34 protein-coding genes and 3 rRNA genes (1 of these 37 running past the window's edge) are annotated in these 57,671 nt (G+C 62.5%); 26 read left to right on the top strand and 11 right to left on the bottom strand.

The window, feature by feature from the left end:
* The first annotated feature begins 195 nt into the window (after window positions 1-195).
* The 5 genes from REH34_RS14700 to lapD all read left to right on the top strand — a co-directional run bounded on the left by REH34_RS14700 (window position 196) and on the right by lapD (window position 6,448).
* Window positions 196-3,087: ribosomal RNA gene (locus REH34_RS14700) — 23S ribosomal RNA — on the top strand.
* A gap of 161 nt (window positions 3,088-3,248) precedes the next feature.
* Window positions 3,249-3,364, top strand: a 5S ribosomal RNA gene (rrf, locus tag REH34_RS14695).
* A gap of 110 nt (window positions 3,365-3,474) precedes the next feature.
* Window positions 3,475-3,590, top strand: a 5S ribosomal RNA gene (gene rrf, locus REH34_RS14690).
* A 218-nt stretch (window positions 3,591-3,808) separates the two neighbouring features.
* The gene (gene lapG, locus REH34_RS14685) at window positions 3,809-4,489 is read left to right on the top strand and encodes a cysteine protease LapG (RefSeq protein WP_311972023.1); all 681 of its coding nucleotides are present in this window, start codon (window positions 3,809-3,811) and stop codon (window positions 4,487-4,489) included.
* A 12-nt stretch (window positions 4,490-4,501) separates the two neighbouring features.
* A complete protein-coding gene (lapD, locus tag REH34_RS14680) occupies window positions 4,502-6,448 on the top strand; it encodes a cyclic di-GMP receptor LapD (protein WP_226505343.1) in 1,947 nt (648 codons plus the stop codon).
* Window positions 6,449-6,552: 104 nt separating this feature from the next.
* Here lapD and REH34_RS14675 read toward each other — a convergent pair whose 3' ends face one another.
* From REH34_RS14675 to REH34_RS14645, 7 genes are all read right to left on the bottom strand, one after another.
* Window positions 6,553-7,413, bottom strand: a complete 861-nt coding sequence (locus tag REH34_RS14675; protein WP_226505344.1) for an ABC transporter permease — start codon at window positions 7,411-7,413, stop codon at window positions 6,553-6,555.
* Window positions 7,414-7,429: 16 nt separating this feature from the next.
* On the bottom strand, window positions 7,430-8,293 hold the full coding sequence (locus REH34_RS14670) for an ABC transporter ATP-binding protein (RefSeq protein WP_311972022.1): 864 nt from the start codon (window positions 8,291-8,293) through the stop codon (window positions 7,430-7,432).
* A gap of 6 nt (window positions 8,294-8,299) precedes the next feature.
* Window positions 8,300-9,319, bottom strand: a complete 1,020-nt coding sequence (locus tag REH34_RS14665) for an ABC transporter substrate-binding protein (RefSeq protein WP_311972021.1) — start codon at window positions 9,317-9,319, stop codon at window positions 8,300-8,302.
* Window positions 9,320-9,396: 77 nt separating this feature from the next.
* Window positions 9,397-10,293, bottom strand: coding sequence for a TauD/TfdA family dioxygenase (locus REH34_RS14660; protein ID WP_226505347.1), 897 nt, complete (start codon window positions 10,291-10,293; stop codon window positions 9,397-9,399).
* Window positions 10,294-10,464: 171 nt separating this feature from the next.
* On the bottom strand, window positions 10,465-11,823 hold the full coding sequence (locus REH34_RS14655) for an HlyD family type I secretion periplasmic adaptor subunit (protein ID WP_311972020.1): 1,359 nt from the start codon (window positions 11,821-11,823) through the stop codon (window positions 10,465-10,467).
* Window positions 11,813-13,966, bottom strand: coding sequence for a type I secretion system permease/ATPase (locus tag REH34_RS14650; protein ID WP_311972019.1), 2,154 nt, complete (start codon window positions 13,964-13,966; stop codon window positions 11,813-11,815). Before REH34_RS14650 ends, REH34_RS14655 begins: the two co-directional genes overlap by 11 nt.
* A gap of 46 nt (window positions 13,967-14,012) precedes the next feature.
* Window positions 14,013-15,365 (bottom strand): TolC family outer membrane protein, encoded by a 1,353-nt coding sequence (locus REH34_RS14645; RefSeq protein ID WP_226505350.1) that lies wholly within the window; start codon window positions 15,363-15,365, stop codon window positions 14,013-14,015.
* Between the two features lie 345 nt (window positions 15,366-15,710).
* Here REH34_RS14645 and REH34_RS14640 point away from each other — a divergent pair, with 345 nt between their 5' ends.
* The 8 genes from REH34_RS14640 to REH34_RS14605 all read left to right on the top strand — a co-directional run bounded on the left by REH34_RS14640 (window position 15,711) and on the right by REH34_RS14605 (window position 39,772).
* Window positions 15,711-32,573, top strand: coding sequence for a tandem-95 repeat protein (locus REH34_RS14640; RefSeq protein WP_311972018.1), 16,863 nt, complete (start codon window positions 15,711-15,713; stop codon window positions 32,571-32,573).
* A 197-nt stretch (window positions 32,574-32,770) separates the two neighbouring features.
* Entirely contained in the window at window positions 32,771-33,109 is a 339-nt protein-coding gene (locus REH34_RS14635; protein WP_226505352.1) for a tryptophan synthase subunit beta, read from the top strand.
* A gap of 115 nt (window positions 33,110-33,224) precedes the next feature.
* Window positions 33,225-34,538 carry an amidase gene (locus tag REH34_RS14630; protein ID WP_311972017.1) on the top strand — a complete coding sequence of 438 codons (1,314 nt, stop codon included), beginning with the start codon at window positions 33,225-33,227 and terminating at the stop codon, window positions 34,536-34,538.
* Window positions 34,539-34,688: 150 nt separating this feature from the next.
* Window positions 34,689-35,141 (top strand): MarR family winged helix-turn-helix transcriptional regulator, encoded by a 453-nt coding sequence (locus REH34_RS14625; RefSeq protein WP_226505354.1) that lies wholly within the window; start codon window positions 34,689-34,691, stop codon window positions 35,139-35,141.
* The gene (locus REH34_RS14620; protein WP_311972016.1) at window positions 35,138-37,231 is read left to right on the top strand and encodes an FUSC family protein; all 2,094 of its coding nucleotides are present in this window, start codon (window positions 35,138-35,140) and stop codon (window positions 37,229-37,231) included. The genes REH34_RS14625 and REH34_RS14620 overlap by 4 nt, the downstream gene beginning before the upstream one ends.
* Entirely contained in the window at window positions 37,228-37,437 is a 210-nt protein-coding gene (locus REH34_RS14615; protein ID WP_226505356.1) for a DUF1656 domain-containing protein, read from the top strand. Before REH34_RS14620 ends, REH34_RS14615 begins: the two co-directional genes overlap by 4 nt.
* A complete protein-coding gene (locus REH34_RS14610; protein ID WP_311972015.1) occupies window positions 37,434-38,342 on the top strand; it encodes an HlyD family secretion protein in 909 nt (302 codons plus the stop codon). The genes REH34_RS14615 and REH34_RS14610 overlap by 4 nt, the downstream gene beginning before the upstream one ends.
* Complete coding sequence (locus tag REH34_RS14605; RefSeq protein ID WP_311972014.1) at window positions 38,339-39,772, top strand: efflux transporter outer membrane subunit; 1,434 nt, start codon at window positions 38,339-38,341, stop codon at window positions 39,770-39,772. The genes REH34_RS14610 and REH34_RS14605 overlap by 4 nt, the downstream gene beginning before the upstream one ends.
* A 133-nt stretch (window positions 39,773-39,905) precedes the next feature.
* On the opposite strand, the gene REH34_RS14600 is transcribed toward REH34_RS14605, so the two are convergent.
* Together REH34_RS14600 and REH34_RS14595 are read right to left on the bottom strand one after the other, a co-directional pair.
* Window positions 39,906-41,405 (bottom strand): GTPase, encoded by a 1,500-nt coding sequence (locus REH34_RS14600; protein WP_311972013.1) that lies wholly within the window; start codon window positions 41,403-41,405, stop codon window positions 39,906-39,908.
* On the bottom strand, window positions 41,402-42,538 hold the full coding sequence (locus REH34_RS14595) for a GTPase (RefSeq protein WP_311972012.1): 1,137 nt from the start codon (window positions 42,536-42,538) through the stop codon (window positions 41,402-41,404). Before REH34_RS14595 ends, REH34_RS14600 begins: the two co-directional genes overlap by 4 nt.
* Window positions 42,539-42,711: 173 nt before the next feature.
* On the opposite strand from REH34_RS14595, the gene cydP reads away from it, so the two are divergent.
* The 6 genes from cydP to metC all read left to right on the top strand — a co-directional run bounded on the left by cydP (window position 42,712) and on the right by metC (window position 47,356).
* Window positions 42,712-42,909: a cytochrome oxidase putative small subunit CydP gene (gene cydP, locus REH34_RS14590; RefSeq protein WP_311972011.1), complete on the top strand. Its 198-nt coding sequence runs from the start codon at window positions 42,712-42,714 to the stop codon at window positions 42,907-42,909.
* Window positions 42,906-44,504, top strand: a complete 1,599-nt coding sequence (locus tag REH34_RS14585) for a cytochrome ubiquinol oxidase subunit I (protein ID WP_311972009.1) — start codon at window positions 42,906-42,908, stop codon at window positions 44,502-44,504. Before cydP ends, REH34_RS14585 begins: the two co-directional genes overlap by 4 nt.
* On the top strand, window positions 44,497-45,639 hold the full coding sequence (gene cydB / locus REH34_RS14580) for a cytochrome d ubiquinol oxidase subunit II (RefSeq protein ID WP_311972008.1): 1,143 nt from the start codon (window positions 44,497-44,499) through the stop codon (window positions 45,637-45,639). Before REH34_RS14585 ends, cydB begins: the two co-directional genes overlap by 8 nt.
* Before the next feature lie 12 nt (window positions 45,640-45,651).
* Window positions 45,652-45,768, top strand: coding sequence for a cytochrome bd-I oxidase subunit CydX (cydX, locus tag REH34_RS14575; RefSeq protein ID WP_311972007.1), 117 nt, complete (start codon window positions 45,652-45,654; stop codon window positions 45,766-45,768).
* Window positions 45,758-46,045 carry a cyd operon YbgE family protein gene (locus tag REH34_RS14570; RefSeq protein ID WP_311972006.1) on the top strand — a complete coding sequence of 96 codons (288 nt, stop codon included), beginning with the start codon at window positions 45,758-45,760 and terminating at the stop codon, window positions 46,043-46,045. Before cydX ends, REH34_RS14570 begins: the two co-directional genes overlap by 11 nt.
* 126 nt (window positions 46,046-46,171) lie before the next feature.
* Window positions 46,172-47,356 carry a cystathionine beta-lyase gene (metC, locus tag REH34_RS14565; RefSeq protein WP_311972005.1) on the top strand — a complete coding sequence of 395 codons (1,185 nt, stop codon included), beginning with the start codon at window positions 46,172-46,174 and terminating at the stop codon, window positions 47,354-47,356.
* A gap of 38 nt (window positions 47,357-47,394) precedes the next feature.
* Here metC and REH34_RS14560 read toward each other — a convergent pair whose 3' ends face one another.
* Complete coding sequence (locus REH34_RS14560; RefSeq protein ID WP_311972004.1) at window positions 47,395-48,108, bottom strand: cupin domain-containing protein; 714 nt, start codon at window positions 48,106-48,108, stop codon at window positions 47,395-47,397.
* A 21-nt stretch (window positions 48,109-48,129) separates the two neighbouring features.
* Window positions 48,130-48,993 (bottom strand): GNAT family N-acetyltransferase, encoded by an 864-nt coding sequence (locus REH34_RS14555; protein ID WP_311972003.1) that lies wholly within the window; start codon window positions 48,991-48,993, stop codon window positions 48,130-48,132.
* Window positions 48,994-49,223: 230 nt separating this feature from the next.
* On the opposite strand from REH34_RS14555, the gene REH34_RS14550 reads away from it, so the two are divergent.
* The 7 genes from REH34_RS14550 to REH34_RS14520 form a co-directional block, all read left to right on the top strand.
* Window positions 49,224-50,693 (top strand): aldehyde dehydrogenase family protein, encoded by a 1,470-nt coding sequence (locus tag REH34_RS14550; protein ID WP_311972002.1) that lies wholly within the window; start codon window positions 49,224-49,226, stop codon window positions 50,691-50,693.
* A 375-nt stretch (window positions 50,694-51,068) separates the two neighbouring features.
* Complete coding sequence (locus tag REH34_RS14545) at window positions 51,069-51,737, top strand: haloacid dehalogenase type II (RefSeq protein WP_311972001.1); 669 nt, start codon at window positions 51,069-51,071, stop codon at window positions 51,735-51,737.
* A 56-nt stretch (window positions 51,738-51,793) separates the two neighbouring features.
* Window positions 51,794-53,068, top strand: coding sequence for an FAD-binding oxidoreductase (locus REH34_RS14540; RefSeq protein ID WP_311972000.1), 1,275 nt, complete (start codon window positions 51,794-51,796; stop codon window positions 53,066-53,068).
* A gap of 99 nt (window positions 53,069-53,167) precedes the next feature.
* Window positions 53,168-54,805, top strand: coding sequence for an ABC transporter substrate-binding protein (locus REH34_RS14535; protein ID WP_311971999.1), 1,638 nt, complete (start codon window positions 53,168-53,170; stop codon window positions 54,803-54,805).
* 33 nt (window positions 54,806-54,838) lie between these two features.
* Entirely contained in the window at window positions 54,839-55,795 is a 957-nt protein-coding gene (locus REH34_RS14530; RefSeq protein ID WP_226505373.1) for an ABC transporter permease, read from the top strand.
* Window positions 55,792-56,676 (top strand): ABC transporter permease, encoded by an 885-nt coding sequence (locus tag REH34_RS14525; protein ID WP_311971998.1) that lies wholly within the window; start codon window positions 55,792-55,794, stop codon window positions 56,674-56,676. The genes REH34_RS14530 and REH34_RS14525 overlap by 4 nt, the downstream gene beginning before the upstream one ends.
* A 1-nt stretch (window position 56,677) precedes the next feature.
* Window positions 56,678-57,671, top strand: the 5' portion of a protein-coding gene (locus REH34_RS14520) for an ABC transporter ATP-binding protein (protein ID WP_311971997.1). 848 nt of this gene lie beyond the right edge of the window; 994 of the gene's 1,842 nt are visible here — the first part of the coding sequence; it begins with the start codon at window positions 56,678-56,680; its stop codon lies off the right edge, out of view.

Below are 57,671 nucleotides of genomic sequence, written 5' to 3'. Positions count from 1 at the left end.
CTTTGAATATTTAGCTCTGATCTTTTTCAGAACCGTTCTTTAAAAATTTGGGTATGTGATAGAAAGATAGACTGGATGACACTTTCACTGGTGTTCATTCAGGCTAAGGTAAAATTTGTGAGTGACTCTTAAGAGTTTTGCGAATTTTCGGCGAATGTCGTCTTCACAGTATAACCAGATTGCTTGGGGTTATATGGTCAAGTGAAGAAGCGCATACGGTGGATGCCTTGGCAGTCAGAGGCGATGAAAGACGTGGTAGCCTGCGAAAAGCTTCGGGGAGTCGGCAAACAGACTGTGATCCGGAGATGTCTGAATGGGGGAACCCAGCCATCATAAGATGGTTATCCTGCACTGAATACATAGGTGCTGGAAGCGAACCAGGGGAACTGAAACATCTAAGTACCCTGAGGAAAAGAAATCAACCGAGATTCCCTTAGTAGTGGCGAGCGAACGGGGACCAGCCCTTAAGTGGCTTTGAGATTAGCGGAACGCTCTGGAAAGTGCGGCCATAGTGGGTGATAGCCCTGTACGCGAAAATCTCTTGGTCATGAAATCGAGTAGGACGGGGCACGAGAAACCTTGTCTGAATATGGGGGGACCATCCTCCAAGGCTAAATACTACTGACTGACCGATAGTGAACTAGTACCGTGAGGGAAAGGCGAAAAGAACCCCGGAGAGGGGAGTGAAATAGATCCTGAAACCGTATGCGTACAAGCAGTGGGAGCAGACTTGTTCTGTGACTGCGTACCTTTTGTATAATGGGTCAGCGACTTATTTTCAGTGGCGAGCTTAACCGAATAGGGGAGGCGTAGCGAAAGCGAGTGTTAATAGCGCGTTTAGTCGCTGGGAATAGACCCGAAACCGGGCGATCTATCCATGGGCAGGTTGAAGGTTGGGTAACACTAACTGGAGGACCGAACCGACTACCGTTGAAAAGTTAGCGGATGACCTGTGGATCGGAGTGAAAGGCTAATCAAGCTCGGAGATAGCTGGTTCTCCTCGAAAGCTATTTAGGTAGCGCCTCATGTATCACTGTAGGGGGTAGAGCACTGTTTCGGCTAGGGGGTCATCCCGACTTACCAAACCGATGCAAACTCCGAATACCTACAAGTGCCGAGCATGGGAGACACACGGCGGGTGCTAACGTCCGTCGTGAAAAGGGAAACAACCCAGACCGTCAGCTAAGGTCCCAAAATCCTGGTTAAGTGGGAAACGATGTGGGAAGGCTTAGACAGCTAGGAGGTTGGCTTAGAAGCAGCCACCCTTTAAAGAAAGCGTAATAGCTCACTAGTCGAGTCGGCCTGCGCGGAAGATGTAACGGGGCTCAAACCAGGTACCGAAGCTACGGGTATCACCTTCTGGTGATGCGGTAGAGGAGCGTTCTGTAAGCCTGTGAAGGTGAGTTGAGAAGCTTGCTGGAGGTATCAGAAGTGCGAATGCTGACATGAGTAACGACAATGGGTGTGAAAAACACCCACGCCGAAAGACCAAGGTTTCCTGCGCAACGTTAATCGACGCAGGGTTAGTCGGTCCCTAAGGCGAGGCTGAAAAGCGTAGTCGATGGAAAACAGGTTAATATTCCTGTACTTCTGGTTACTGCGATGGAGGGACGGAGAAGGCTAGGCCAGCTTGGCGTTGGTTGTCCAAGTTTAAGGTGGTAGGCTGAGATCTTAGGTAAATCCGGGATCTTAAGGCCGAGAGCTGATGACGAGTGCTCATTAGAGCGCGAAGTGGTTGATGCCATGCTTCCAAGAAAAGCTTCTAAGCTTCAGGTAACCAGGAACCGTACCCCAAACCGACACAGGTGGTTGGGTAGAGAATACCAAGGCGCTTGAGAGAACTCGGGTGAAGGAACTAGGCAAAATGGCACCGTAACTTCGGGAGAAGGTGCGCCGGTGAGGGTGAAGGACTTGCTCCGTAAGCTCATGCCGGTCGAAGATACCAGGCCGCTGCGACTGTTTATTAAAAACACAGCACTCTGCAAACACGAAAGTGGACGTATAGGGTGTGACGCCTGCCCGGTGCCGGAAGGTTAATTGATGGGGTTAGCTCACGCGAAGCTCTTGATCGAAGCCCCGGTAAACGGCGGCCGTAACTATAACGGTCCTAAGGTAGCGAAATTCCTTGTCGGGTAAGTTCCGACCTGCACGAATGGCGTAACGATGGCGGCGCTGTCTCCACCCGAGACTCAGTGAAATTGAAATCGCTGTGAAGATGCAGTGTATCCGCGGCTAGACGGAAAGACCCCGTGAACCTTTACTATAGCTTTGCACTGGACTTTGAATTTGCTTGTGTAGGATAGGTGGGAGGCTTTGAAGCGAGGACGCCAGTTCTTGTGGAGCCAACCTTGAAATACCACCCTGGCAACTTTGAGGTTCTAACTCAGGTCCGTTATCCGGATCGAGGACAGTGTATGGTGGGTAGTTTGACTGGGGCGGTCTCCTCCTAAAGAGTAACGGAGGAGTACGAAGGTGCGCTCAGACCGGTCGGAAATCGGTCGTAGAGTATAAAGGCAAAAGCGCGCTTGACTGCGAGACAGACACGTCGAGCAGGTACGAAAGTAGGTCTTAGTGATCCGGTGGTTCTGTATGGAAGGGCCATCGCTCAACGGATAAAAGGTACTCCGGGGATAACAGGCTGATACCGCCCAAGAGTTCATATCGACGGCGGTGTTTGGCACCTCGATGTCGGCTCATCACATCCTGGGGCTGAAGCCGGTCCCAAGGGTATGGCTGTTCGCCATTTAAAGTGGTACGCGAGCTGGGTTTAGAACGTCGTGAGACAGTTCGGTCCCTATCTGCCGTGGACGTTTGAGATTTGAGAGGGGCTGCTCCTAGTACGAGAGGACCGGAGTGGACGAACCTCTGGTGTTCCGGTTGTCACGCCAGTGGCATTGCCGGGTAGCTATGTTCGGGAAAGATAACCGCTGAAAGCATCTAAGCGGGAAACTTGCCTCAAGATGAGATCTCACTGGAACCTTGAGTTCCCTAAAGGGCCGTCGAAGACTACGACGTTGATAGGTTGGGTGTGTAAGCGCTGTGAGGCGTTGAGCTAACCAATACTAATTGCCCGTGAGGCTTGACCATATAACACCCAAGCAATTTGCGACTCGAAAGAGCATCAGATTGCGGTGACTGTAGAGATGACACGAACCGAAAGTTCGTCGACTCTGAAGCGACACCCACAAATTATCACATGCCCGATTCGCTGGAAGACCGCCCAAACGGTCTGCTGGCAAACAGAATTTCTTGACGACCATAGAGCATTGGAACCACCTGATCCCATCCCGAACTCAGCAGTGAAACGATGCATCGCCGATGGTAGTGTGGGGTTTCCCCATGTGAGAGTAGGTCATCGTCAAGATTAAATTCCGAAACCCCCATCTGCGAAGGCAGGTGGGGGTTTTGTCTTTAAGTAGAAGCTTCAAGTTTTTCGCTGACACGTCACCTGTTGACGGATCGGCTACAGAATTTCTTGACGACCATAGAGCATTGGAACCACCTGATCCCATCCCGAACTCAGCAGTGAAACGATGCATCGCCGATGGTAGTGTGGGGTTTCCCCATGTGAGAGTAGGTCATCGTCAAGATTGAATTCCGAAACCCCCGTCTGCTAGCGCAGGCGGGGGTTTTGTCTTTCTGGCTCCCGCCAGGTCTCAAGCCCTAAAGCTCACCCCCTGCGCAGCCGATAAAGGTCGGTAGAACGATACAAGAGTGATTGCATGGTGCCATTGTCTTTTAGCCATCGACCCTGCACCATGCCGTTCCTGACCCCTGCCTTCTCGGACTGAACGCATTGGCGAGCCGTATGAACCTGCGCTGGATGCTGCGCCGCCTTGGGCTCGCCGTGCTGCTCGGTACGCTGCTGCTCGGTGGATTGCATGCCGATTGGGACTTCTCCCTGATCAGCCGCCGCGCCGAAGCCCTCTACGGGCCACTGGGGCAGGGCAAGCAACGTATCGATGCCTGGCAGCAATTGCTGGTCACCCAGAAGCAGCTGAGCGAAGTACAGCGCCTGCAGGTTGTCAATCTGTTCTTCAACCACCAGATACGCTACGCCGAGGACATCGACGTCTGGCATGTGGACGATTACTGGGCGACGCCCATCGAGGCCCTGTGGAAAGGTGCCGGCGATTGCGAAGACTACGCCATCGCCAAGTACTTCAGCCTCCGTCACCTGGGCATCCCCAGCGACAAGCTGCGCATCACCTACGTCAAGGCACTGCAGCAGAACCGCGCGCACATGGTACTGACCTATTATTCCAGTCCCACCGCGATGCCGTTGGTACTCGACAGCCTGATGGACGATATCAAGTTCGCCAACCAGCGGCCCGACCTGCTGCCGGTTTATTCCTTCAACGCCGAAGGCTTATGGCTGACCGGTGCGGCGGGTGATAAAAAGGTCGGTGATGCCAAGCGGCTGTCCCGCTGGCAGGATGTACTGAAAAAGATGACCGCAGAAGGCTTCCCCGTTGAACCCGAAAATTAATCAGGAGCACTGATGTCTCTGTTCAAACAATTGCTCATCGCCATTTGCCTGTTCCTGATTGTCGCCTTCAGTGGCAGCTTCATGGTCAGCCTCGAGAGCTCGCGCGCCCAGTACGTCAACCAGTTGCGGTCTCATGCCCAGGATGCCGCCACGGCCCTGGCGTTATCGTTGACGCCCAATATCGATGACCCGGCCATGGTCGAGTTGATGGTCAGCTCGATCTTCGACAGCGGTTATTATGCCAACATCAAAGTAGTCGACCTGAGCAACAACAAGGTCATGGTCGAACGCCATGCCGAACCGGGCGAGGGCGGTGTGCCCCACTGGTTCGTCAAGCTAATCGGCCTTGACCCCGCTGGTGGCGACGCCATCGTCAGCCGCGGCTGGCAGCAGGCCGCTCGGGTCGAGGTGGTCAGCCATCCGATGTTCGCCCTCGCCAAGTTATGGGACAGCGCCCTGGGCAGCCTGGGCTGGCTGCTACTGTGTGGCGCCGTCAGCGCCGTGCTGGGTGCTCTGCTGCTGCGTCGCCAGCTCAAGCCATTGGACTACATGGTCGAGCAATCCCATGCCATCGCCCGGCGCGAATTCCTCAGCCTGCAAGAGCTGCCGCGCACGCCGGAACTGGCCCGCGTCGTACAGGCCATGAACCAGATGGTCGAGAAACTCAAGGCGCTGTTTCGCGAAGAAAGCGAGCGTAGCGAGAAGCTGCGCATCGAGTCCTATCAGGACGGCCTCACGGGCCTCGCCAACCGCCGCTATTTCGACATGCAGCTCACCGCCCACGTCAGCAATATTGAAGAGGCCCGTGCGGGTTACCTGCTATTGCTGCGCGTCACTGACCTGGCCGGGCTCAACCAGCGCCTGGGTGGCCAGCGCACCGACGAATTGATCAAGGCCGTTGGCGAGCATCTGTCTCGCGCCTGTGCCAAGTACCCTGAGACACAGAATCTGGTGGCCCGCAGCCGCGGTGGCGAGTTCGCTGTGCTGGCCCCGGGCATGGTCCGCGCCGAAGCTCGGCAGTTCGCGCAACTGGTCGATGCCTCGCTCACCAGCCTGCACGAAACCGGCGCTACCGACATGGCCAGAGTGGCGTCCCTCGGTCTGGCCCCGTACAACCCCGGCGATTCGATCCAGGAGCTGCTGACACTGGCAGATCAGGCCCTTTCGCAGGCCGAAGCTCAAGGTGACAGCAACTGGGTGTGCCTGGCTCAAGACAGCTTGCCGGCCGTCATCGAAGACCATCACGCCTGGCACAGCTTGCTGGATCACGCCTTGGAGCACGGCCGCTTCGAGCTGTACTTCCAGCCGGTGGTGGGTAGCAATGATCCGCAGCAGGTGATGCATCACAAGGTCATGTCGCGCCTGCGCGACGGCAAAGGCGGCACCGTTGCTGCGGGGCGCTTCCTGCCCTGGGTCGAACGCTTTGGCTGGTCGGCGCGCCTGGATCGCATGATGATCGAACTGGTGTTCAAGCACCTGCAGGAGCACGACCACCCACTCGCACTCAATCTCTCCGGTGCGACCCTGGCAGATCCGCACTCGCTCAACCGCGTCTATGACCTGCTGGCCCACTATCCCGCTCTGGGCAAGCGCCTGACGCTGGAAGTCGGTGAAGAACAGGTGCCGGAACAAGCGGCGCTCGAGCAGATCACCAAGCGCCTGCGTAGCCTCGGCTACAGCCTGAGCCTGCAGCGCTTTGGTGGCCGCTTCAGCATGATCGGCAACCTGGCCAACCTCGGCCTGGCGTACCTGAAAATCGACGGCAGCTACATCCGCGCGATTGATGAAGAAAGCCACAAGCGTCTGTTCATCGAAGCCATCCAGCGCGCTGCCCACAGCATCGATCTGCCGTTGATTGCCGAGCGCGTGGAGACGGAAGGGGAGATGCAGGTGATTCGCGAGATGGGCATCCAGGGTGTACAGGGCCGCCTGATCGGCGAGCCTGCGCCCTGGCAGTGAGGCCGCGTCGCCTGCTTCGCTAGCAAGCTACACTCCCACAGCGTGAATCAATCCTGTGGGAGCACAGCTTGCTGGCGAAGAGGCCTGCACGGCTAGCGCATATTTCAGCGCTGCATGCCCCAGCGCTTCACCGTGACGCGTTCGAGGGTAGCGAACACCAGGTTCTCCACCAGCAGCCCGATCAAAATCACCACCGCCAGCCCAGCGAACACCTTGTCGGTGTACAGCTCGTTGCGGTTCTGGAAGATGTACCACCCCAGCCCGCCTTTACCGCCCGTGGCACCGAATACCAGCTCCGCCGCCACCAGCGTGCGCCAGGCAAATGCCCAGCCGATCTTCAGCCCTGACAGAATCGACGGCAACGCCGCCGGCACCAGGATCAGCGCCACGAAACGCACGCCCTTGAGCCCATAGTTGCGGCCGGCCATGCGCAGCGTATCGGACACGCCCAGGAAGCCCGTGTAGGTGTTCAGCGCCATGGTCCACAGCACCGAGTGCACCAGCACGAAAATCAGGCTGTTGTCGCCCAGGCCGAACCACAGCAGCGCCAACGGCAGCAAGGCAATGGCAGGCAGCGGGTTGAACATCGACGTCAGGGTGCCCAGCAGATCACGGCCGAACTGGGTCGACACAGCCAGCGTCGTCAAGCCGAAGGCCAGCACGATACCAATCAGATAGCCCTTGATCAGCACCACCAGCGATACCGCCACCTTGGCCGGCAGCTCACCGCTCCACATGCCCTCGGCCAAGGCCTTGGCCGTCTGCAGAAAGCTCGGCAGCAGCAGATCGTTATCGGTATAGCGCGCGGCCACTTCCCAGGCGATGGCCAGCAGCACCAGGATCAGGCTCTTGCGCAACCAGCCTTGTTGCCAGAGGCGCTGCCACACGCTGATTTCTCGTTCCAGGGCGATGCCGCTCAGCGGCTCCAGAACGACCTCGTATTCCTGTCTCAGGGGATGGGTCATGGTCAGGTCTCCCCTGTCAGTAAGCGATACGGATGTCGGCGAAGTGCTCGATGGTTTCCGGCACGGGGGCCTGATCCTCATCGAACAGCAACCGGTGAATGCGTCGAGCGGTCGCCTGGAAGCCATCGCCACCCAGGCTGTGCATGTTGTACTGATGACTGTGCACCTCGGCACGCACGCGGCCGGGATGGGGCGACAGCAGCAGGATGCGATTACCCACCACCAGCGCCTCCTCGATCGAGTGCGTGACGAACAGCAGCGTGAAGCGCACTTCTTCCCACAACAGCAGCAGCTCTTCCTGCATCTTGCGCCGGGTCAGGGCATCCAGTGCAGCAAAAGGCTCGTCCATCAGCAGGATCTTGGGCTGCATGGCCAACGCGCGGGCAATGGCGACCCGTGCCTTCATACCGCCCGACAGCGTGTGCGGATAGGCATCGGCGAATCCGCCCAGGCCGACTTTGTCGAGATAGTGCAGGGCACGCTCTTCGGCTTCCATGCGCTTGAGGGTGCGCGATGCCAGGAGCGGAAACATGACGTTCTGCTTGACTGTTTTCCACGGCGGCAGCTGGTCGAATTCCTGAAAGACCACGATGCGGTCCGGGCCAGGTCCCTCGACTCGCTCGCCGTCGAGGCTGATCTGGCCTTCGGTGGGGCTATGAAAGCCAGCCACTGCCTTGAGCAGCGTCGACTTGCCACAACCCGAAGGGCCGAGCAGCACGAAACGGTCGCTGCGGTCGACTTCGAAACTGACCTGGTGGGTCGCCTGCACCACGCTGTGAGCAGTGCGGTATTGCAGACTGACGTTGTCGACTTGCAGCAGCGCTTGAGCGCGGGTGTCAGGCGCGATGCTGGCCTCGTGGCCTTGCACAGGTGCGTTCATGGCGGATCAGCTCCCCTGCAGCGGTTTTTCATCCTGGAAGAAGTAATCTTTCCAGGACTCGGGCTTGTTCTTGATCGCACCGATGCGGTACATGAACTCGGCCAGTGGGTAAGTGCCCTTAGGCGTGATGCTGAATTCGAACTGCGGGTTGTCGATGATCTTCAGCAGTGCAGCGCGGTCGATCTTGGCGCCGGTCACGCGGATATAGGTATCGGCGGCCGCGCCTTTGTCCTTCTGGGCGAAATCGGCGGCTTCAGCGAGCGCCTCGACGAACGCCTTGTAGGTCTTGGGATTCTTCTCGCGGAATTTCTCGGTGGCGAACAGTACGGTCGGCGAGTTCGGGCCCAGCAGATCGTTGGTGTTGAGCACCACATGCACGTTAGGGTTGGCCAGCTCTTGATCCTGGAACGGCGGGTTGGAGAAGTGGCCCGACAGTTCGGTGCCACCGGCGATCAGCGCGGCACTGGCGTCCGGGTGCGGCAGGGCGATGGTGTACTTGTCGAGTCGATCGAACGACTTGTCACCCCACTGCTTGGCGGCAGCGTATTGCAGGAAGCGCGACTGCACCGAGACACCCACGGCCGGAACAGCGATGCGGTCTTTCTCGGTGAAGTCGGCGATGGTCTTGACGTTGGGGTTGTTGCTTAACAGGTAGTAAGGGAAGTTGCCCAGCGACGCCACGGCCTTGACGTTCTGGCGGCCGTGGGTGCGGTCCCAGATGGTCAGCAGCGGGCCGACGCCGGCACCGGCGATATCGATGGAGCCGGACAGCAGCGCGTCGTTGACCGCCGAGCCGCCGGACAGCTGCATCCAGTCGACCTTGATGTCGATGCCTTCCTGCTTGCCGTACTTCTCGATCAGGTGCTGATCGCGCACCACGTTGAGCAGCAGATAGACGATGCCGAACTGTTCAGCGATGCGGATTTCGCCTTCAGCCTGCGCGGCGGCGGGGGCTACCAGGCTGCCGGCCACCAGGCTGACACCCAGGCCAATGGTCGCTGCCAGGCGATTGATACGTTTGAACATGGTTCAGCTCCTGAACGGGACAACCCCGGCGTAACGGCCGGGGTGCAAAATAATGACGTGTGCTCGAGGGTCGCGAATCAGAACGGCGCGTCGCCCTGGATGGTGGTGCGCAGCAGCTTGCGGCGCATATGGCTCGGGCAGCCAGCGGCCAGGTGGATCAGGGAGCGGTTGTCCCAGAACACCATGTCGCCGTCCTGCCACTGATGGCGATGGATGTTTTCCGGACGCACGCTGTGGGCGTACAGCTCAGTGAGGATCTGCTGGCTCTCATCTACCGGCAAGCCGACGATATTGGTCGTGAAACCCTCGCTGACGAACAGCGCCTTGCGCCCGGTTTCAGGATGGGTGCGCACGATCGGGTGGTCGACCACCTGCACCTGAGCCAGTTGCTCGGGGGTGAGGGTCGGACGCCAGTTGCCTTCGAATTTGGTCTCGCTGTAACGCGCGGTGTAGGAATGTGACGCTTTGCGTCCATCGATGGCCTCGCGCAATGCTTGCGGCAAGCCGTCGTAGGCTTTGTGCATATCGGCAAACAGCGTGTCGCCGCCTTCGGCTGGGAGCTCTTGGGCGTAGAGCATCGATCCCAGGCTCGGCAGCTCTTTATAGGAAAGATCCGAGTGCCAGAATTTGCCCGCATCGCCCAGGCCGATGGCTTGGCCGTTCTCGATGATGTTCGAGACGATGAGGATTTCCGGGTGATTGGCCAGCAGGAACTGCTTGAGCACGTGGATCTGCAGCACGCCGAAACGACGGCTGAAGTCGATCTGTTGCTGCGGGGTGATGTGCAGCCCGCGGAACACCACCACGTGATAGTCGAGGTGGGCGCGATGAATGCGCGCGAAGTCCTGGTCGTTGACCGGCAGACTCAGGTCCAGGCCAATGATCTCGGCGCCGACGTTGCCGGCCAGGGGGCGGATTTCAAACGCTTGCTGGGCGCCTTGGAAGGCTGGCGCAGCGACAGAAGCCGAAGACATGATCGTTCTCCAAAAAACTTGCGCGACCCGGGGCAAGGTACGCTACGTGAGGAGAACTATAACGATCTAAAAAAAGGAAACTAAATACCGATTGGCGCTAAGCATAAAACCAAAAACAACGCGCAATCGCCGTGGGAGCGCGCAAGCCCGCTCCCAACAGAAGCCCTGCCATCACCGCTCGTGCAGCGCCTCGGCCCGGGCACGGATGATCGGCTTGAGCAGATAGCTCAGCACGCTCTTCTTGCCAGTGATGATATCCACCGACGCCACCATCCCGGGGATGATCAACAGCGGCTTTTCATCGGTGCCCAGGTGGCTCTTCTCGGTGCGCAAGGTGATCACGTAATAAGTGTTCTTCTTGTCCTCGTCCTGAATGGTGTCGGCGCCGATCTGTTCGAGCTTGGCCTTCAGGCCGCCATAGATGGTGTAGTCATAGGCGCTGAACTTGACGATCGCTTCCTGGCCAGGGTGCAGGAAGGCGATGTCCTGTGGACGAATACGCGCCTCCACCAGCAAGGTGTCGTCCAATGGCACCACTTCCACCAGGTCGCTGCCCGGCTGGATCACGCCGCCGACGGTATTCACCAGCAACTGCTTGATGATGCCGCGCACGGGTGAGGTGACCATGGTCCGGCTGACCCGGTCTTCCAGGCCCTTGGACGTGGCCTGCGCCTTGTTGAGGTTAGTACGTGCTTCGTTGAGCTGGGTCAGGGCGTCACTGCGGAACTTGCCACGGGTCTCGTCGACTTTGCGCTGCACTTCATTGATAGCCGCCTGAGCGCGCGGAATCGCCAGCCCGGTGGAGTCCATCTGCCCACGCGTCTCGACTTCCGAGCGCTTGAGCCGCAGCATTTCGACCGGCGACACCGCACCCTGAGCGACCAGCGGTTCGGACATGCCGATCTCCTGGCGCAACAGGCCGAGGCTGTTGCGGTATTGCTCCTGCTTGGACTGGTATTCGCGCAGTTCTTGCTGGCGCTGCACCAACTGCTGCTGCAAGCCGCCGATTTCATCGCCCAATTGCTGGCGACGGCTCTGGTACAGCGACTCTTCGTCGGCCGTCTGCTTGGGCGCGCGCTGGCGCACATCAGCGGTGAAGTTCAGTGGCCGGCCGTCGACCTCGGCGCTCAGGCGCTCGACCCGCAGCTCGGCGGCCACGCGGTCAGCATCGGTCTCGCCGACGTTGGACTTGAAGCGCGTGTCATCGAGGCGGATCAACGGCGCACCGGCGTCGACGATCTCGCCTTCGTGCACGTAGATCTGCGCGACGATGCCGCCTTCCAGGTTCTGGATCTTCTGGATCTTCGACGAGGGGATAGCCTTGCCTTCGCCCTTGGTCACTTCATCGATCACCGCGAAGTGAGCCCACAGCACCAGGAAGGTAAAGAAGGCGATCACCGCCCAGATGGTCAGGCGCACGATACGCGGGGCGTCATCGATGAGCGCCTTGTTGACCTCGGGCATCGGCTGGCCTTCGAGCGAAGGTTTGCCTTTGAAGTAGGCGCCAATACCGCCGGACTTAAGCAACATTGATCTGCCCCTTCTTCAGTGCTTCCATGACGGCGGCTTTCGGGCCGTCGGCAACGATTTGTCCGCGGTCGATCACCAACAGGCGGTCGACCAGCGACAGCAGCGAAGCACGGTGGGTCACCAGAACGACGGTCTTGTGTTCAACCACGGCTTGCAGGCGGGCCTTGAGGCGCTCCTCGCCAGTGTTGTCCATGGCGCTGGTGGGTTCGTCCAGCAGCAGGATCGGCGGATTGAGCAACAGTGCCCGCGCCAGCGCGACGTTCTGCCGCTGGCCGCCGGAAAGGTTCTGGCCGCGCTCGCCGACTTGCAGTTCATAGCCTTGCGGGTGCAGCCGGGCGAATTCATGTACGCCCGACAGCTCGGCTGCCTGCAGCACCTGCTCGTCCTCGACGTAGCGCGCACCGGTCACCAGGTTGTCGCGAAGGGTGCCGGCCAGCAGTTGGATGTCCTGCGGTACGTAACCGATGTTGTGGCGCAACTCGCTGATATCGATCTGCCGTACATCGACGCCGTCCACCAGCAACTCGCCGCTGTCCGCTTCATACAAACCGACGATCAGCTTGGCCAGCGAGCTCTTGCCCGAGCCGCTGCGGCCGATGATGCCGATGCGTTCGCCCGGGCGAATCGACAGGTTGAGGCCGCGCAGCGCCTGGTTCTGCTGATTCGGGTAGGTGAAGTCGAGGTTGCGGAATTCGATAGCGCCCTGCAGCACCTGACGGCTCAATGGGCGCTCTTCGAAGTTGCGCTCCTGGGGCAGGTCCATCATCTGGTTGATCGAGACCATGGTCACCTTGGCTTGCTGATAACGGGTCAGCAGGCCGGACAGTTGGCTCAACGGGGTCAGGGCGCGAGTATTGAGCATGTAGCAGGCAATCAGGCCGCCCATGCTGAGGTTGCCAGCGATAATTTGATACACACCAAAGCAGATCAATACCACGCCGGCCAGTTGCTGGATCAGAAACGTCAGGTTCATTGCCAGTCCTGACAACACTTTGACGCGCAATTCCAGTCGGCTCATGGTGCCGATCGTCTGCTCCCAGTGGTACTGGCGCTCGCTTTCGGCGTTATTGACCTTGATGCCATCCAGGCCCGACAAGGTTTCGATGACACTTGATTGACGCTCGGCGCCCAAGGCCATGGTGCGTTGCAGGGTTTCGGTGAGCGGTTTCTGTAGGAGATGACCGATTCCCAAGGCCAGCGGGAAGGCCACGACCGGAATCCACACCAGATTGCCGCCCAGAATACCGATTACCAGCAGGATGAGCAGGGTGAAGGGCAGGTCGATCAGGCTGGTGAGGGTCAGCGACGTCAAAAAATCGCGCATGCCCTGGAATTCATGGATGTTCTGCGCATAGCTGCCGACCCGCGCCGGGCGGAATTTCATTGACATGCCGACGATGCGCTCGAACAGCGTGGCAGAGATGATCAGGTCGGTCTTCTTGCCGGCCAGGTCCAGGCACAGGCTGCGCATGCCCTTGAGCAGCAAGTCGAACAGATAGGCGCCACTGATGCCGATCGCCAGCACGAACAGCGTCGAGGTGGCCTGGTTGGGCACCACGCGGTCGTACACGTTCATCACGAACAGCGGTGCCGCCATCGCGATGATGTTGATGATCAGGCTGGCGGCGATCGCGTCTATATAGAGCCAGCGCGAGCGCTTGAGGGTGTCCTTGAACCACGATTTGGCGCGCGGGATGAGCGAGCCGTGGTTGACGTCGAATTTGTGCTGCGGCTGAGCGAAAAATACCCGACCGCTGTAGTCCTCGATCAGCACGGCACGATCGACGCGCACCTCGCCACCGTCACTTTCTGACAATAACAGACGCGCAGTGTCACCTTCCCAGCCCAGCAAGGTGGCGCAACGACCGTCGCGCAACAGCAGCAGGGCGGGCAGTGCAATAGAGGGGATTTGCTCGAGCTTGCGCACCAGCAACCGGCCCTGCAGGCCCGCGCGCGAGGCGGCGCGGTTCAGCAGGTCGGGGCTCAGACGCTGATTGGGCAGCGGCAGGCCAGTTGTCAGCATCGCCCGACTGGCCGGCTTTTGATGCAGGTAGCAGAGCGTCAGCAGACCATCGAGCAACGGATCGTCGTGCTGGCTGCGCGGATCATGACTGAGTTGAACTCGACTGGCTTCTGATTCCACGCGGCACGCTCACTTATACAAATTAACTAGCTGATTCCGTCAAGAATCAGTTCATGCCCGGCAGTTTTACTGTCGGTTTTGTTTCGTTTTGCACAACTGATGCCATCGGCGCCACGACGCCTTCACTTTGCAGCAATTGGCCCATTACAGCCTTGATGCGGTACTGGCTGAAATCCTTGAGGTTTTGCACTTCAGCCAGGCGGCGCTCGGCGGTGAAGGTTTCGTTTTCGCTGTCGAGCAAGTCGAGCAGGGTACGTTCACCCAGGCTGAACTGCTGCTGATAAGCGGTACGCACGCGGTTGCTGCGCTCGGCGTAGGACTTGGCGATCGGCAACTGCTGGGTGGCGTTGTTGTAGGCGTTCCAGGCCAGGCCCAGCTCTTCGTTCAGCTGACGCAGTGCGTTGTTGCGGATATCCAGGGCCTGGTTGGACAGGTACGACTTGGACTCCAGGTCCGCCTTGTTGGCGCCACCCGAGTACAGGTTGAAGCTCATGCGAACCATGGCCTGCCAGCCGTTGTAGTGGCCGTTTTCGCCGCTCACGTTGTTGTCGGCGTTTTTTTCCAGCTCTGCAGTGAAGCGCGGATAGAAGGTCGACTTGGCCGACGAGAACTGCTTCTCGGTGGCGGAAATATCGGCTTCGGCGGAGCGCAGTACCGGGCTGTTCTCGATCAACTGGTGACGGGCTTCGTCCAGCGTGGCGGGCATCTGCGCAAACGGTGCAGGCGCGGACAGCTGATCAGCTGGGGTGCCCACAGCGCTCAAGTAGTTGGTTTCGGCGTCGGCCAGGTTGGTCTGTTCGGTGATCAGGTTGTTGCGAGCCTGAGCCAGACGCGCGTCGGCCTGGTCGAGGTCGGCGGTACGGCCCACGCCACGGGAGGTGCGCAACTGGATCTGATCGTAAATGCGCTGGTGGTTGTCGAGGTTCAACTGCGCCAGGCGCACATATTCGCGGCGTACCAATACATCCAGGTAGACCTGGGCAACTGTAAGGCCGGTGCGCTCGCTCGTGCCCAGCAAAGAATAAGCACGAGAGTTGACGGTGGCTTGTTGACGCCCAACTTCGTTCTGCGTCGCAAAACCGTCGAATATCATTTGAGTGAGTCTAACGCTGGCTTCACCCCGATTGAGTGTGGTGTTGCCATCCCTGCCAGTTTCGGCACGGGTGGTCGGGGTGTCGGAACCCTCGCGACCATAGCCTGCCAGTACGTCAACCTTCGGCAAGTAGCCACCTTTGGCAGCCCGCAATTGGTAGTCGGCAGCGATGCGCGCGTTAACGCCGGCCTGGATTTCTGGATGGACCTCAATCGCCTGCTGCATGGCTTCTGGCAGGGTTTGTGCTTGAGCGTAGCCGGCCGCCAGAACAAAAGGGATGGCGGTGAAAAGGATGTTCGCGCGCATGAATGATTACTTCCCGAAGACGACGTATGCACCCCCGGGAAAAACCCACAGGGATTGGTAAATGGCGACCTTGCAATTCGTATATCGGAGATTCCACGCGGAACTTGATCACGAATTCTGGAAGCCGGTAATGCCACTTAAATATCAATGTGACATTACGCGGCGGATTGTTTAGGATGGCGCGACGAAGGTCAATAGATTGTCACAAAGTTAATCACGTTAAATTACCGACAATGTCTTGACGCCATTAAATTTCATACCTTTAGCATCGCTCATTGAAGAAACGACAAAAAATGTCGATAAGTTCAACGAGCAAATAGAACGGCATCCCCGGAGAGTTCCCCAATGAGCAGTGTTGTTGCCATCGTCAAAAGCATTGTTGGTCAAGTCATTGCAATTTCCCCAGAAGGGATCAAGCGCGTACTCATCGAGGGCGACCATCTGCTCGCCGGCGAGCGCATTGAGACCGGGGCTTCGGGTGCCGTATCGCTGCAACTGGCCGACGGCCGGGTGCTGGACGTTGGCCGTGACAGCCAATGGAGTGCCGCCAACCCGCAGATCAGCACGCAGGTAGGCGAAGGCGAGCAGGTCGCCGCTACGCAAGCGCCTTCGGCTGCCGAGCTGCAGCAAGCCATCGCTGATGGCGTCGACCCGACCAAAGCGTTCGAAGCGCCGGCGGCCGGTGTGACCCCGGTGACTGATGTCGGCCCTGGCGGCGAAGCCGGCGGCGGCCACTCGTTCGTGGTACTGGATGCGACGGCTGCGACCGTGGCGCCGACCATTGGCTTCAATACTGCGGGCCTGGACAATGGCGCTGCTGCCGGCACCGAGCAGGCCGAGGCGTTGCCGCTGCGCGCCTCGACCCTGACCCTGAGCGCGACCAGCTCAGTCGCCGAAACCGGCGGCGTGGTGACCTACACCGCGACCCTGACCCAGGCCCCGGTCAGCCCGCTGACCATTACCCTGTCCAACGGTCAGGTGATCACTATCGCGGCTGGCCAGCTGACCGGCTCGGTCAACGTGACCTTCGCCGATACCAACGATGTCTACCTCGACGCCCATACCGTCGCCGTGACCGTGACGGGTACGACCGGCGGTCAAGGTCTGGTGCTCACCACCGACCCTACCCCGGCCACCACCCTGGTCACCGATACCATCGATCCGACCCAGGTCAGCATCACCGCACCGAACGGCACCGTGACCGAAGGCACCTCGGTGACCTACACCATCAGCGTCGCCAACGCGCCGCAGACCAACCTGGTGCTGACGCTGTCCGATGGCAACACCGTGACCATCGCCGCGGGCAAGACCTCTGTCGATTACACCGTCAACGTTGGTGATGCCAACCATGGCGGCCGCGGTGATGACATCTATGCCCAAGGTACGACCACCACGACCCTGACCGTCACCGGTGTGGCCAACGGCGCCGACGGTAATCTGGAGTCGGTCGTGACGACCGGCGCCACCGTGACCACCTCGATCGTCGACAACACTACCCCGACCCTGATCGGTTTCAGCGACCACACCGCCTCTGTCAACGAAGGCTCGGCCGCCACCTATACCGTCAACGTGCCGACCACCACCGCGCCGCTGACCCTTACCCTGAGCTACAGCGGCACCGCTGTTCCAGGCTCGGCCACTACCAATGGCACCGACGTCACGCCTGGCGGATCGAACGTCACCTTCAGCAACATCGTCACCAACGCCGAGACCGGCATCAGCACGGCGACCGTGACCGTCGTGCTGCCTGCCGGCCAGAACAGCTTCACGCTCGGCACCCTGACCGACAACCTGCTCGAAGGCACCGAAGGCGTGACCCTGACGCTGACCGGCGTCACCGGTGGCGGCCTGGAAAACCCGACGGTCGACAGCGCGCTGAGCACTGTCAATACCGATATCGTCGACCAGACCGTACCGACTGCCACCGGCACGGGCGGCAATACCACCACGGGCGCGGGCGGCGATTCGGTGGTCGGCTCTGAAGACACTCCAGTCAACCTGACCTGGGGCAACTTCAACGTCCAGCAGGCCGCCCCTGGCGAGACGCCGGATCTGGGCGTCAAGATCACCAGCATTCCTAGCGGCACCCTGGTGCTGACGGTCAACGGCGTTTCGACCACCGTTGCCGCAGGCGACATCATCACCAAGGCCGAGCTCGACAACGGCACCCTGGTCTTCACCCCGGCGGCCAACGCCGCGAGCACCGGTGCCGGTGCCGGCAGCGTGCAGGACCTCTACGGCGCGATCGACTTCCAGCCGGTCAACAATGCTTCTTCCGCCACACCGCTGCTGGGCGCGCAGGCCAGCATCGGCCTGGTGATCAACGCGGTGGCTGATACGCCTACGCTCACGGTCCCTGCCACGATCAGCGGCGCTGAAGATTCGGCGATCGCCATCACTGGCGTCAGCACCGCACTGGTCGACACCGACGGCTCGGAAACCCTGACCACCACCGTCAGCGGCCTGCCTGCCGGTTCGGTCATCACGTACCAGAACGCTGCTGGCGTCACCGTCACCAAGCCAGTCGCCACCGACGGCGCTACCACCGACATCACTGACGCCAACCTGGCGACTCTGGCCGTGACGCCGCCGCTGAACTACAACAGCCAGGCAAACGGCGACATCCAGCTGACCATCAGTTCGTACACCACTGAAAGCAGCAACGGCGCGACGTCTACCCCGAATACCCAGACGGTCATCCTGGTGGTGACGCCGGTCAACGACGCCCCGACTATCGACGCCCCGATCGCTCAGACCACAGCCGAAGACACACCGCTGATCTTCTCGACGGCCAATGGCAATGCCATTACCGTGGCTGATGTGGACTCCGCCACCAGCCCGATCAAGGTCGACGTGACCGTCTCGGGCGGTATTTTGGTCCTTGCCGATGGCACCACCAGCACGACTAACAGCGGTGTCGTGACCCTGACCGGCACCCCTGCACAGATCAACGCGCAGCTGGAAGGCGCGACCTTCACCCCGACCCTGAATTCGAACGACACCAACGGTTCTACCGCCGGCCTGTCGATCACGGTCAACGATCAAGGCAACACCGGCGCTGGCGGCCCGCTGACGGCTACCCAGTCCATCGCCATCGACGTCACCCCGGTCAACGATGCGCCGACCATCAGCGCGCCGACCACCCAGACAGTCGCCGAAGACACCCCGCTGATCTTCTCGGCAGCCAATGGCAACGCCATCACCGTCGCTGACGTGGACTCCGGCACCAGCCCGATCAAGGTCGACGTGACCGTGGCGGGCGGTACTTTGGTCCTGGCCGACGGCACCACCAGCGCTACCACCAACGGTGTGGTGACCCTGACTGGCACCCCTGCCGAGATCAACACCGCGCTGGAAGGGGCGACCTTCACCCCGATCCTGAACTCGAACGACACCAACGGTTCTACCGCCGGCCTGACGGTCTCGGTCAACGACCAAGGTAACACCGGTGCTGGCGGCCCGCTGACGGCTACCCAGCCCATCGCAATCGACGTTACCCCAGTCAACGACCCACCGGTCGCCAACAACGACATCGCCACCACGATTTCCGGCAGCCTGCAAGGTAACTACTACGGTTATCGCGAAGGCACCGATGGCCCGAACCTGGGCACCATCAAGCAAGCACTGGACTTCATCGCATCGCATTCGGCGAATGCCAGCTTCTCGGCGACCAACGTCAACTACGGCGGTACCGACACGGGCCAATTGTTCGGCAACAACCTGGGCACCACCTCCAACCTGGACAAGTTCCTGGGCGCCGACAGCGCTTCCCTGACCTACGCCAATGGCACCACGCAGACCACCACCTCGGACGCTATCGTCGAGCTGACCGGTAAAGTGACCATGGCCGCTGGCGATTACTCGCTGCGCATCACTGCGGATGATGGCTACGCCGTCTACATCGATGGCAAGCAAGTGGCTGCCGTCGATGGCAACCAGCCATCGACCACCGATGTGTTCAACTTCTCGCTCGCTACCTCAGGCGCGCACGATATCCAGATTGTCTACTGGGATCAGGGCAGCTACGCCCAGCTGACTGTCGAAGTGGCGCCGGTAACCAGTGGTGTCGTGGGCACTTACGGCGTGTTGGGTCAAACCGATACCGCCGCGCTGGGGCACGACACCCTGACCACCTTTGAAGATCAGCCACTGGTCATCAAGGCCGCGACCCTGCTGGCCAACGACACCGATGTCGATGGCGATGCATTGACCATCAACACCCTGCAGGGCACTGATGGGAAAACCCCTTCTGCGGTGACGGATGCCGCAGGCAACGTCGTGGGCACCGTGGTACTGGATGGCAACGGCGACGTGATCTTCACGCCGGCCAAGAATATCAATGGTCTGGTGACCTTCAGCTACACCGTCACCGATGGCCAGGCGACCTCCAACACCGCGATCGTCACGGTCAACGTGGTGGCGGTCAACGATGCGCCGACCATCAGCGCACCGGCTACTCAAACTGTCGCGGAAGACACCTCGCTGACCTTCTCGACGGCCAATGGCAACGCCATCACCGTCGCTGACGTGGATTCGGCCACTAGCCCGATCAAAGTCGATGTGACGGCAACGGGCGGTATCCTGGTCCTGGCGGACGGTACCTCCAGCGTGACCAACAATGGCGTGGTGACCCTGACCGGTACCCCTGCTCAGATCAACGCCCAGCTCGAAGGCGCGACCTTCACCCCAGCGCCGAACTTGAACGATGCCAACGGCACCGCTGGCCTGTCGATCTCGGTCAACGACCAAGGCAACACCGGCATCGGCGGCGCACTGACGACCACCCAGGGCATCACCATCGAAGTGACCCCGGTCAACGATGCGCCGACCGTCAGCATCGGTGGCGATGGCGTGACCGACAGCAGCGTGCGCTTCACCGAAAATGGTGGCGCCGTCGCGTTGGTGCAGAACGTGCAGATCAGCGATGCCGCTGACCAGAACGTCAACATGAGCAAGGCCACCGTGGTGGTCGATGGCACCAAGGCCGGCGATGTCGTCACCTCGAGCCAGTTCAGCATCACCAGCTCCGACGCCAACGGCGTGATCTCCGGCACCAGTGCCGAAGGCATCACCATCACCCGGACCGGCTCGCTGGCAGATGGCTTCACCTACACCCTCAGCGGTGCAGGGACCATCACCGACTACAAAGCGCTGATCGAGTCGCTGACCTTCAACAACACCGTGGCCAACCCGGATTCGTCCGACCGCACCGTGTCGATCACCCTGACCGATGCGGGTGGTACCAACGTTACCGACGTCGCTCTGGATTCCAACACCGCGACCAGCACGATCAGCATCAACGATGCGCCGATCGCTGTCGCCGCACCGGCCGACGGCGCTAATGAAGACAATCTGGTCACCGTGCACCTGAGCGGTAGCGACAGCAACGCCGGCGGCTCGGTGGCCAGCTTCACCATCACCAGCGCGGCGGCCCACGGCACCTTCTACAGCGATGCCGCCGGCGCCCACGCCCTCGACCTGAGCCAGGCCATCGCCGCCACCAGCAACAGCGCAACGGTGTACTTCAAGCCGGACGCCAACTGGAGCGGTGACACCACCTTCAGCTACACCGCCACCGACAACGAAGGCGTGGTCAGCACCGTGCCGGCCACTCCGACCATTTCCGTGATTGCCGTGGCCGACGCCGCGATCATCACGGTGTTGCCGGCAGTGACCAGCCAGACTTTCAGCGGTGACGCAGTCGCTACGCTGTTGGGCGGCGGCAGCGGTGCTTCCGCGCAAGCCTTGGTCGATGCGCTGAACAAGGCCTCGGCCGCAGGCTCGGGCACTACCTCCTTGCCTGCCACCGCCAGCTTCGCTCAAGGCGATGTTGCGCCAGGTGTGGCCACCAAGATCGACTCCCAGGTCTACCTGGAGGCCGGCAAGACCTACACCTTCAGCGGCACCGCCGATGACAGCTTCGCGCTGACCATCAACGGCCAGCTCGTTGCCACCAGCCAATCCGGTACCTGGCAGATCAGCGGCAGCTACACGCCGGCCACCTCGGGCTACTATGACCTGAGCGCCTACCACTTCAACCAGGACGGTCCGGGCTACTACGGCGTGCAGGTCTCCGATGGCTCCAGCGCGCCTGTGGATCTGGGCAGCAGCGGCCTGGTGGTCGAGCCGGCCGCACTGAACACCGGTAACGAAGATTCGATCATCAAGCTCGCGCCGATGACCATCACGTTCCCGGACACTGACGGCTCGGAAACCCACGTCGTGACGCTGAAGGGCTTGCCGGAAGGCACCCTGGTCACCGACAGCCACGGCAACACCGGCACCGCGGACGCCAACGGCAACCTGGTCATCACCGGTTGGGACAGCTCTGCCCTGAGCTTGCAGACGCCGGCCAGCTACAACGGCAGCTTCACCGTGACCGTGCTGGCCGAGGCGACCGAACTCAGCAACGGCAGCTACGCGCCAAGCTCGGCCACGCTCAACGTCACCGTGGCGCCGGTCAACGACGCCCCCGTGGTCGACCTGAACGGCACCGCCGTCGATGGCATCAATTACACCGCCGTTACCTTCGTCGAGAATGGCGGGCCGGTCAGCATCAGCAATAACCTGAGCATCACCGACCCGGATACCGGCACCAACCACGACGCCAATGGCAACGTGATCGTCAGCAACTTGCAGTCGGCCACCATCACCCTGACCGGCTACGTTGCTGGCGACGAGCTGACCGGCGTGCCAAGCAGCACCAACAGCATGCAGGTCAAGACCGAAGTCGTGCAGGTGGATGGCAAGGACGCGCTGCAGGTGACCATCACGGCCACCCTGACGCCGGCCGAATACCAGACGATCATTTCCCAGATCGGCTACCAGAGCACCAGCGAAACCCCAACCGCCGGCGTGCGCACCGTGACCGTTTCGGTCGTGGACGATGGCGGCCTGTCTTCTGCTGCGGCCCAGACCACCATCAACGTCACCCCGGTGAACGATGGCCTGAACGCTGTGACCAGCACCGTGACGGGCGCGGAAGACACCCCGCAAACCCTCAAGTGGACCAGCTTCAGCACCGACGACAGCGACTTCAGCAATGCCAACATGGGCATCACCATCACCAAGCTGCCGGTCGCCGGTAGCCTGACTCTGGACGGCAACGCCGTGACTGTGGGCGAAGTGGTCAGCCGGGCCGATATCGAGGCCGGCAAGCTGGTCTTCACCCCGGCTGCCAACGAGTCGAGCGGTGGCACCGCTGGCGCACTGGGCAACATGGGCACCGACTACGCGACCCTCGAGTTCGCGCCGACGCAAAGCACTACAGTCAATGGCGCCACCACCGTGCAGGTCGGCACCGCGGGCGTCTTGACCCTGGACGTCACGCCCGTAGCCGATACGCCGATCATCACCTTCGGCACCGCTCGCGACGGAATCACCACGCACCTGTCCGATGTGCAGCTGGACGGCCAGAGCTGGAGCGGCAGCGTCCTCGTCGGCAGCTTGACCAACGACACCACCCCGACCGCCAACGGTTCGATTTTCGGCGGTGGCGCCAGCGTCTGGAGCACCGGCAACTCGGTCAATGGCTCGGGCCAGGTCGAAGTCGGCCAGGTCGGCGTGTATGGCGCTGGCAACGGCACCACTCAGGTCATCGAGCTGGAGCGCAACGCGGGCGACCAGTCCAACCTGTACACCACCATCGACGCCAAGAACGGCGCGCTGTACACCGTGACGGTGGACTACGCACCGCGCGGCAGCGATTTCGCCGGCTCGCTGATCAACGTGATGTGGGGCAATACTGTCGTCGGTACGCTGAGCGCTACCACGGGCGGCCTGCAGTCCTACACCTTCAATATCCCGTCTTCGAGCACGGGCGATCAGGTGCTGAGCTTCCAGGCTGTCAATGCCGACGGCTCGAACGGCAGCGACAGCTACGGCGGCCTGTTGTCCAACATCACCGTCAGCGAAGTACTGAACCAAGGCCTGGAGGATCACGCGATCCTGCTGTCCAGCATCAATGCGGCGACCGTCGACACCGACGGCTCCGAAACCATGAAGATCACCCTCAAGGGTGCACCGGTAGGCTCGGTGATCACCGATGGCACCGCGGCCCACACGGTGACCATCACGGCCGCCAACGTTGGCAACGAGATCGACATCAGCGACTGGTCGCGCTCGACCATCACCCTGACCCCGCCGGCCAACTACAACAGCACCGACAACGGCGACATCAAGCTGATCGTCACCGCAACCTCCACCGACGGCGCGTCGGTGAGTGCACCCGTGACCGCCGAGCTGGACGTCAACGTCATCTCGGTCAACGATGCACCTGTGGTCGATCTCAATGGCGCGGCGGCGGGCACCGATACCGCTGCGGCCTACAACGAACATCAGGCCGCGATCAACATCGCTGGCGCCGACTTCACCATCACCGACGTCGACCAGGGCAGCACCGTCGGCTCGGCCACCATCAAGGTGACCAACATCGGCGCTGGCGATCTGTTGGCGCTCGACACCAACAGCGACGTGGCCAAGGCAGCTATCGCCGCCGGCCTGACCATCGCTCAGAACGCCACTACCGGTGTGATCACCATCACCGGCACCGCCACCCACGAAGTGTATGAAGACCTGATCAAGTCGATCACCTTCAGCAGCAACGGCGCGACGGTTTCGGGCACTCGCGACATCACCGTTTCGGTAAACGACGGCACCGGCGCAACGAACTCCGAATCCAATGTGGCGACCCTGGCGGTCAACGTGACCGCAGTCAACGATGCACCGACCATCACCGTCGTCGCCAACCCGATCACGGAAAACAGCGCCCACGGCAACGATGTGGCCGCGACCTTCACGACTGCCGACCCGGACAGCCCGAACCTGACCGTGAGCTTCACCACCGGCACCAACGTCGATCAGTACTACGCCATCAGCGGTAACACCGTGGTGCTGACCGACAAAGGCGCGGCCTTCGTCAACGCGGGCAATGCACTGCCTGCTGTAGACCTGACCGTGAGCGACGGCGCCCTGACCGGCAACGGCTCGGCAACTCCGCCAGTGACCTTCGTCAACGACGCCCCGGTTGTAGCCGATACCGGCAGTTCCTACACCGAAGGCGGTGCTGCCGTTGCCTTGGTCAACGGCTTCACCATCACCGACGAAGACAACAGCGTTGCCGGCAAGCAGATCCACGGCGCGACCATCACCCTGAGCAACTACCAGGGCACCGACGTACTGACCTCGAGCCACGTGGTGGGCGCGGTCGGCACCAGCGGCAGCACTGATGTCGCGGGCGTGACGTACAGCACCTCGATCAACGGCACCACGCTGACCATCACCCTGAGCGGCGATGCCAGCCACGCTGACTACCAGACGCTGATTAACTCGCTGCAGTACAGCAGCACCAGCCAGAACCCGGACACCACGCCACGTACCGTGACCGTGCAAGTGACCGATACCGGCTTGAACAGCGATAACGTGGGTGATGCAGCGTCCAACGTCGCGACCAGCACCCTGAACATCACGGCAGTGGACAACGCACCAGTCGTGACCGGCAGCAACGTCACCTTCACCGAAGGCGATGCAGCCAAATCGGCCGTGGGTACCTTGGCGATCACTGACGCCGATGACAGCACGCTGAGCAAGGTCGTCGTGACCCTGAGCAGCCTGCAGGCTGGCGACGTCGTCGCCATCGGCGCGCAAAGCGGCATCAATGTCGCGGCCACCGGTTCGGTAGCCCAAGGCACCGTGACTTACACCTTGACCGGCACCGCCGATATCGCCGCCTACAAAGCGCTGATCTCGTCGATCACCTTCGCTGCACCGGGCGACACCCCAGTCGCGGGTACCCGTGACGTCTCGGTCGTCGCCACCGACAACGGCGGCAACACCACCACACTGCTGACTGGTTCGGAAAGCAACAGCATCACTGTGGTTGCGGTCAACGATGCGCCGACCATCACTGTCGTCGCCAACCCGATCACGGAAAACAGCGCCCACGGCAACGATGTGGCCGCGACCTTCACGACTGCCGATCCGGACAGCCCGAACCTGACCGTGAGCTTCACCACCGGCACCAACGTCGATCAGTACTACGCCATCAGCGGCAACACCGTGGTGCTGACCGACAAAGGCGCGGCCTTCGTCAACGCGGGCAATGCACTGCCTGCCGTAGATTTGACCGTAAGCGACGGCACCCTGACCGGCAACGGCTCGGCAACTCCGCCAGTGACCTTCGTCAACGATGCCCCGGTTGTGGCCGATACCGGCAGTTCCTACACCGAAGGCGGTGCTGCCGTTGCCTTGGTCAACGGCTTTACCATCACCGACGAAGACAACAGCGTTGCCGGCAAGCAGATCCACGGCGCGACCATCACCCTGAGCAACTACCAGGGCACCGATGTACTGACCTCGAGCCACGTGGTGGGCGCGGTCGGCACCAGCGGCAGCACTGATGTCGCGGGCGTGACGTACAGCACCTCGACCAACGGCACCACGCTGACCATCACCCTCACCGGCGATGCCAGCCGCGCTGACTACCAGACGCTGATCAACTCGCTGCAATACAGCAGCACCAGCCAGAACCCGGACACCACGCCACGTACCGTGACCGTGCAAGTGACCGATACCGGCTTGAACAGCGACAACGTAGGTGATGCCGCGTCCAACGTCGCAACCAGCACCCTGAACATCACGGCAGTGGACAACGCGCCAGTCGTGACCGGCAGCAACGTCACCTTCACCGAAGGCGATGCAGCCAAATCGGCCGTGGGTACCTTGGCGATCACTGACGCCGATGACAGCACCTTGAGCAAGGTCGTCGTGACCCTGAGCAGCCTGCACGCTGGCGACGTCGTCGCCATCGGCGCGCAGAACGGCATCAATGTCGCGGCTACCGGTTCGGTAGCCCAAGGCACCGTGACCTACACCTTGACCGGCACCGCCGATATCGCCGCCTACAAAGCGCTGATCTCGTCGATCACCTTCGCTGCACCGGGCGACACCCCAGTCGCGGGTACCCGTGACGTCTCGGTCGTCGCTACCGACAACGGCGGCAACACCACCACGCTGCTGACTGGTTCGGAAAGCAACAGCATCACTGTGGTTGCGGTCAACGATGCACCGACCATCACTGTCGTCGCCAACCCGATCACGGAAAACAGCGCCCACGGCAACGATGTGGCCGCGACCTTCACGACTGCCGACCCGGACAGCCCGAACCTGACCGTGAACTTCACCACCGGTACCAACGTCGATCAGTACTACGCCATCAGCGGTAACACCGTGGTGCTGACCGACAAAGGCGCGGCCTTCGTCAACGCGGGCAATGCACTGCCTGCCGTAGATTTGACCGTAAGCGACGGCACCCTGACGGGTCAGAGCGCAGCGACGCCAACAGTGACCTTCGTCAACGATGCCCCGGTTGTAGCCGATACCGGCAGTTCCTACACCGAAGGCGGCGCTGCCGTTGCCCTGGTCAACGGCTTCACCATCACCGACGAAGACAACAGCGTTGCCGGCAAGCAGATCCACGGCGCGACCATCACCCTGAGCAACTACCAGGGCACCGACGTACTGACCTCGAGCCACGTGGTGGGCGCGGTCGGCACCAGCGGCAGCACTGATGTCGCGGGCGTGACGTACAGCACCTCGATCAACGGCACCACGCTGACCATCACCCTGAGCGGCGATGCTAGCCGCGCTGACTACCAGACGCTGATCAACTCGCTGCAATACAGCAGCACCAGCCAGAACCCGGACACCACGCCACGTACCGTGACCGTGCAAGTGACCGATACCGGCTTGAACAGCGATAACGTGGGGGATGCCGCGTCCAACGTCGCAACCAGCACCCTGAACATCGCGGCAGTGGACAACGCGCCAGTCGTGACTGGCAGCAACGTCACCTTCACCGAAGGCGATGCAGCCAAATCGGCCGTGGGTACCTTGGCGATCACTGACGCCGATGACAGCACGCTGAGCAAGGTCGTCGTGACCCTGAGCAGCCTGCAGGCAGGCGACGTCGTCGCCATCGGCGCGCAAAGCGGCATCAATGTCGCGGCCACCGGTTCGGTAGCCCAAGGCACCGTGACTTACACCTTGACCGGCACCGCCGATATCGCCGCCTACAAAGCGCTGATCTCGTCGATCACCTTCGCTGCACCGGGCGACACCCCAGTCGCGGGTACCCGTGACGTCTCGGTCGTCGCTACCGACAACGGCGGTAACACCACCACGCTGCTGACTGGTTCGGAAAGCAACAGCATCACCGTGGTGGCGGTCAACGATGCACCTATCGCGGTAAACGACGTTCCGGCCCTCAACATTGCCGGCCTGCAAGCCAACTACTACGGCTACGCGCAGAACAACACTACGCAACCGAACCTGGGCACTATCAAGCAGGCCACGGACTACATCGCCGCGCACACGCCGGATGTGACCTTCTCGGCGACCCAGCTGAACTATGCCGTCAATGGTCCATTGGGCAGCAGCGGCGACCTCGCGACGTTCCTTGGCACCAACGGGACTAACGCCACCAACGTTGTCGGCACTCAGCCGAACACCTCGGATGTGATCGTCGAACTGTTCGGCAAGGTCAACCTGAACGCCAACACCACCTACACCTTCAAAGTCACTGCGGATGACGGCTACACCGTCCTCATCGACGGCAAGGCGGTGGTTTCGGTCAGCCAGAACCAGAGCGCCACGTCGAATATCGGCACCTTCACGACCGGTAGCACCGCTGGCGCGCACGACATCCAGATCGTCTACTGGGATCAAGGTGGCGTCGCCAAACTGTTGGTGCAGGTGAGCACCGATGGCGGCAATACCTACAGCACCCTGGGCTCCACTGCGGGGACGCTGACGCACTCGACCCTGACCACGCTGGAAGAAACCCCGCTGGTGATCAAGGGCGCCGACTTGCTGAGCAACGACAGCGATCCTGATCATGACGTCATCAAGATCGACAGCGTGACTGCCACCAGCGACACCCATGGCACCGTGGTCTACAACGCTGCTACCGGCAACGTCGTGTACACGCCAGAGACCAACTACCAAGGCGCCGCGAGCTTCAGCTACACCATCAGCGATCCGAGTGGTTTGACCTCGACGGCGACCGTTACCGTCAATGTCGTCAACGTCAACGATGCGCCTGTGTTGGACTTGAGCCCGAGCAACACCACCACGGCCGATACCACCACCGGCTTCACCGAGAAAGGCGGTGCGGTTGCCATCGTGGCTAACGCTCTGATCACCGATGTCGACAGTGACAACCTGAGTGGCGCTACCGTCACCCTGACCAACGCCAAAGCATCCGATGTCCTGAACATTGGCAGCTCGACTTCGACCTCAGGTACCACCAACGGCATCACCTGGAACATCGTCAGCACACCGGCTACCGGCACTGCCAGCAGCATCGCCGTTACCCTGACCGGTACTGCAACCAAGGCGACGTATCAGAACCTGATCGACTCGATCACCTACAACAACACCAGCGCCAACCCTGACACCACGGCACGTTCGGTGACGGTTGTCGTGAAAGACGATGATGGCCTGGCGTCGAACACCGCGACTTCGGTGATCAGCGTCAGTGCGGTCAACGATGCACCGGTCGTGGCCGGCAGCAACGTGACCTTTACCGAAGGCGATGCCGCCAAATCGGCTGTCGGCGCCCTGGCGATCACCGATGCTGATGACAGCACCTTGAGCAAGGTCGTCGTGACCTTGACCAACCTGCAGGTTGGCGACGTTGTGGCCATCGGTGCGCAAAACGGCATCGCGGTCGCGGCTACCGGTTCGATCGCTAACGGCACCGTGACCTACACCCTGACCGGCACCGCCGATATCGCCGCCTACAAAGCGCTGATCTCTTCGATCACCTTCGCGGCACCGGGTGATACGCCAGTTGCGGGTACTCGTAACGTCTCCGTGGTCGCTACTGACAATGGCGGCAACACCACTACCCTGCTGACTGGCTCGGAAAGCAACAGCATCACCGTGGTTGCAGTCAACGATGCACCCACCGCAGTCAACAGCACCATCACCGGTACTGAAGACACCGCCAAGGCCATCGCCTGGTCGACCTTCGGCGTCGCCGATGTCGACAGCCCGGCTTCGAGCCTGGGTATCGTCTTCACCGCGTTGCCAGCCAACGGCTCGGTGCAGTATCTGGTCGGTACCACCTGGGTCACCCTGACCGCTGCCGATCTGCAGGGTGGTTCAGCCGCCAAGGTGTTCACCTCGGCCAGCAGCCTGCAGTTCGTCCCGGCCCTCAACGAGTCGAGCAACGGCAACGTCGCCAATGGTGTGGGCAACAACCAGCATGACTACGCCCAGCTGAGCTTCCAGGCCACCGATGGCAGCGGTGCTGCCAACAATGGCCTCAGTGCGGTCAAGACCGTGACCATCGACCTCAATGCCGTGGCCGATGCGCCGACCTTGTCGGTCGCGCTGCCAACGCAGACGTCGACTGGCCTGCTATTGAGCACCTATGTGCTCGACAGCGCCGGCAAGACCACCTTCGGCACCAACGGTAACGGCATCACCGGTACCACGTTGACTGGCGACATCAACACCTACGCGGCCAGCCACACGGCGACCACGTCCGGCACGGTGGTGAAGGACTTCAACTCCACGCACACCACCGGTACCACTACCAGCAACAGCGTCACTGCGGGCACTGCGACCGAAGCCACCGGCCTGGTGTACCTGACCGCCGGCAAGGTCTACACCTTCAGCGGCACGGCGGATGACAGCTTCGCCGTGACCTTGGGTGGCAAGCTGGCCGCCACGGCGACCTGGGGCAACAATTCAGGTGCGATCACCGGCAGCTTCACGCCGACGGTATCGGGCTACTACACCCTGGATATCTACCACTACAATCAATCCGGCCCAGGCAACTACAACCTGCAGGTCTCGGTCGACGGTGCCGCCGCTACCAGCCTGTCCGGCAGCGGCCTGATCACCTACACCAGCACCGCCGATGCCGCGGCCAACGGTGTGACCTTGTCGGCGCTCAACGGCTCGAACGGCGAGGGCTTCTACACCGCCTCGTCGATCAACCACGGGATGGAAAACACCCTGATCAAGCTCAGCGCGATCACGGCGACCTTCTCCGACAACGATGGCTCGGAAACCCACAGCGTGACCTTGAGCGGCCTGCCAACAGGTACTCAGATCTACTCGGGTGCCACGGCGCTGACCGCGAACACGGACGGCACTTACACCGTGACCAACGCGGACCTGAGCAATCTGTCCCTGAAGGCTCCGACCAACTACGTCGGGACCATCACCGTAGTGGTCACCGGAACGTCGATCGAAGGCAGCAACAACAGTACCGCGTCGAGCCAGACCTCGTTCGTGGTCACCGTCGACCAGGCCAACTTCGCGCCGGCCATTGACCTTGACCTCAACAACAGCAGCGGTGCGACCAACAACGATTACGCAGTTGCCTACGCCACACCAGGCACGGCGGTATCGATCGCTGACACCGATGCGACCATTACCGATACCCAAGGTACCGGCACCGTCGCAGGCGCGACGATCACCTTGAACAGTGCGACGGCGGGCGACTCGCTGGCGTTCGGCACCTTGCCGAGCGGCATCACTGGCACCGTAGCGACGTCGGGCAGCAGCATCGTCGTGACCCTGAGCGGGACCGGGACTTACGCGGACTACCAGGCAGCCATCAAGGCGGTGACCTATAGCAACAACGGCTATGACACCACCAGCACTGGCACGCCAGCCGCGCAAAGCACCCGCACCGTCACCGTGACGGTCGATGACGGCACCGGCGCTCTGAATGCCAAGTCGGCGGCGGCAACCACCACTATTACCGTGGCGGCCGAGACCTTCGCCACGCAAACCGGTGGGGCGGGTACCGACACCCAGACGGCCTCCAGCGGCGCCAATACCATCATGGTCGGCGACGTCAGCGGCACCCAGTTGGTCAAGGGTGCCAGCTACAACCTGGCATTCATCGTCGATACCTCGGGGTCGATGAGCGGCACCGTTTCGGGCACGGGCAAGAGCGCACTCAGCGTCGCGATTTCCCAACTCACTCAAGTCTTCAATGATCTGAAGAGCAGCCTGACCGGCGACCATGCCGGTACGGTGAACGTGTTCCTGGAAAACTTCAGCACCAAGGTCGTCTCCACCGTCAGCGTCAACCTGGCGGATGCCAACGCGCTGGATACCTTGATCAATACGATGAAGAGCTATTCGGCCAGCGGTCGGACCGACTACGAAGCTGCGTTCCAGTCTGCCAATACCTGGTTCTCGACGCACACGACTACCGGTGTGACTAACCTGACCTACTTCATCACTGACGGTCAGCCCAACGAGTACCTGTCCAATGGGAATGCGGTTTCGGGCACCACCAGTGCAGCCGTGACCGCTGCGGCTGACGATTTCGCGACGCTCAAGGCCTCGTCTACCGTCTACGCCATTGGTCTGGGCAGCAGTGTCGATGGCACGACGCTAGCCAAGTTCGACACTGACGGCGTGATCCAGAACAACGTCAGCGCCAGCGACCTGGGCACTGCCATCCACAGCAGCACGGCGGCCGTACCTGCGGGTGATGACAGCGTGACGGGTTCGACCGGCAACGACATTCTGTTCGGCGACATGGTGACCTTCACCCCAACCAGCGGCACCGCGGTGGAAGGCGCAGAAGCACTGCGCGCCTATGTGACCTCGGCCACGAACAGCACCTCCAGCGTCAGTGATGAAACGCTGCACCAGTACATCACCAACCACATCACCGAGTTCAACGGTTCCATCGCCACCACGGCGGGCACCCTGAACGTCTCGACAACCGGTGGCAACGACACCCTGCTGGGCGGCGATGGCAATGACATCCTGTTCGGTCAGGGCGGTAACGACACGCTGCAGGGCGGCGCCGGCAACGACATCCTGCTCCCTGGCTCGGGTAACAACATCCTGTCGGGCGGCACTGGCGCTGATACCTTCATGTGGCTCAAAGGCGATACCGGTACCAACGTGATCAAGGACTTCAGCACCACCGAGGGCGATAAACTCGACCTGAGCGACCTGCTGCAGACCGCGACCGTCACCAACATCTCCGACTACATCAAGGCGACCACCGACAGCACGGGCACCACCCTGAGCATCAACAGCTCAGGCAAGATCGCCACGGCCGCGGCGGATGTCACCATCCACGTCGACAATGTGAGCTGGAGCAACGACACCATCAAGTCGCTGGTTGCCGGTACCGATCCGACTATCAAGGTCGATCACCACTGATAGACCCGACACCGCCCGCCCCGTCACAGGGGAGGGCGGCATCGGTAGCCGTAACTTTTGGGCCGGCTCCCACAGCCTCTGCCTTGCGCGGTGGCTGCGGGAGCCGGCTCTTTGGATTTTTACCCACCGGGCGCAGCGGCTTTGCGACCGTCCCAGAAACACCTATGCTGGTCAGCAGTTTCTTCCCGAGGTGAGCCATGTTCTACGTTCAGCGCGACGCAAACGGGCAGTTGTTGCGTGTGGAGGCGGCAGCCTATGCCGAAGCCAACGAGACGCTGCCAGCCGATAATCATGAGATCCAGACATGGTTCGCCAACGCGGCCATCGAGGGCAGCCTCAAGCAGCTCAAGCAGTCCGACTTGGACATGATCCGGGTACTGGACGACTTGATCCAGGTGCTCACCAGCAAGGGCGTGATCCGCGTCACCGACCTGCCGGAAGCGGCCCAGGCCAAGCTCACCGACCGCACCAATGCTCGGGAGGCGCTGGGTGGGTTGAGCCATTTGATCAATGATGAAGAGACTGGGTTGATCTGACCCTACCTCAGCGACCTGTGCGTTAAACATATTGCAATACAAGGGGCGCAATGCCCCTTGGTTTCCTTGCCTAAACTCGGTTTCCCAGCCCTGAGTGCTTACAGGAAGCCAGTAGATGCAATTCGATAACAACAATGAAATCTCCCTTCAGCGCACGCTCATCGCCCCGTATCCCGATGCGACAGCCATCACCCTCGCGGTGGGCAGCGGCCAAGCGACCGCCAGCGCCATTGCTGAGAGCTTTCTGGCGCGCATCGCCGAACACGAACCCCATGTGCAGGCCTTCGCCAGCTTTTCTGCGGACCGCGTGCGTCAGCAGGCAGCGCAATCGACCGGCGGGCCGCTGGCCGGGCTGACGGTGGGGGTCAAGGACATGTTCGATACCGTCGACTACCCCACTGAGTACTTTTCTCCCCTGTACCAAGGCCATCGTCCGGCGCGTGACGCCCATGTGGTGACGCTGCTGCGTCAAGCCGGTGCGGTCGTGATGGGCAAGACCCACACCACCGAGTTCGCCTATATGCACACCGGCCCGACCCGCAACCCTCATGATCTGCGCTGTACGCCTGGCAGTTCCAGTGCGGGATCGGCGGCCGGTATGGCGGCGGGCTTCTTTCCCGTGGCGCTGGGCACGCAGACGGCGGGTTCGTTGATCAAGCCTGCGGCCTTCTGTGGCGTGCACGCCTTCAAACCGTCTTTCGGGCTGGTATCTCTAGAGGGCATCAAGCCGCTGGCTCCCAGCTTCGACACGGTCGGCTGGTATGGCCGCTCCGTACGCGACCTGGCGCTGCTCGGGCGGGTATTGATCCCTGGCCTGCCGTCCGCGCCGACCGTGCGGTCCTCGCTACACCTGGGTTTTTGTCGCACTTCGCGCTGGGACAGCGTATCCCCTGACGTCCGCGAGGCTGCGCGGCAGGCCATGGCGCGATTGCGCGATGCGGGCCATCGCATTGCGGAAGTGGTGCTGCCTCCGCTGTTCGACACCGTCTTCACTGACCACGCATTGATCAACGACTGCGAAGGCGCCCGCTCGTTGGCCAAGGAATACGCCACCGACGCCTCGCGCATTAGCGCCTCCACTCGGGAAATGATCGAGCACGGACAGTCGATCGCCTGGGCCGCCGAGGCCGAAGCGAAGGCGCGCCTGGCCAAGCAGGCACCCGTGCTGGCGGATATCATCGGCGAGTACGACGCGTTGCTGTGTGTCAGTTGCCCAACGGTCGCGCTGGCGGGACTGGGCAGCACCGGTCCCTCGGACCTGATCAAGCTGTGGACCGCGTTTGGTCTGCCTCAGGTCAATCTGCCGCTGGACCGGGCGGCGGGGGAGTTGCCCGTTGGTCTGCAAGTCATCGGGGCCTTGCGCGACGATGCACAGCTGCTGGCGGCCGCCGCTGCTTTAGCACGAGACCTGACGTGGGTCAGGCCGTGATGGCGGGTTCGCCGGCGAGATAAAGCACCATTGCCGATGAGTGATGCAGGCAAATTGTAACTATTGACTACAAGCGCACCTTGCCGGAATATAGATAGTTAGCAAACTATGAATATCCATAGTCAACTCTCTGCCCATGACGCTCGGTCCATGAACCTCGACAAGCTCCATCTCAACATCAGCAGTGGCATGGTGGTCGCCGCGCGGCATTGGCGGCGGATTTGCCAGACCACGCTCGCCAACTATGGCATCTCCGAAGCCTGCGCCGTGCCGTTGCTGATCATCGTGCGGCTCGGCGACGGTGTGCGTCAGGTGGCCGTGGCCCAGGCGGCCGGCCTCGAAAGCCCATCGCTGGTGCGGCTGCTCGATCAGTTGTGCGGCTCGGGCTTCGTGGTGCGTACCGAAGATCCGACCGATCGTCGCGCCAAGGCCCTGAGCCTGACCGCCACGGGTCGCGAATTGGCCGAATCCATCGAGTCGGAGCTGGTGCGCCTGCGTCGCGATGTACTCAAGGATATTGCCCCCGCCGATCTCGAGGCGGCCCTGCGCGTCGTTCGCGCCTTTGAAGAGGCCAGCCCGGGCCCGTTGGCGGATCTGTCTTGAAAGGATTCATGAGCGACATTCCGCCCCTCAAGGATTGGTTTTACGGCCTGCGCACCTTCATTGCCTCAATGCTGGCGCTGTACATCGGCATGCGCCTGGAAATGCCTCGGCCCTACTGGGCCATGGCGACCGTCTACATTGTCTCCAGCCCCTTCGTCGGGCCGACCAGTTCCAAGGCCGTGTACCGTGCAGTCGGGACCTTCCTCGGCGCGGCTGCGGCGGTGGTCTGTGTGCCGCTGTTCGGCCAGAGCCCCATATTGTTGTCGTGCATCGTGGCGTTCTGGACCGGGACGCTGCTGTTCATCTCGCTGCACGTGCGCACCGCCAACAGCTATGCGTTCATGCTCGCCGGTTACACCATGCCGCTGATCGCCTTTCCGGTGGTGGATAACCCCACAGCCGTGTTCGATATCGCCTCGGCGCGCTTTCAGGAAATCTGCCTGGGCATCGTCTGTGCGGCGGTGGTGGGGGCGGTGTTCTGGCCCAGGCGCCTGGCGCCCGTGGTCGAAGGGGCAATCGGCAAGTGGTTCACCGAGGCCACGGCCTACAGCGCCCGCTTCCTTTCCCGCACCGTGAAGGCCGATGAGGTCGGCAGCCTGCGCGCCTCCATGGTGCCGACCTTCAATTCGCTGGAACTGATGATCGGCCAGTTGCCCCACGAAGGCTCTCGCCCGCAGTTGCTGCGTAATATCCAGGAATTGCGCGGACGCATGATTCACCTGCTGCCGGTCATCGATGCGCTGGACGATGCGCTGGTCGCCATCGAGCGGCGTACCCCTGAACTGGTCGACGCCATGGCGCCGTTGCTCGAACACTGCCAGCAATGGCTGGAGCAGACGGCCATCCGGCCCGACGAAACCGCCTGGCAGCAATTGCATGCGCGCATCGATGCGCTGCAGCCCGATGAGCAGGCGCTGGACGATCGTCGCCAGTTGCTGCTGTCCAATGCGCTGTTCCGGCTGACCGAATGGATCGACCTGTGGCAGGACTGCCGGTCGCTGGAGTTCGCCATTCGCACCGACAGTCGCGTGCCATGGCGGGCGGTCTACCGGCACTGGCGGCTGGGCCGCCTGAAGCCGTTCTACGATCGTGGCCTGATGCTCTATTCGGCGTCCACGGCCATTTCGGCAATCATCGTCGGCTCGCTGATATGGATTTACATGGGCTGGCAGGACGGCGGCAGCGCGGTGATTCTGGCGGGCGTTTCGTGCAGTTTTTTCGCAGCGATGGATGACCCTGCACCGCAGATCTATCGGTTCATGACCTGGACCGCCGTATCGGTCATCGCGGCCAGCCTTTATCTGTTTCTCATCTTGCCCATGGTTCACGATTTCCCCATGCTGGTGCTGGTGTTCGCGGTGCCGATGATCGCGGTGGGTACCCTGACGCTGCAGCCCAAGTTCTACCTGCCGACCTTGCTGTCGCTGGTGAATACCGCGACCTTCATCAGTTTGCAGGAAACCTACTCGGCGGATTTCTTCACCTTCATCAACTCCAACCTGGCAGGGCCGGTGGGGCTGGCGTTCGCCTTTGGCTGGACCATGATCATGCGCCCGTTCGGCACCGAGCTGGCGGCCAAGCGCTTGACCTATTTCAGCTGGAAGGACATCGCCGGCCTCAGCGAGCGCTCGACCCTGGCCAAGCAACGACGCACCGGCATCCGCATGCTCGATCGCCTGATGCAGCAGCTGCCGCGTCTGGCACAGACGGGGCAGGACACCGGTGCCGCGCTGCGTGACGTGCGCGTGGCGCTCAATCTGCTGGATATCCTGGCCTATGCGCCGCGAGTGCCGAACGAGTCGCGGCTGCTGTTGCGCCAGGTGTTGAAAGAGGTCGGCCGGTACTTCTCGGCGTGCCTCAAGGCGCGTGAACGAGTCCCGGCCCCCATGGGTCTGTTGATGACCATGGACCGTGCCCGCCGCGCGCTGAACGTGCAAGGTGTCGGCGTAGAGGGCGCGCAGGCGCGCGTTCATTTGTTGCACGCATTGAGTGGTTTGCGCCTGGCACTGTTACCGGGCGTGGAAGTCGTGATCGATGCAACGGAGGCCGAACAACATCCGCCGCACGGCCTCGATGGAGCCCCCCTATGATTGGTGAACTGGATGTCGGCGGGGTGTTCCTGCCAACGCTGCTGGTGATCATGGCGATCACCTACGGTGTGTTTCTGGTGGTACACGGCGTCTTGAACCGTGCCCATTTCTATCGCCTGGTCTGGCACCGGGCTTTATTCAACGTCGCTCTCTACGCTGTGCTGCTCGGCGCAGTGGATGCCATCTGCCGAAGCCTCATGACATGAAAAAACCCCTGCTGACCCTTGGCCGTCTGATTCTTACCTTGCTCGTCGTCGCCTTTGCCTGCGTGGTGGTATGGCGCATGGTCATGTACTACATGTATGCCCCCTGGACGCGCGACGGTCACATCCGTGCCGACGTGATCCAGGTCGCCCCGGACGTGTCCGGGCTGATCCAGGAAGTCGACGTGCGCGACAACCAGGTGGTCAGGCGCGGCGACGTGCTGTTCACCATCGACCAGGATCGCTTCAAGCTGGCCCTGCGCCAGGCCCAGGCCAGCCTGGCCGACCGCAAGGAAACCCTGGCCCAGGCACAACGCGAGAACAAGCGTAACCATGGCCTCGGCAATCTGGTGGCGCGCGAGCAACTGGAAGAAAGCCAGTCCCGCGAGTTGCGTGCGCAATCGGCGGTCAACGAAGCGCAGGTGGCGGTGGACGCCGCGCAGCTCAACCTCGACCGCTCGGTGATCCGCAGCCCGGTCGACGGCTTCCTCAACGACCGTGCGCCACGCGCCCACGAATTCGTCAGTGCCGGCCGCGCAGTGCTCTCGGTCGTGGACAGCGCCTCGTTCCACATCGAAGGCTATTTCGAAGAGACCAAGCTGTCGCAGATCCATGTCGGGCAGCAGGTCGATATCCGCATGATGGGCGATAACACGCGCCTGACCGGCCACGTGCAGAGCATCGTCGCCGGCATCGAAGACCGCGACCGCAGCGCTGGCAGCAACCTGCTGCCTAACGTCAACCCGGCGTTCAGCTGGGTGCGCCTGGCGCAGCGGATTCCGGTGCGCATCGCCTTCGACGACCTGCCCAAGGACTTCCGCATGATCGCGGGCCGTACGGCGACCGTGTCGATCATTGCCGATGGCGACGGCCATGGCGATGCGCACCCGGCAGGAGCGGCCCAATGAAAGCCGCTGGCAGTCTGAGTGTCTTGTGCTTGTGCTTGAGCTTGATGCTGGCCGCGTGTTCGACCGTCGGCCCCGATTACACGCTGCCCAAGAATGCCGCGATCAACCGCGCCGACCTGCAAGGCGATCTGGCCGGGGAAGACAGCAATGTTGTGTCGGCGCCGGTGCCGGCGGATTGGTGGCGGATGTACAACGATCCGCGCCTCGACGAGCTGGTGCACCAGGCAATGGCCTCCAACACCAATTTGCGCGTGGCGGCGGCGAACCTGAGCCGGGCGCAGTTTCAGGTCGATGAGGCCAATGCCGAAGGGGGCTTTACCACCTCCGCGAGTGGCGAAGTGCAGCGCCTGCAGGAATCAGGACAGGCGTTTCTGTTGACCGAAAAAGTGCCGGTGGGCAACCTCGGTGCGTTCTCGATCAAGACCTCCTATCAGTTCGACCTCTGGGGCACGCTCAAGCGTGGCGTCGAGGCAGCTAATGCCAATGCCGATGCGGCGCAGGCAGCGGCCGATACCGCGCGCATTACCGTGGTCGCCGACGTGGTGCGGGCTTACACGCAGATCTGCGCGGCGAACGAGGAGCGCAATATCGCCCAGCAGTCGCTGGATCTGCAGCAAGAAGGTGTGCGCCTGGCGACGCGCCTGCGGGATGCCGGCCGCGGCGACGAAACCCAGGTGACACGCACGCAGACGCAATTCAAGTCCCTGCGCGCTGACCTGCCCAAGTATGAAGCCGCCCGCCAGACGGGGATGTTCCAGCTGTCGATGCTGCTGGCCAAGCCGCTGGCGCAACTGCCGGCCGGCACCGCCGATTGCGCCGAGCTGCCGCACATCGCGCAGGTGCTGCCGGTGGGCCAGGGCGCCGAATTGCTCAAGCGTCGCCCAGACGTCCGCCAGGCCGAGCGCAAGCTGGCGGCGGCCACGGCGACTATCGGCGTGGCGACGGGGCAGTTGTATCCGGACATCAGTTTCGGCGCGACGGTGGGCACCGTGGGCCTGCTCGATTCGCTCAACGAGCCGTCGAGCAATCGCTGGGGCTTCGGCCCGCTGATCAACTGGACTGTACCGAGCAACGGCGCGCGTGCGCGGATTCACCTGGCCGAGGCCAACACCCAATTAGCCTTGGCGAACTTCGACAACACCGTGCTCAACGCCATCCGCGAAACCCAGACCGGCCTGGCGCAGTACACCGCCTTGCTGGACCGCCGCGACGCGTTGGCCGATGCGGCGACGTCGGCAAAACAGGCGGCAGACCAGACGCACCAGTTCTATATGTCCGGGCGTGAATCGTTCCTGGCGGATCTGCAGGCGACCCGGACGTACACCGACGTGCGCGCCCAGTTGGCGGCGGCGAACACTCAGGTGGCGATGCAGCAGATCAATCTGTTCCTGGCGCTGGGCGGAGGATGGCAACAGCAGGGCAAGCCCTAGGATCTGCGTTGATTGAGCTGACGCCGCCGGATGCGCAACCTTGTCCCACAGGTGTACGACATTGGCTCTGTACACCTGTGGGAGCAAGGTTGCGCGTTCGGCGGCGAAGAGGCCGGTAAATGCGCCGCGATTCTCAGCTCTGCCAAAGACTGAACAACCCCTTCGCCGCCTTTTGCACCCGCTCCGCTTCCCGCCCCACCGAAAACTCTCCGGCTTCGCGCCGCCGCCGATTCAGCTGCACATTCGCCGCGCTGTTGTAGCCCTCCAGCAGCAACCGCTGCAACGCTTGCAGATTCACCGGCGTCGGCAGCACCGACACTGCCACCACCTGCGGCAACCCCAACAGTTCGCGATTGAACGCCACCGCCTCGGCGATCACCGGCGCCTGCGGATCAGCGCTCAGCTTGTCGATCTGACTCAACACCCCGATCACCGTCGGCGGACGGTGATCGACATTCTTCGCCAAGGCAAACCAGTCATCCAAACGACGCCGCAGCTGTTGGTCCAGCGCTCGGGCCGGCTGATTGGCCTTGAGCACCCACAGCAACAGATCGCAGTCGCGGACCTGCTCGAACAGCAGCTTTTCGGTCTTGACCTCACCATTGAGCCCCGGCAGATCCACCAGCCGCAGCGCGGTATCGCCGTCGATACGGCAGTCATACACCTGCACCCCATCGGTGGCGGGCAGCGCGCTGACCTCGGCGCGCATGCCGCCGGTCAAGGCATTGATCAGCGATGACTTGCCCGCGCCCACCTGGCCAATGAAGCCGATCCGGATCGGCTCCAGTGGCGCGGCCAGCCGTTCGGCATCCTCGCGCCCGGCCTCGCTGGTTTTCAATTCGTCCTCGTCGAAGCGGAAATGCCCGCCGTACAAATCGATGGAGGCGCGCAACACCTCGAGCATCAACAGGTACTTGAGGCGCCCTTGCAGTTCATCACTCAGGCCGTGGAACACCTCGCCACGCAGCTGGCTGAGCACTTCGGCCATCAGCCCGTCCGGGGTGACCATGCGCAGCGCGCGGTAGGTGTTGAAGGCCTTCATGGCCCAGGGCCCGAAGCGGTCGAGGTGCTCGTTGACGGTCATCAGGGTCGACAGGCGCAGATGGTCGACCCCCGGCACATGGGTCTTGAGCACGCGCCGATAACGGCGGCTGACCTGCTCGACGATGGCCAGCAGCTCCGGGGCGGTAAACGCCCAGTGCGCGCGCTTGGCACCGCTGCGATACAGCTCGGCGACCCGGCGTATCACCTTCAAACCGTTGTCCGGCAGCTGTTGCCAGTCGGGGCTGGCGTTAAGGATGTCGAGCAGTTCGGGCAGCATCTGCTGGTGTATCTGTTGATCCCGCGCCAACCAGTAATCGGGGATTTTCGGCGCCTTTTGCGCGGCCTGCTCGACGGCCGGCGCCACCCGCGCGGTCATGCGCCGCCGGGCGATCCACAGGCCGACGCTGACCAACAGCGTGCTCACCAGCAGCGCCAGCAAAAACGCCAGCCAGTAGCCATAGCGAAACAGTCCATACAGCCCGAAGCCGGCCAGCAGCAACAGCGGAATGCCCAGCGACAGCAGAGCGAAGGGCATCAACCGATCGGACATCCGCGCCATGGCGGCCAAGCCGTTGACGGTTCTCTTCATGAAGGCTTCTCGTTGTTAGGCGTGTCAGTGGGTGGCTGTTCATCCCGGGCAACCGGCAAGATGTGCTCGAACGCCTGCTTGAACTGCGCGTTGATGACCTCGGATGACACCGTCTCGCCGCGCTTGGCCCGATAGAAGTACAGGCACGCCGCCCGCCCCAGCGCGTAGGTGTAGCAATAGCTGGCAACCGCCGCCGAAGCGCCCCCCACCGTTTGCCCATACACCGGGATCAACTTGACCAGCTGCCGCAGGCCCAGGCGCGAGGCGTATTGCAGGCCGAAGCCGGCGCCCATGGCGGTGCCGAATTCGGCCAGCAAGCGCTTGCTCCACACCAGGCCGTAGCGATTGGCCAGGCTGTGGAGCATTTTCAGTTGCAGCGCCGGCACCGACACCAACCCCAGCGCAGGTACCGCATCGGTGGCCCCGGCCGCCCCGGCGTACCACATGATTTCACGCTTGAGCTGCTGGAAGTTCTGCTCCTCGACGTTGGCGTGGCCGCGATCGTCGAACAGTTCGGTGATGATCGGCAGGCGCTCGCCGAGTTTCTCGGTCAGGGCCGCCAGGCCATAGGGCTGACCGTCGATGCCGACGAAATCCACCGCTACGCTGTCGACCTCGCCCCACACCGCCTCGACCTGCTGCTGATTGTGGCGAATGCAGCGCTGGCGCTCGTCGCCATCCGCCACCTGCTGGATGCCGGTGTGCACCAGCAGCAAATCGCGGATCTTGCCCGAGCGGCGAATCTGCTTGAGCGCGCGCAGCACCTGGGATTGTTCAGGGTCTTCGGCTTTCATCACCACGATCAGGGCGTGGCTGGCGGCCTCGCAGTTGGCGATGTCTGCGCTGGCGTCGTAGTCGGCCTCGGCCAGGCCGCGGGTGTCCATGAACGCCAGCACCGGGGTCTGCGCCGGGAAGCGGTACTGCGCCGAGGTCAGGGTGCAGGGGCGAAAGCCCGAGCCCACCTCGATGCGGTCCAGGCCAGTGAGGGCGCGGATCAGCGAGGACTTGCCGGCGCCGGTCTTGCCCAGCAGCCACAGGGTCGGCAGGTGGTCGTCGCTGTGCGCGAAGGCGGCGCTCAGGTTCGGATCCCTGGCGGGGTTAAGGGTCCGGTAGAGGCGGTCGATCAAGCTCATCGGTTATCGGTCCTGTCTCGGCGGTCGAGGGGCATTCTAGCGCGCGGCACCCCCCGGAGCGGTGATGCCTGTGGCGCCATGCCGCAGTGGGGTGCGCAGTGGCCTTTTGACTTGGATCAACAGAAGCGCCCAAGGGTTGCTCGAAGATGCAACGACCTCATCGAGTATCTGTCATGGCAAGCCATTTCGCTTTTCTAAAAACCCCGCTGGCCCGCGAAATCGCTGTGATTGTGCTGGTCAAGCTGGCACTGCTCATGGGGATTCACACGCTGTGGTTCGCCACCCCGGCACCGCTCATGGACGAACGCGATTCTGTTGCCCAGCACTTGCTGGGCGCTCCCACCGTCTTACCTGAGAAGAACCCGCAATGATCTCTGAATCAGTCGTCGACCTGTCTCGGCTGCAATTCGCCATGACTGCGCTCTATCACTTCCTGTTTGTGCCCCTGACCATCGGCATGGCGTTTTTGCTGGCGATCATGGAGTCGGTCTACGTCATGACCGGCAAGCAGGTGTACAAGGACATGACCCAGTTCTGGGGCAAATTGTTCGGCATCAATTTCGCCCTCGGGGTCACCACGGGGCTGACCATGGAGTTCCAGTTCGGCACCAACTGGGCCTACTACAGCCACTACGTGGGCGACATTTTCGGTGCACCGCTGGCGATCGAAGGGATGATGGCGTTCTTCCTCGAGTCGACCTTCATCGGCCTGTTCTTCTTCGGCTGGGAGCGCCTGAGCAAGGTCCAGCACCTGGGCGTGACCTGGCTGGTGGCGCTGGGCTCGAACCTGTCGGCGCTGTGGATTCTGATCGCCAATGGCTGGATGCAGAACCCGGTGGGCGCGGAGTTCAACTTCGTCACCCTGCGCATGGAGCTCACCAGCTTCAGCGCGCTGATCTTCAACCCGGTGGCCCAGGTGAAGTTCGTCCACACCGTGGCGTCGGGCTACGTGACCGGCGCGGTGTTCGTGCTGGCGATCTCCAGCTTCTACCTGCTGCGCGGGCGCGATGTCGGCTTTGCGCGGCGCTCGTTCGCCATCGCCTCGGCGTTCGGCATGGCCTCGATCCTGTCGGTGATCATCCTCGGTGACGAATCCGGCTACGAGATCGGCGACGTGCAGCAGACCAAGCTGGCAGCCATCGAGGCCGAGTGGGACACCGAGCCGGCACCGGCTGCCTTTACCCTGTTCGGCTTGCCCAACCAGGCCGAGCAGCGCACCGACTATGCGGTCAAGATCCCCTACGTGATGGGCATTATCGCCACGCGCTCGGTGGACAAACAGGTCACCGGTATCAAGGACCTGGTGGTCGAGCACGAGCAACGGGTGCGCAACGGCATGCAGGCTTATGCACTGCTGACCCTACTGCGTGGCGGTGACCATAGCGGCCCGACCATAGCGGCCTTCGACGCGGTGAAGAGGGACCTGGGCTACGGCCTGCTGCTGAAGAAATACACCGACAAGGTGGTGGACGCCAGCGATGCGCAGATCAAGCAGGCAGCGCTGGATACCATCCCCGGCGTGGCGTCGATTTTCTGGACTTTCCGCCTGATGGTGCTGAGCGGCCTGTTGATGCTGGCGCTGTTCGCCTGTGCCTTCTACGCCTCGGCGCGCAAAAACGAGCACCGCAAGCGCTGGCTGCTGAGATGGGCGGTGATCAGCCTGCCGCTGCCGTGGGTTGCCACTCAGACCGGCTGGTTCGTGGCCGAGCATGGGCGCCAGCCGTGGTCGATCGGCGAAGTGCTGCCTACGCATCTGTCGGCGTCCAGTTTGTCCGCCGGGGACATCTGGGGCTCGCTGCTGGCGCTGGTGGCGTTCTACACCGTGCTGCTGGTGATCGAGATGTACCTGATGATCAAGTTCGCGCGCCTGGGGCCGAGTAGCCTGCATACCGGTCGCTATCACTATGAGCAAGACGTCGCTGCCAAGCCTGCCGTGATCCTCAAGGGAGTCCCTCAACATGTTTGATTACCAGACACTCAAGCTGATCTGGTGGGTGCTGGTCGGCGTTCTGCTGATCGGTTTCGCCGTGACCGATGGCTTCGACCTCGGCGCCGCCATCCTCATGCCGCTGGTGGGCCGTAGCGACAACGAGCGCCGCGTGGTGATCAACACCATCGCCCCGCACTGGGACGGCAACCAGGTCTGGCTGATTACCGCCGGGGCCGGCTTGTTCGCCGCCTGGCCGCTGGTGTATGGCGCGGCCTTCTCGGGGTTCTACTGGGCGTTGTTGTTGGTGCTGTTCGCGCTGTTCGTACGGCCGGTGGGCTTCGACTACCGCAGTAAACTCGACAACACTCGCTGGCGCCAGAGCTGGGACTGGGGGCTGTTCGTCGGTGGCCTGGTGCCGTCGCTGGTGTTCGGCGTAGCCTTTGGCAACCTGCTGCTGGGCGTGCCGCTGGAACTCGATGACAGCCTGCGTTCCAGCTATCACGGCAGCTTCTGGCAGTTGCTCGCACCGTTCGCGCTGCTGTGCGGCGTGGTCAGCCTGAGCATGCTGGCGATGCACGGCGGCAGCTGGCTGATGCTGCGCACCGAAGGCGCCATTGCCCAGCGCGCGCGGCGGGCGGTGCAGGTATTGGCGTTGGTGTTTCTCATCGCCTTTCTGGGCGCAGGCCTGTGGCTGGCGCTGGGCGGTATCGATGGCATGGTGATTACCTCCAGCTTCGATCCATCGGCCGCACTCAATCCCTTGGACAAGACCGTAGTGACAGGCAATCCGGGCTGGCTGGGCAACTATCAACGTTACCCGATCACCGCCGTGGCGCCGCTGCTGGGCGTGCTGGGTGGCGTTTTGGCCTTGCTGGCCGCCAGTGGTCGTTCGCCACGGCTGGCGTTTCTGGGCAGCAGCCTGGCCATCGTTGGCGCGATCTGCACCGCAGGCTTCGCGCTGTTCCCGTTCATCATGCCTTCGACCTTCAACCCGGCCGCGAGCCTGACGATCTGGGACGCGGTGTCGAGCCGCCTGACGCTGACCATCATGCTGGTGGTGGCCGCCGTGTTCGTGCCGATCATCCTCTGCTACACCACCTGGTGTTACGTGAAGATGTGGGGTCGCACCACCACCGCGCATATCGAAGAAAACCCCTACGGACTTTATTGAGGAGCATCTGCCATGTGGTATTTCGCCTGGATTCTCGGCGTGTTGCTGGCTTGCAGCTTCGGCATCATCAACGCCCTGTGGCTGGAGGCGTCCAACTGCCTGGACGCGGAGCCTGGTCATGCTGACTGAGGCGCGGTGTGCATGGCGCGGCGCCTGGAGTCGGGCGCTGTCGCTGCTGCTGTGCGTGCCGCTCAGCGTGGTGCTGCTGGTGCAGCCCACGCTGTTGCTGGACGGGCAGGGCGGCTATAGCCATGGCAGCCTGATGCTGGTGTTGTGGGGGGTGTCCATCGGCTATGTGCACGGCATGGGGTTCGACCCGCTGGCGTGGGCGTGGCGGTTGGCGTTTCAGCCGATACTGGGGTGGTGCCTGATGCTCCTCGGCTATGCCCTGTTGCTGGCGCACTGATCCCTGTCTGGACTGGGGACGCACCACATTCCCCAATCCCAACCCCCCCATCCGCGCAGCCCGGGTGCCAGCCATTTATGCTATAGCTACGCCATCCCCCAATACCTCCACCCCCCAGGAGCCCCCATGTCCCAGGAAAAACCGCGCAGCGCCGCCACCGACCTCGTCCAGGCAGGCCGCTTTGCCGGCAGCGGTGACTGGCTGCCGGTCAACCCGCCCATCACCCGTGTCAGCACCGTGCTGTTCAAGGACCTGGAGGCCATACGCGCGGCCGAACGCGCCGTCGGCGGCCCCACCCGTTCGCTCACCTATGGCGCCAACGGCAACCCCACCGCCTTCGCCCTGGAAGACGTGATCAACCGTCTCGAAGGCGCCCACGGCACCTGCCTGTACGCGACCGGCCTGGCCGCCGTGGCACAGATGTTCCAGTCCTTTCTGCGCCCCGGCGAGCACGTATTGATCACCGATGCCGTGTACACCCCGGTCCGGCGCCTGGCGCGCACCCTGCTCGACGCCTTCGATATCGAGTACGACTACTACGCCGCCGACGGCAGCGACATCGAATCGTTGATCAAACCCAACACCCGCATGATCTACGCCGAAGTACCGGGCTCCCTGGCCTTCGAGATGTGCGACCTGCCGGCGCTCTCGACGCTGTGCAAGGCCCGCGGCCTGCTGCTGGCGGTGGATAACTCCTGGGGCTCGGGCGTGCTGTACCGGCCACTGGAACTGGGTGCGGACATCTCGCTCATGGCCCTGACCAAATACGTCGGCGGCCATTCCGACGTGATGATGGGCAGCGTCAGCGTCACCGAGGCCCACTGGCCGGCGTTGAAAAAGATGTGCACCGCCGTCGGCAACACCGTCAGCCCCGACGACGCCTACCTCATCCTGCGCGGCGCCCGCTCCCTCTCAGCCCGCCTGGCGATGCATCAGGCAAACGCCATGCACGTGGCGTTGTGGTTGCAGCAGCACCCGCAGGTCGCGCGGGTGATGTACCCGGCACTGCCTGAAGACCCTGGGCATGCCCTGTGGAAGCGCGACTGCCATGGCTGTAACGGATTGCTGAGTTTCGAATTCAAGGCCGTCGATCAAGCGCAGGTAGACGATTTCGTGAAAGCGCTGACGCTGTTTGGCGTGGGCTATTCGTGGGGTGGGTACGAGAGCCTGGTGACCCAGGTGGACCAACACGGCACACGTTCGGTGGCGGATTGGTCGAAGGGCGGGCTGATGTTGCGGTTGCATGTGGGGTTGGAGAATCCGGATGAGTTGATTGCGGACCTGAGCAACGGATTTACCGCACTCGGGTAAGCCCAGCGCCTGCCCGCGCCACTGGCGCCGCGCGTGTCTCAACTCACCGCGTAATACTTGCGCACATACACCGTGCTCTCCCACGCACACGGCGTGCCTTGCGGCACAAACGCCGTGTCCCCTGGGCGCACTTGCACGATCGCGCCGTTATCGCCCGTCAGCGTGACCTCGCCTTCGATCACGTGCATCAGTTCATGCACTTTGTGCGGCCGCGCGCTGCGCTGGTAAGGCGTCGAATCCCAGACACCGATGCGCAAGGTGCTGGCGCTGTCTTCGAACAGGTTTTGGGTTCGGCACTGGGGCTCGGGGCCGATCAGCACGCTGGCATCCGGCGGCGCCGAGGGGGTCAGGTGGGTCTGGGCAGCGAGGGCCACAACGCCAGGCTGGTCGACGCCAGTGGCCAAGGTGGCGACACAAAAGGCCCATTGGCTATCGACTGTCGCCTCCACCTGCACGGCCGTGCCGCGGCCGATCACGGCACTTTGGCCAACGCCTACTTCCAGGCGTTGGTCTGCGCTGCGCAGCACCACCACGCCTTGGTGGACCACCAGCATTTCGGTGAACGGATAGGCCTCGATCAGCGCCGAGCCGTTGAACTGAACAGTACCGGCGGCGAATCCGCTTTCGTCCAAGAACACCGTCTTGCGCCCCTCGACGAATGGATCCAGAGCGCTCAGGCGACCTGACAACGCCGGGGTTTCGACCGCGACGCCGTCGCCCCGTGCCAACAGCAAAACAGAGGGATGGGACATACACATGCTCCTGAAACGAAATCAGCCAATGGCCTGGGTAACCAGGGCGAATTGCTCGACGCCCTGAGTGGCGGCGGGGATCGCGCCCTTGCTCATCTGGGTGACGGTATCGACCTGCTTCAGCCCGGCCGCTTCCAGCCACGGCGCCAGGCCGCTGGCGGCGGGAATATCGATGCGCACGAAGGCATAAGGCACCTTGTGCAGCAGGGTTTCGATCAGGTGCTTGGCCTGCTCGGCATCCTGCGCGATCACCGGGCCGAGGCACAGGCCACGCCCGAAAGGGCGCAACAGGGCGAAGCCTTGCAGCTGGCCGGCCGCTTCGATACCCACGCCGTACTCGACGTCGGGCAGCAGGTCGTCCAGCACGGCGGCGCGGTCCAGGCCGCTGCCGGCATTGGCCAGCTCGATCAGCCGTGGCGCATCGCTGGCGCTCAGCGCCCGGCAGTGTTCGCCCGTCTTCAGTGCGGTACTCGGCCCGGCGCCAGCGCTCGCTTGGCCCTGGCGTTGCTCGATCTGGCCGAAATCCTTGAAGCCCATTTTCGTGTACAGCGGCGCGCCGGCCACGGTCGCATTGAGCACCGCCGTGCGCGGGCCGACGGTCTCGAGCGCCAGGTCCATCAAGCGTCGACCGATGCCTTGGCCCTGATAGTCGTCGCTGACGATCACCAGCCCGATAGTGGTGAAGTCGCCCTGATGGCAGGCGAACGAGCTGCCGATCAAGCGGCCGTTGTCCTCAGCGACGAAACCCTGCGCCACGCGTTGCAGCATGGCCCAGTCTTCGAGTCGATGCGGCCACTTGAGCGCCACCGACAAGGCGTGAGCATTGGCCACATCGGCGGCGATCATGGGGCGATAGTGAATAGCGCGACGTTGCGAAACCGACATGGCGGGTCTCCGTTCACAGATGGGCATAAGCGTTGAAAAGGCCTTCACGTGGTGCCTGTATCCCACCTGTTGCCAAGGGTGACAAGAGGCGCAAGGCGATTCGGCAGATTCCCCGATCCGCAGCCGACCAGACCACAGTAACTGCTTAAATGGACCGCAACGTCGGCAGCAAATGCTCTGGGTTTTTTTCTAGGATGGTGGCCTCGCTTTTCACCCGGCTGGAGTCCTTCATGGATAGCTTCGATCCTCGTCTTATCGCTGTGCGCAGCGCCCATTTCATTGGTGGGCAGTATCGCGAGGGGCCCGCGGGCATGGACGTCTCGCGGCCCTCCGATGGTCAGGTCTATGCCGAGCTGCCGGTGGCTGACGCGGCGCTGGTGGACGAGGCCGTGAGCACTGCCTGGCAGGCGTTCAAGACCAGCGACTGGGCCACCCGGCCACCCCGTGAGCGCGCCCGCGTGATGCGCCGCTGGGCCGATCTGATCGAAGCGGACGGCGCCGTGCTGGGGCCGCTGGAAGCCGTGGGGTCGACCCGCCCGCACAAAGATGTGCTGGGCTGGGACATTCCCTATGTGGCCGAAGGCATCCGTTTTTTCGCCGAGCTGGCCGACAAGCACGGCGGTGAAGTCGCGGCCACGCAGACCGACCGCCTGGGCATGCAGATCGCCGAGCCTTACGGAGTGATTGCGGCGATCGCGCCGTGGAATTTCCCATTGAGCATGGCCTCCTGGAAGGTCGCCCCGGCGTTGGCCGCCGGTAACGCGGTGGTGCTCAAGCCCTCCGAGCTGACGCCGTTCTCCAGCCTGCGCTTCGCCGAACTGGCGCTTCAGGCGGGCATCCCCGCCGGGATCTTCAACGTCGTGCAGGGCGATGGCCGCGTTACCGGCGATGCCCTGTGCCGCCATCCGCGAGTCGCCAAAGTCACCTTCACCGGCTCGACAGTCACGGGGTCGAGCATCATGTCCACCTGCGCGCTGGTCGGCCCCAAGCCGGTCACGCTGGAGTTGGGCGGCAAGAGCCCGCAATTGGTGTTCGCCGATGTGCCGGACCTCGCCAAGACCGCCCGCACCGTGGCCCTGGCCATTACCGGCAATGCCGGACAGGTGTGCGTGTCTGGCTCGCGGCTGATCATCGAACGCTCGATCATGGCGCCCTTCGTCGAGCACCTGCAGGGTTATTTCAATGCACTCAAGCCAGGGCCGACCTGGTCACCGGACGCCACCTTGGCGCCGATCATTTCGCGCCTGCAGGCCACACGCATCGACGGCATCGTCCAGCGTGCGCGCCAGGCGGGCGCCGAAGTACTCAGCGGCGGCGGCCTGTTCGACGGCCTGGGCGGCGCCTATTACCAGCCCACCCTGCTGGCCGGGGTGGACAACCACAACCCGGCGGTGTGTGAAGAGATCTTCGGCCCGGTGCTGACCCTTCAAGCGTTCGACAACGAAGAACAAGCGCTGCAGTTGGCCGCCCACGACACCTACGGCCTGGCGGCCGGTGTGCACACCGCCGACCTCAACCGTGCCCTGCGCCTGATCCGCCAGCTCGAAGTCGGTACCGTGTGGGTCAACCGCTATGGGCGCAGCAACGACTACATCCTGCCCACGGGCGGCTACAAGCGCTCGGGCATCGGCAAGGATCTGGGCCGCGAAGCGTTCGAAGCCAACCTGCGATTCAAGAGCGTGCTGATCGATATCGGCTAAACATCCACAGGCTTTGCCCAAGCCTGCGTGGCCACGATTTACCCTACGGGTGCCTTGTTCGCAAGGCGCCCGTTTTTTCTTTCAGGCTGAAGCAGGTTCTGCGGTGAAACCGTCGCGTGCGCACAAAAAACGCCCCGAAAAGCGCCACAAAGGCGCATGAAACGTGGCGTTGCCCAAGCCTGGAGCGCCCCGCAAAGTCTGCTGAGGCCGGGCCGCAAAACGGTGGTTTCTATCAAGCAGCCAGCGCTTTCAACGCCATATGCTGATTTCACGGTGGTGTAATGAAGATGTGTTGCAGGGTGGCCATGGCCGCTCTGACCACGGCGCAGATGCTTGTCATGCCTTGACCTAAACGAACTTTCGGGACCGCACAACATGAGCTTTCTTCGACCTAAATTCATTACGTTCGACTGCTACGGTACGCTGACCAACTTCCACATGGGCACCATGACCCGCGAGCTGTTCGCCGACCGCGTACCGGTTGAGCAGATGGACCAGTTCGTCAAGGATTTCTCGGCGTATCGCCTGGATCAGGTCAAAGGCGACTGGATGCCCTACGACGAAATCATCAAGACCGCGCTGGCGCGGACCTGCAAGCGCTGGGGTGTGGCCTATCGCGACGAAGGCCAGCTCTACTACGACGCGGTTCCGACCTGGGGCCCGCACCCTGATGTGCCGGCAGGCCTGTCGAAAATCGCCGACAAGATCCCCTTGGTGATTTTCTCCAACGCCAGCGACAGCCAGATCATGTCCAACGTCGACATGCTCGGCGCACCGTTTCACAAGGTCTTCACGGCCGAGCAGGCACAAGCCTACAAGCCGCGTCTGGCAGCGTTCGAGTTCATGCTCGACAACCTTGGCTGCGGCCCGGAAGACATCTTGCATGTGTCCTCCAGCTTCCGTTACGACCTGTTCCCGGCCCACGACATGAAAATCAAGAACAAAGCCTTCGTCGCCCGCGGCCATGACGTACCGGCCAACGAGTTCTACGGCTACCGGCAGATCCCGGACATCGGTGGCCTGGCGGCCCTGGTCGGCCTCTGACAGCGTTGGCATCCGGCACTTTTCCGGGCTCCAGGCGAGCCACCCGAGGGAATGACATGCGAAGTGAATCCTACTGGCTCGATACCGCAGCGCCCTTTGTCGGCGCGCAACGCGCAGCGGTCGAAGGGCAGGTCGATGTGGTGATCGTCGGCGGCGGGTTCACCGGCCTCTCGGCGGCGCGCGCCCTGGCCATGAAGGGCGCCAGTGTGGCGGTGCTCGAAGCCGGGCGCGTGATCGGCGAGGCGTCAGGGCGCAATGGCGGGCAGTGCAACACCGGCGTGGCGCAGGACTACGCGGCCCTGACCGCCAGCCTGGGCGCGGACCAAGCCCGTGCTTACTACAAGGCGTACGAAAGCGCAGTGCAAAGCGTCGTCACGGTGGTCGAGCAGGAGCACATCGCCTGCGACCTCAAGCGTAACGGCAAGCTGAAGCTGGCGGCCAAGGCTATGCACTACGACGGCATGGCGCGCACTTGCGAGCTGATTCGCCGTGAAGTGGATGCCGATGTCGAATTGCTGAGCGCCGAGCAGGCGCGCGCCGAGGTCGATTCCGCTGAATTTCATGGCGGCCTGTTGCAGCGCAATGGCGTGCAGATGCACGTCGGGCGCTTCGGTGTCGGTCTGGCCGAGGCGGCTGTACGCTACGGCGCTCAGGTGTACCAGGATGCCGCCGTCACTGGCTGGAAGGCCAACCCGGCGGGCTTCAAGGTCAATACCGCCAGGGGCTCGATCCAGGCGCGGCAGATTCTGCTTGCCACCGGGGCGTGCCAGCACGGCGGCCCAGGCTGGTATCGCCGGCGCATCGTCCCGGTCGGCAGCTTCGTGATTGCCACCGAGGTATTGCCGCAAGCGCTGATCGATCAGTTGTTCGCCCATCAGCGCTCGTACGTCACCAGCCGTTTGATCGGCAATTATTTTCGCATCACCCCCGACAACCGCTTGCTGTTCGGCGGCCGGGCGCGGTTCGCCATGTCCAACAGCACCTCCGACGCCAAGAGCGGCAAGGTGCTGCGATCAGCCATGGTGCAGATGTTCCCGGCACTGGCCAACGTCAAGGTCGACTACTGCTGGGGCGGGCTGGTGGACATGACCTCCGACCGCCTGCCGCGGGCCGGCGAGCATGACGGCGTCTTCTACTCCATGGGTTACAGCGGCCACGGGGTACAGATGTCGGTGCACATGGGCTTGGTCATGGCTGATGTTCTGGACGGCAATCCAGCGGCCAACCCCTGGCGCGAACTCGACTGGCCAGCGGTGCCCGGCCACTTCGGCACACCCTGGTTCCTGCCGCTGGTGGGCGCGTACTACCGCTACCAGGACAGCCGCCACTGATCCCTGTTTGTTGCTTCACCGTCGTCGTTTGCGTTTCACGGACGCTCCGGTCAACCGAGAGCCACTCGGACAACCCCATTTTCGACAGGTAGAACTGATATGACTGACAACAAAGTCGACTCCCCACTGATCAGCGGCGAACACAGCCTGCGCGTCTTCGAAGGCCTCAATCGCGGCATGTCGCGACGCGATGCGTTGCGTATGCTGGGTGTCGCCGGTGTCGCGGCAGCGGGCGCCGGCAGCCTGTTCGGCGCCGCAGGCAACGTATTCGCCGACGAGTCGGCCACGCCAGTCAAGGGCAAACCCGGTGGGCGTATCCGGGTGGCCGGGATGTCCAGTTCCACTGCCGACACGCTGGACCCGGCCAAGGGCGCGCTGTCGACCGACTACGTGCGCCACTTCATGTTCTACAACGGCCTGACGCGGTTCGACAGTCATCTGGTGCCGCAACTGGAACTGGCCGAGCGCATCGACAATACCGACGCCACGGTGTGGATCATCACCCTGCGCAAGGACGTCACCTTCCATAACGGCAAGGCCCTGAGCGCCGCTGACGTGGTGTTCTCGCTAACCCGCCACAAAGACCCGGCCACCGGCTCCAAGGTCCTGCCGCTGATGGCGCAGATTACCGACGTCAAGGCCACCGGCCCGCTGGAAGTGCAGATCACCCTGAGCGCACCCAATGCCGAGTTGCCGTCGATCCTCGCGGTGTCGCACCTGCTGATCGTGCCCGAGGGCACCAGCGATTTCAGCCAGGGCATCGGCACCGGGCCGTTCAAGGTCAAGGAGTTCAAGCCGGGCGTGCGTTCCATCAGTGTGCGCAACCCCAACTACTGGAAGCCCGGCCTGCCGTATCTGGACGAGATCGAATTCATCGCCATCGCCGATGAGCCGTCGCGGGTCAACGCCCTGCTCTCGGGCGACGTGCACATGATCAACGAGGTCAACCCGCGCTCCACCCAGCGCATCGCGGCCAGCGCCAAACACCGCGTGGTCGATGCGCCATCGGGCAACTACACCGACCTGATCATTCGCCAGGACCAGATGCCTGGCCAGAACGCCGATTTCACCCAGGCCATGAAGTACCTGCTGGACCGCGAGCAGGTCAAATCCGCGGTGTTCCGAGGCTACGCGGTGGTCGGCAACGATCACCCGATCGCCCCAGGCTCGCGCTACCACAACGCCGATTTGCCCCAGCGCCCCTACGACCCGGACAAAGCCAAATTCCTGCTGAAAAAGGCTGGCATGGAAAGCATCACCATGCCGCTGGTCTGTTCGCCGGCCGCCACGGGCTCGGTCGACATCGCTGTGCTGCTCCAGCAGTCGGCCAAGGCGGCGGGCCTGACCCTCAACGTGAATCGCGTGCCGAGCGATGGGTATTGGTCCAACCACTGGATGAAGCACCCGCTCAGCTTCGGCAACATCAACCCGCGCCCGAACGCTGATGTGATCTTTTCGCAGTTTTTCCAGTCCTCTGCGCCGTGGAACGAGTCGGGTTGGAAAAACGACCAGTTCGACCAGTTGCTGATGCTCGCCCGCGGTGAAACCGACGATGCCAAGCGCACCAGGATGTACGCCGACATGCAGACACTGGTCAGCGACAACTGCGGCATCGGCATCCCGGTGTTCATCAGCAACATCGATGGCGTCGACCAGCGCATCAAGGGCTACAGTAGCAATCCGCTGGGCGGCTTCATGGGCTACATGTTCAGCGAGCAGGTGTGGCTGGACGCGTAATTGCAGCGGTGAACCGACGCGGAGGGCAAGCTCATGAATAGCAACACGCTGTGGCTGATCGGCAGGCGCTTCGGCGCCGCAATCGTGACGTTGTTGATCGTGTCGATGGTGGTGTTCGCCATCACTGCGGTATTGCCTGGGGACGCGGCGCAACAGTCCCTGGGGCAGTTCGCGACACCGGAGCAGGTGGCCGCGCTGCGGCTCAAGCTCGGGTTGGATCAGCCCGGTGTGGTGCGTTACCTGCATTGGCTGATGGGGTTGCTGAGTGGCGACCTGGGGCTGTCCGTGTCGAGCTCCACGCCCGTCAGTGAACTGATGGCCGGGCGCGTCCCCAATACCCTGATGCTGGCGGCGGTCACCGCGGTGGTTTCGGTGCCGGTGGCGCTGACCCTGGGCATCGGTTCGGCCATGGGCCGCGGCGGCCGCATCGACAGCTTTTTGAGCTTCGTCACCCTGGCGCTGGTGGCGGTGCCGGAGTTTCTGGTGGCGACGCTGGCGGTGCTGGTGTTCGCGGTCAACCTGGGTTGGTTGTCGGCGTTGTCCTACGCCAGCGAGATCACCTCGCCGTGGCAGTTCATGCGCACCTACGCCCTGCCGGTGATGACCCTGTGCTTTGTGATCGTCGCGCAAATGGCGCGCATGACCCGTGCAGCGGTCATCGATCAGCTGGACAGCCCCTACGTTGAAATGGCGCGCCTCAAGGGCGTCGGCCCCATCCGCATCGTGTTGCGCCATGCCTTGCCCAATGCCATCGGCCCGATTGCCAATGCGGTGGCGCTGAGCCTGTCGTACCTGCTGGGCGGGGTGGTGATCGTCGAGACCATTTTCAACTACCCCGGCATCGCCAGCCTGATGGTCGACGCGGTCACCAACCGCGACATGGCGCTGGTTCAGGCCTGCACCATGTTGTTCTGCACGGCGTACCTGGGGTTGGTGCTGCTGGCCGACCTGTGCGCGATTTTGTCCAACCCGAGGCTGAGAACCCAATGAACGAAGTCATTGTGAAATCGACGTCAGGTGGCCCTGGCACCCCAGACCTGGCCACCGGCAAAGTGGCGCGCAGCCCCTCGTGGCTGGGGCTGGTCGGTGCGTTGGTGTGCCTGGGCTGGCTGCTGGTGGCGATCTTCGGCCCCTGGCTGGCCCCGCACCCGGTGGGCGAAGTGGTGTCGGACACCATCTTCGATGTGCTCAGCCGCGCGCATCCCTTCGGCACCGATTACCTGGGGCGCGACATGCTCAGCCGGGTGTTGGTGGGGGCGCGCTTCACGGTCGGCCTGGCCTTGATCTCGGCCGTGCTTGCCAGCGGCCTTGGGACCATTTGCGCGTTGCTGTCGGTGGTCGCGCCTAAATGGCTGGACGAAATCATCAGCCGGTTGATGGACGCCTTTATCTCGATCCCCAGCAAGATGCTGGCGCTGATCATGGTGTCGGCATTCGGCTCTTCGGTGCTTTTGCTGATCTGCACGGCGGTGTTGAGTTTCTGCCCTGGCGCCTTTCGCATCGCCCGCAGCCTGGCGGTCAATATCGAGGCGCTGGAGTACGTTCAGGTGGCCCGCACCCGTGGCGAGCGGCGCTTGTACATTGCCTGTGTGGAGATCCTGCCGAACATGCTCAACCCGGTCCTCACCGACCTGGGCCTGCGCTTCGGCTTTATCGTGCTGTTGCTCAGCGGCATGAGCTTTCTGGGCTTGGGCGTGCAACCGCCCGATGCCGACCTGGGCTCGCTGGTGCGCGAAAACATCGGCGGCCTCAATCAGGGCGCGCCGGCGTTGGTGATCCCGGCACTGGCCATCGGCACCCTGACGATTGGCGTCAACCTGTTCATCGACCGCATCTCGTCGCGCTGCAGCCGCCGTAGTGCAGGACACTGACATGACTGAACTGATCCGAGTGCAAGACCTGCGCGTGGTCGCCAGTGGCGAACGCGGCGAGGTCGAGATCGTCAAGGGCGTCAGCTTCGCCCTGGAGCAGGGCGAGGTGCTGGCGCTGATCGGCGAGTCCGGTTCCGGCAAAACCACCATCGCCTTGGCGCTGCTGGGGTATGCGCGGCGCGGCTGTCGGCTGGCCGGCGGCGTGGTGCAGGTAGGCGAACACAACATGCTCGGCCTGGGCGAAAGCACCCTGCAGCGTCTGCGCGGCAATCGCGTGTCGTATATCGCGCAAAGCGCGGCGGCGGCGTTCAATCCGGCCAAGAAGCTCATCGATCAAGTGATCGAGGGCGCGCTGATCCACGGCCTGGGCTCTCGCGACCAGTTGCAGGCCAAAGCCATCGGCTTGTTCCGCGACCTGGCCCTGCCCAACCCCGAGGGGATCGGCCAGCGCTATCCGCACCAGGTCTCGGGTGGGCAATTGCAGCGCGTCATGGCGGCCATGGCGCTGATCAGCGATCCGCTGCTGGTGGTGCTCGATGAACCCACCACGGCGTTGGACGTGACCACTCAGATCGACGTGCTGCTGGCGTTCAAGCGCGTGGTGCGCGAGCGTGGCGCCACGGCGGTGTACGTGTCCCACGACCTAGCCGTAGTGGCGCAGATGGCCGACCAGATTGTAGTGCTCAACGGTGGCCGGATTGTCGAGCAGAGCTCCACCGCAGCGCTGCTCAAGGCGCCCGCCGAGCCATACACCCGCAGCCTGCTGGCGGCGGCGCGCCCGGATGCGGTGCTGTCGCCCGGTAGCGAAAGGCCCCAGGACCGGCCGTTGCTGACCATCAAGGGCATGACCGCAGGCTACGGCAAGGCTGACCTGCAAGGCATGCCAATGATCCGCGTACTCGAAGACATCGACCTGACCATCCACCGTGGTCAGGCCATCGGTGTGATCGGCGAGTCGGGCTCTGGTAAATCGACCTTGGCGCGGGTGGTCGCCG

This window comes from Pseudomonas baltica, assembly GCF_031880315.1.
In the GTDB taxonomy this organism is placed as follows: domain Bacteria; phylum Pseudomonadota; class Gammaproteobacteria; order Pseudomonadales; family Pseudomonadaceae; genus Aquipseudomonas.
The sequence above is the reverse complement of the archived record's forward strand: the minus strand, read 5'-3'. Positions and strand labels throughout refer to the sequence as shown.

What these genes read in the sequence shown, in the direction of transcription:
- REH34_RS14600 (WP_311972013.1), bottom strand. Translation starts at nt 41,405, where the DNA reads ATGAAGAGAACCGTCAACGGCTTGGCCGCCATGGCGCGGATGTCCGAT.
- REH34_RS14655 (WP_311972020.1), bottom strand. Translation starts at nt 11,823, where the DNA reads ATGTTGCTTAAGTCCGGCGGTATTGGCGCCTACTTCAAAGGCAAACCT.
- REH34_RS14570 (WP_311972006.1), top strand. Translation starts at nt 45,758, where the DNA reads ATGCTGACTGAGGCGCGGTGTGCATGGCGCGGCGCCTGGAGTCGGGCG.
- cydP (WP_311972011.1), top strand. Translation starts at nt 42,712, where the DNA reads ATGGCAAGCCATTTCGCTTTTCTAAAAACCCCGCTGGCCCGCGAAATC.
- metC (WP_311972005.1), top strand. Translation starts at nt 46,172, where the DNA reads ATGTCCCAGGAAAAACCGCGCAGCGCCGCCACCGACCTCGTCCAGGCA.
- lapG (WP_311972023.1), top strand. Translation starts at nt 3,809, where the DNA reads ATGAACCTGCGCTGGATGCTGCGCCGCCTTGGGCTCGCCGTGCTGCTC.
- REH34_RS14675 (WP_226505344.1), bottom strand. Translation starts at nt 7,413, where the DNA reads ATGACCCATCCCCTGAGACAGGAATACGAGGTCGTTCTGGAGCCGCTG.
- cydB (WP_311972008.1), top strand. Translation starts at nt 44,497, where the DNA reads ATGTTTGATTACCAGACACTCAAGCTGATCTGGTGGGTGCTGGTCGGC.
- REH34_RS14610 (WP_311972015.1), top strand. Translation starts at nt 37,434, where the DNA reads ATGAAAAAACCCCTGCTGACCCTTGGCCGTCTGATTCTTACCTTGCTC.
- lapD (WP_226505343.1), top strand. Translation starts at nt 4,502, where the DNA reads ATGTCTCTGTTCAAACAATTGCTCATCGCCATTTGCCTGTTCCTGATT.
- REH34_RS14660 (WP_226505347.1), bottom strand. Translation starts at nt 10,293, where the DNA reads ATGTCTTCGGCTTCTGTCGCTGCGCCAGCCTTCCAAGGCGCCCAGCAA.
- REH34_RS14625 (WP_226505354.1), top strand. Translation starts at nt 34,689, where the DNA reads ATGAACCTCGACAAGCTCCATCTCAACATCAGCAGTGGCATGGTGGTC.
- REH34_RS14670 (WP_311972022.1), bottom strand. Translation starts at nt 8,293, where the DNA reads ATGAACGCACCTGTGCAAGGCCACGAGGCCAGCATCGCGCCTGACACC.
- REH34_RS14540 (WP_311972000.1), top strand. Translation starts at nt 51,794, where the DNA reads ATGCGAAGTGAATCCTACTGGCTCGATACCGCAGCGCCCTTTGTCGGC.
- REH34_RS14535 (WP_311971999.1), top strand. Translation starts at nt 53,168, where the DNA reads ATGACTGACAACAAAGTCGACTCCCCACTGATCAGCGGCGAACACAGC.
- REH34_RS14555 (WP_311972003.1), bottom strand. Translation starts at nt 48,993, where the DNA reads ATGTCGGTTTCGCAACGTCGCGCTATTCACTATCGCCCCATGATCGCC.
- REH34_RS14595 (WP_311972012.1), bottom strand. Translation starts at nt 42,538, where the DNA reads ATGAGCTTGATCGACCGCCTCTACCGGACCCTTAACCCCGCCAGGGAT.
- REH34_RS14560 (WP_311972004.1), bottom strand. Translation starts at nt 48,108, where the DNA reads ATGTCCCATCCCTCTGTTTTGCTGTTGGCACGGGGCGACGGCGTCGCG.
- cydX (WP_311972007.1), top strand. Translation starts at nt 45,652, where the DNA reads ATGTGGTATTTCGCCTGGATTCTCGGCGTGTTGCTGGCTTGCAGCTTC.
- REH34_RS14530 (WP_226505373.1), top strand. Translation starts at nt 54,839, where the DNA reads ATGAATAGCAACACGCTGTGGCTGATCGGCAGGCGCTTCGGCGCCGCA.
- REH34_RS14640 (WP_311972018.1), top strand. Translation starts at nt 15,711, where the DNA reads ATGAGCAGTGTTGTTGCCATCGTCAAAAGCATTGTTGGTCAAGTCATT.
- REH34_RS14545 (WP_311972001.1), top strand. Translation starts at nt 51,069, where the DNA reads ATGAGCTTTCTTCGACCTAAATTCATTACGTTCGACTGCTACGGTACG.
- REH34_RS14645 (WP_226505350.1), bottom strand. Translation starts at nt 15,365, where the DNA reads ATGCGCGCGAACATCCTTTTCACCGCCATCCCTTTTGTTCTGGCGGCC.
- REH34_RS14550 (WP_311972002.1), top strand. Translation starts at nt 49,224, where the DNA reads ATGGATAGCTTCGATCCTCGTCTTATCGCTGTGCGCAGCGCCCATTTC.
- REH34_RS14630 (WP_311972017.1), top strand. Translation starts at nt 33,225, where the DNA reads ATGCAATTCGATAACAACAATGAAATCTCCCTTCAGCGCACGCTCATC.
- REH34_RS14665 (WP_311972021.1), bottom strand. Translation starts at nt 9,319, where the DNA reads ATGTTCAAACGTATCAATCGCCTGGCAGCGACCATTGGCCTGGGTGTC.
- REH34_RS14585 (WP_311972009.1), top strand. Translation starts at nt 42,906, where the DNA reads ATGATCTCTGAATCAGTCGTCGACCTGTCTCGGCTGCAATTCGCCATG.
- REH34_RS14635 (WP_226505352.1), top strand. Translation starts at nt 32,771, where the DNA reads ATGTTCTACGTTCAGCGCGACGCAAACGGGCAGTTGTTGCGTGTGGAG.
- REH34_RS14525 (WP_311971998.1), top strand. Translation starts at nt 55,792, where the DNA reads ATGAACGAAGTCATTGTGAAATCGACGTCAGGTGGCCCTGGCACCCCA.
- REH34_RS14615 (WP_226505356.1), top strand. Translation starts at nt 37,228, where the DNA reads ATGATTGGTGAACTGGATGTCGGCGGGGTGTTCCTGCCAACGCTGCTG.
- REH34_RS14605 (WP_311972014.1), top strand. Translation starts at nt 38,339, where the DNA reads ATGAAAGCCGCTGGCAGTCTGAGTGTCTTGTGCTTGTGCTTGAGCTTG.